The organism is Escherichia sp. E13S3 (assembly GCF_004212325.1).
GTDB lineage: Bacteria > Pseudomonadota > Gammaproteobacteria > Enterobacterales > Enterobacteriaceae > Escherichia.
Genome location: NZ_RHJR01000003.1, coordinates 403,699 through 460,369, shown reverse-complemented (window position 1 = coordinate 460,369; position 56,671 = coordinate 403,699). Strand labels below are relative to the sequence as shown.

Sequence of the window (56,671 nt, the reverse complement as noted above, 5' to 3'; positions counted from 1 at the left end):
GAATTGATGGTGCATGAACTGACGATGGACTCTCTTACCGAAAGCCTGGAATGGGCCGATGTGGTGGTGATTGGTCCCGGTCTGGGCCAGCAAGAGTGGGGGAAAAAAGCCCTGCAAAAAGTTGAGAATTTTCGCAAACCGATGTTGTGGGATGCCGATGCATTGAACCTGCTGGCAATCAATCCCGATAAGCGTCACAATCGCGTGATCACGCCGCATCCTGGCGAGGCCGCGCGGTTGTTGGGCTGTTCCGTCGCTGAAATTGAAAGTGACCGCTTACATTGCGCCCAACGTCTGGTACAACGTTATGGCGGCGTAGCGGTGCTGAAAGGTGCCGGAACCGTGGTCGCCGCCCATCCTGACGCTTTAGGCATTATTGATGCCGGAAATGCAGGCATGGCGAGCGGCGGCATGGGCGATGTGCTCTCTGGTATTATTGGCGCATTGCTTGGGCAAAAACTGTCGCCGTATGATGCAGCCTGTGCAGGCTGTGTCGCACACGGCGCGGCAGCTGACGTACTGGCGGCGCGTTTTGGTACGCGCGGGATGCTGGCAACCGATCTCTTTTCCACGCTACAGCGTATTGTTAACCCGGAAGTGACTGATAAAAACCATGATGAATCGAGTAATTCCGCTCCCTGATGAGCAGGCAACATTAGACCTGGGCGAGCGGGTAGCGAAAGCCTGCGATGGCGCAACCGTAATCTATCTGTATGGCGATTTAGGCGCAGGTAAAACCACCTTTAGCCGGGGTTTTTTACAGGCTCTGGGTCATCAGGGTAATGTCAAAAGCCCCACTTATACGCTGGTCGAACCCTATACGCTCGACAACATAATGGTTTATCACTTTGATTTGTACCGCCTTGCCGATCCCGAGGAGCTGGAGTTTATGGGGATCCGCGATTATTTTGCCAACGATGCCATCTGCCTGGTGGAGTGGCCACAACAAGGTACAGGTGTTCTTCCTGACCCGGATGTCGAAATACACATTGATTATCAGGCACAAGGCCGTGAGGCGCGCGTGAGTGCGGTTTCCTCTGCGGGTGAATTGTTGCTGGCGCGTTTAGCCGGTTAACCTTTGAAAGGTGGCGGGATGATGTATCGCATCAGAAATTGGTTGGTTGCGACGTTGGTGCTGCTGTGCGCGCAGGCTGGCGCCGCGACGCTCTCTGATATTCAGGTTTCTAACGGCAACCAACAGGCGCGGATAACGTTGAGTTTTATTGGCGAGCCTGACTATGCGTTTAGCCATCAAGGTAAACGCACCGTGGCACTCGATATCAAACAAACGGGCGTGATTCAGGGGCTGCCGTTGTTGTTCAGCGGTAATAATCTGGTGAAGGCAATTCGCTCTGGAACGCCTAAAGATGCACAAACGTTGCGGCTGGTGGTCGATCTTACCGAAAACGGTAAAACCGAAGCGGTGAAGCGGCAGAATGGCAGCAATTACACCGTCGTCTTTACGATTAACGCCGATGTGCCGCCACCGCCTCCTCCGCCGCCAGTGGTTGCGAAACGCGTTGAAACGCCTGCGGTTGTCGCACCGCGCGTTAGCGAACCGGCGCGCAATCCGTTTAAAACAGAAAGCAACCGTACCACGGGTGTTATCAGCAGCAATACGGTAACGCGTCCGGCAGCGCGCGCGACGGCTAACACTGGCGATAAAATTGTCATCGCTATTGATGCCGGACACGGCGGCCAGGACCCTGGCGCTATCGGCCCTGGTGGTACACGGGAGAAAAATGTCACCATCGCCATTGCGCGTAAATTACGTACCTTGCTCAATAACGATCCGATGTTTAAGGGCGTTTTAACCCGTGACGGGGATTACTTTATCTCGGTGATGGGGCGTAGTGATGTGGCACGTAAGCAAAACGCCAATTTCCTTGTGTCGATTCATGCCGATGCCGCACCAAACCGTAGTGCCACCGGTGCCTCTGTATGGGTGCTCTCAAACCGTCGCGCCAACAGCGAAATGGCAAGCTGGCTGGAACAGCATGAGAAGCAGTCGGAGCTGCTGGGCGGGGCGGGTGATGTGCTGGCGAACAGTCAGGCCGACCCGTACCTAAGCCAGGCGGTGCTGGATTTACAGTTCGGTCATTCCCAGCGGGTAGGGTATGATGTGGCGACCAATATGATCAGTCAGTTGCAACGCATTGGCGAAATTCATAAACGCCGACCAGAACACGCCAGTCTCGGCGTTCTGCGTTCGCCGGATATCCCGTCAGTACTGGTCGAAACTGGTTTTATCAGCAATAACAGCGAAGAACGTTTGCTGGCGAGCGACGATTACCAACAACAACTGGCAGAAGCCATTTACAACGGCCTGCGCAATTACTTCCTTGCGCATCCAATGCAGTCTGCGCCGCAGGGTGCAACGGCACAAACTGCCAGTACGGTGACGACGCCAGATCGCACGCTGCCAAACTAAGGATTATTGATGCCAATTCAGGTCTTACCGCCACAACTGGCGAACCAGATTGCCGCAGGTGAGGTGGTCGAGCGACCTGCGTCGGTAGTCAAAGAACTGGTGGAAAACAGCCTCGATGCGGGCGCGACGCGTATCGATATTGATATCGAACGCGGTGGGGCGAAACTTATCCGCATTCGTGATAACGGCTGCGGTATCAAAAAAGATGAGCTGGCGCTGGCGCTGGCTCGTCATGCCACCAGTAAAATCGCCTCTCTGGACGATCTCGAAGCTATTATCAGCTTGGGCTTTCGCGGTGAGGCGCTGGCGAGTATCAGTTCGGTTTCCCGTCTGACGCTCACTTCGCGTACCACGGAGCAGCAGGAAGCCTGGCAGGCCTATGCCGAAGGGCGCGATATGGACGTGACGGTTAAACCGGCGGCGCATCCGGTGGGTACGACGCTGGAAGTGCTGGACCTGTTCTACAACACCCCGGCGCGGCGCAAATTCTTGCGCACCGAGAAAACCGAATTTAACCATATCGATGAAATCATCCGCCGCATTGCGCTGGCGCGTTTCGACGTCACTATCAACCTGTCGCATAACGGAAAAATCGTACGTCAGTACCGAGCAGTACCGGAAGGCGGGCAAAAAGAACGCCGTTTAGGGGCGATTTGCGGCACTGCTTTTCTCGAACATGCGCTGGCGATCGAATGGCAACACGGCGATCTCACGCTGCGCGGCTGGGTGGCTGATCCGAATCACATCACGCCCGCACTGGCGGAAATTCAGTATTGCTACGTAAATGGGCGCATGATGCGCGATCGCCTGATTAATCACGCGATCCGCCAGGCCTGCGAAGACAAACTGGGCGCCGATCAGCAACCGGCGTTTGTGCTATATCTGGAGATCGACCCGCATCAGGTGGACGTCAACGTCCATCCGGCAAAGCACGAAGTGCGCTTTCATCAGTCGCGTCTGGTGCATGACTTTATCTATCAGGGCGTGCTGAGCGTGCTGCAACAGCAGCTGGAAACGCCCTTGCCGTTGGAAGATAACGCCCAGTCAGCACCGCGCCATATACCCGAAAACCGCGTGGCAGCAGGGCGTAATCACTTTGCTGAACCGGCAGTTCGTGAGCCAGTGGCTCCGCGTTACTCTCCGTCTTCATCTCCTGTGCCTGCTGCAAGTAGTGGTAGCCGTCAGGCCGCCCCGTGGCCGAACGCGCAACCGGGCTACCAGAAACAGCAAGGCGATGTGTATCGCCAGCTTTTGCAAACGCCTGCACCGATGCACAAACCAAAAGTGCAAGAATCGCAGGAACTTACGCTGGCTGCGAATGGTCAAAGCTTTGGTCGGGTGTTGACTATCGTCCATTCGGACTGTGCGCTACTAGAACGTGACGGCAATATTTCACTTTTAGCCCTGCCGGTGGCGGAGCGCTGGTTACGTCAGGCGCAGTTAACGCCGGGAGATGCGCCGGTCTGCGCTCAGCCGCTGCTTATTCCGCTGCGGCTAAAAGTCTCTGGTGAAGAAAGAGCGGCCTTAGAAAAAGCGCAGTCTGCACTGGCGGAATTGGGTATTGAATTTCAGTCCGATGCGCAGCATGTGACCATCAGGGCCGTGCCTTTACCCTTACGCCAACAAAATTTACAAATCTTGATTCCTGAACTGATAGGCTACCTGGCGAAGCAGTCCGTATTCGAACCTGGCAATATTGCGCAGTGGATTGCACGAAATCTGATGAGCGAACATGCGCAGTGGTCAATGGCACAGGCCATTACCCTGCTGACGGACGTAGAACGGTTATGTCCGCAGCTTGTGAAAACGCCGCCGGGTGGTCTGTTACAATCTGTTGATTTACATCCGGCGATAAAAGCCCTGAAAGATGAGTGATATCAGTAAGGCGAGCCTGCCTAAGGCGATTTTTTTAATGGGGCCGACGGCCTCCGGTAAAACGGCGTTAGCTATTGAGCTGCGTAAAATTTTACCAGTAGAGTTGATAAGCGTTGATTCTGCCCTTATTTACAAAGGGATGGATATCGGGACGGCGAAGCCGAACGCTGAAGAATTACTCGCCGCGCCGCACCGATTGCTGGATATTCGCGATCCGTCGCAGGCTTATTCGGCCGCTGATTTTCGCCGCGATGCGCTGGCGGAGATGGCCGATATCACGGCGGCGGGGCGGATCCCACTGTTAGTGGGCGGTACGATGTTGTATTTCAAGGCATTGCTGGAAGGGTTGTCGCCGCTACCGTCGGCGGACCCGGAAGTACGGGCCAGAATTGAGCAACAGGCGGCAGAGCAAGGTTGGGAGTCATTGCATCGTCAACTTCAGGAGATCGATCCGGTTGCGGCAGCAAGGATTCATCCAAATGATCCACAAAGGCTTTCCCGAGCACTGGAAGTTTTTTTCATTTCGGGTAAAACTTTAACGGAACTGACGCAAACGTCAGGAGACGCTCTACCGTATCAGGTGCATCAGTTCGCCATCGCCCCGGCGAGCCGTGAACTGCTCCATCAACGAATTGAGCAGCGTTTTCATCAGATGTTGGCTTCAGGTTTTGAAGCAGAAGTCCGGGCGCTTTTTGCCCGAGGAGATTTGCATACGGATTTGCCTTCCATTCGTTGCGTGGGTTATCGCCAGATGTGGTCTTACCTTGAAGGCGAAATCTCATACGATGAAATGGTTTATCGAGGTGTTTGCGCCACGAGACAGTTGGCGAAGCGGCAGATAACCTGGCTGCGTGGTTGGGAAGGGGTTCACTGGCTTGACAGTGAAAAACCAGAACAGGCGCGTGACGAAGTATTACAGGTTGTTGGTGCTATCGCAGGCTGAATGTGTACAATTGAGACGTATCGTGCGCAATTTTTTCAGAATCGAAAGGTTCAAAGTACAAATAAGCATATAAGGAAAAGAGAGAATGGCTAAGGGGCAATCTTTACAAGATCCGTTCCTGAACGCACTGCGTCGGGAACGTGTTCCAGTTTCTATTTATTTGGTGAATGGTATTAAGCTGCAAGGACAAATCGAGTCTTTTGATCAGTTCGTGATCCTGTTGAAAAACACGGTCAGCCAGATGGTTTATAAGCACGCGATTTCTACTGTTGTCCCGTCTCGCCCGGTTTCTCATCACAGTAACAACGCCGGTGGCGGTACCAGCAGTAACTACCATCATGGTAGCAGCGCGCAGAATACTTCCGCGCAACAGGACAGCGAAGAAACCGAATAAGGTTTCGGGCTGTTTTTTTTACACGGGGAGCCAGCGATCCTGCGTTCCCCGCTGATCTATTTAGAGGGTTATACGCTTGTTTGACCGTTATGATGCTGGTGAGCAGGCGGTACTGGTACACATCTATTTTACGCAAGACAAAGATATGGAAGACCTCCAGGAGTTTGAATCTCTGGTCTCTTCCGCCGGTGTCGAAGCATTGCAGGTGATTACCGGTAGCCGTAAAGCGCCGCACCCAAAGTATTTTGTAGGTGAAGGTAAAGCAGTTGAAATTGCGGAAACCGTAAAAGCGACGGGTGCTTCGGTCGTTCTTTTTGACCATGCCCTGAGCCCGGCGCAGGAGCGTAACCTGGAGCGTTTGTGCGAGTGTCGTGTTATCGACCGCACCGGCCTTATTTTAGATATTTTCGCCCAACGTGCGCGTACCCATGAGGGTAAGTTGCAGGTTGAGCTGGCGCAGCTGCGCCATCTGGCTACGCGCCTGGTGCGTGGCTGGACCCACCTTGAAAGACAGAAAGGCGGGATCGGTTTGCGTGGTCCGGGTGAAACCCAGCTCGAAACCGACCGTCGTTTGTTGCGTAATCGCATCGTACAGATACAGTCGCGCCTGGAAAGAGTTGAAAAGCAGCGTGAGCAGGGGCGGCAATCACGTATCAAAGCCGACGTCCCTACTGTTTCGCTGGTGGGATATACCAACGCCGGTAAATCTACCCTTTTCAATCGCATCACCGAAGCGCGGGTCTACGCGGCAGACCAGTTGTTTGCCACCCTCGACCCGACGTTGCGGCGTATTGACGTCGCGGATGTCGGTGAAACCGTGCTGGCAGATACCGTAGGGTTTATTCGCCACCTGCCGCACGATCTGGTGGCGGCGTTTAAAGCCACGTTGCAAGAGACGCGGCAAGCCACATTGCTGCTGCATGTGATTGATGCGGCGGATGTGCGTGTACAAGAAAACATCGAAGCGGTGAATACGGTTCTTGAAGAGATCGATGCTCACGAGATCCCAACTCTGCTGGTGATGAACAAGATCGATATGCTGGAAGATTTCGAACCGCGTATTGATCGGGACGAAGAGAACAAACCGATCCGTGTCTGGCTTTCCGCACAGACCGGAGCGGGGATACCACAGCTTTTTCAGGCTTTGACGGAGCGGCTTTCCGGCGAGGTGGCGCAGCATACATTGCGTCTGCCACCGCAGGAAGGGCGTCTGAGAAGTCGTTTTTATCAGCTTCAGGCAATAGAAAAAGAGTGGATGGAGGAAGACGGCAGCGTAAGTCTGCAAGTTCGTATGCCGATCGTTGACTGGCGTCGCCTCTGTAAACAAGAACCGACGTTGATCGATTACCTGATCTAACGGCGTAGCGTCTGAAGCGTGGAGTCATATCCTCTGGCGTCGAAAGACAACAGGGATCACCGCATAACAAATATGGAGCACAAACATGGCGTGGAATCAGCCCGGTAATAACGGACAAGACCGCGACCCGTGGGGAAGCAGCAAACCTGGCGGCAACTCTGAGGGAAATGGAAACAAAGGCGGTCGCGATCAAGGGCCACCTGATTTAGATGATATCTTCCGCAAACTGAGCAAAAAGCTCGGTGGTCTGGGCGGCGGTAAAGGCACCGGATCTGGCGGTGGCAGTTCATCGCAAGGCCCGCGCCCGCAGCTTGGCGGTCGTGTCGTTACCATCGCAGCGGCAGCGATTGTCATTATCTGGGCGGCCAGTGGTTTCTACACCATTAAAGAAGCCGAACGCGGCGTGGTAACACGCTTTGGCAAATTCAGCCATCTGGTTGAGCCGGGTCTGAACTGGAAACCGACGTTTATCGACGAAGTCAAACCGGTGAACGTGGAAGCCGTGCGTGAACTGGCCGCTTCTGGTGTGATGCTGACGTCGGACGAGAACGTGGTGCGCGTTGAGATGAACGTGCAGTACCGCGTAACTAATCCGGAAAAATACCTGTATAGCGTGACCAGCCCGGATGACAGCCTGCGTCAGGCTACCGACAGCGCCCTGCGTGGGGTTATCGGTAAATACACTATGGACCGCATTCTGACGGAAGGTCGTACCGTGATTCGTAGCGATACTCAGCGCGAACTGGAAGAGACTATCCGCCCGTATGACATGGGTATCACGCTGCTGGACGTCAACTTCCAGGCTGCTCGTCCGCCGGAAGAAGTAAAAGCGGCGTTTGATGATGCGATTGCCGCGCGTGAAAACGAACAGCAATACATTCGTGAAGCAGAAGCGTATACCAACGAAGTTCAGCCGCGTGCGAACGGTCAGGCGCAACGTATCCTCGAAGAGGCGCGTGCGTACAAGGCCCAGACCATCCTGGAAGCTCAGGGTGAAGTGGCGCGCTTTGCTAAACTTCTGCCGGAATATAAAGCCGCGCCGGAAATTACTCGCGAGCGTCTGTATATCGAGACGATGGAAAAAGTGTTGGGTAACACCCGCAAAGTGCTGGTTAACGATAAAGGTGGCAACCTGATGGTTCTGCCGTTAGACCAGATGCTGAAAGGTGGTAACGCCCCTGCGGCGAAGAGCGATAACGGTGCCAGCAATCTGCTGCGTCTGCCGCCAGCCTCTTCCTCCACAACCAGTGGAGCAAGCAACACGTCGTCCACCAGTCAGGGCGATATTATGGACCAACGCCGCGCCAACGCGCAGCGTAACGACTACCAGCGTCAGGGGGAATAACGATGCGTAAGTCAGTTATCGCGATTATCATCATCGTGCTGGTAGTGCTTTACATGTCTGTCTTTGTCGTCAAAGAAGGTGAGCGCGGTATTACGCTGCGTTTTGGTAAGGTACTGCGTGACGATGACAACAAACCTCTGGTTTATGAGCCGGGTCTGCATTTCAAGATACCGTTCATTGAAACGGTGAAAATGCTCGACGCGCGTATTCAGACCATGGATAACCAGGCCGACCGCTTTGTGACCAAAGAGAAGAAAGACCTGATCGTCGACTCTTACATCAAATGGCGCATCAGCGATTTCAGCCGTTACTACCTGGCAACGGGCGGTGGCGACATTTCGCAAGCGGAAGTGCTGTTGAAACGTAAGTTCTCTGACCGTCTGCGTTCTGAAATTGGTCGCCTGGACGTGAAAGACATCGTCACCGATTCCCGTGGTCGTCTGACCCTGGAAGTGCGTGACGCGCTGAACTCCGGTTCTGCGGGTACAGAAGATGAAGTTACTACCCCGGCAGCAGATAACGCCATTGCCGAAGCGGCAGAGCGCGTAACGGCTGAGACGAAGGGCAAAGTTCCGGTCATCAACCCGAACAGTATGGCGGCGCTGGGTATTGAAGTTGTCGATGTGCGTATCAAGCAGATCAACCTGCCGACCGAAGTGTCTGAAGCGATCTACAACCGTATGCGCGCCGAGCGTGAAGCGGTAGCACGTCGTCATCGTTCACAAGGTCAGGAAGAAGCAGAAAAACTGCGTGCGACTGCTGACTATGAAGTCACCAGAACGCTGGCAGAAGCAGAACGTCAGGGCCGTATCATGCGCGGTGAAGGTGATGCCGAAGCTGCCAAGCTGTTTGCAGACGCATTCAGCAAGGATCCAGACTTCTACGCGTTCATTCGTAGCCTGCGTGCTTATGAGAACAGCTTCTCTGGCAATCAGGACGTGATGGTCATGAGCCCGGACAGCGATTTCTTCCGCTATATGAAGACGCCGAGCTCCGCGACGCGTTAATATAACGACCGCGGTACAGGTCAATAAAGCCACCGCATCCTCAGGGATGTCGGTGGTTTTCTTTTTCTATAAGGATAATGAATGAATTCGACTATCTGGCTGGCGCTTGCCCTGGTTTTAGTGTTGGAAGGTTTAGGGCCGATGCTTTACCCGAAGGCATGGAAGAAGATGATCTCCGCAATGACTAATTTACCCGATAATATTTTACGTCGTTTTGGCGGTGGACTTGTGGTTGCGGGCGTTGTGGTCTACTACATGTTGAGGAAAACGATTGGCTGAGCAAAAAATAGGCTGACTAAGGTCATTTTTGGATGCAAAAAGTGCTGTAACTCTGAAAAAGCGATGGTAGAATCCATTTTTAAGCAAACGGTGATTTTGAAAAATGGGTAACAACGTCGTCGTACTGGGCACCCAATGGGGTGACGAAGGTAAAGGTAAGATCGTCGATCTTCTGACTGAACGGGCTAAATATGTTGTACGCTACCAGGGCGGTCACAACGCAGGCCATACTCTCGTAATCAACGGTGAAAAAACCGTTCTCCATCTTATTCCATCAGGTATTCTCCGCGAGAATGTAACCAGCATCATCGGTAACGGTGTTGTGCTGTCTCCGGCCGCGCTGATGAAAGAGATGAAAGAACTGGAAGACCGTGGCATCCCCGTTCGTGAGCGTCTGCTACTGTCCGAAGCATGTCCGCTGATCCTTGATTATCACGTTGCGCTGGATAACGCGCGTGAGAAAGCGCGTGGCGCGAAAGCGATCGGCACCACCGGTCGTGGTATCGGGCCTGCTTATGAAGATAAAGTGGCACGTCGCGGTCTGCGTGTTGGCGACCTTTTCGACAAAGAAACCTTCGCTGAAAAACTGAAAGAAGTGATGGAATATCACAACTTCCAGTTGGTTAACTACTACAAAGCTGAAGCGGTTGATTACCAGAAAGTTCTGGATGATACGATGGCAGTTGCCGACATCCTGACTTCTATGGTGGTTGACGTTTCTGACCTGCTCGACCAGGCGCGTCAGCGTGGCGATTTCGTCATGTTCGAAGGTGCGCAGGGTACGCTGCTGGATATCGACCACGGTACTTATCCGTACGTAACTTCTTCCAACACCACTGCTGGTGGCGTGGCGACCGGTTCCGGCCTGGGCCCGCGTTATGTTGATTACGTTCTGGGTATCCTCAAAGCTTACTCCACTCGTGTAGGTGCAGGTCCGTTCCCGACCGAACTGTTTGATGAAACTGGCGAGTTCCTCTGCAAGCAGGGTAACGAGTTCGGCGCAACTACGGGTCGTCGTCGTCGTACCGGCTGGCTGGATACTGTTGCCGTTCGTCGTGCGGTACAGCTGAACTCCCTGTCTGGCTTCTGCCTGACCAAACTGGACGTTCTGGATGGCCTGAAAGAGGTGAAACTCTGCGTGGCTTACCGTATGCCGGATGGTCGCGAAGTGACTACCACTCCGCTGGCTGCTGACGACTGGAAAGGTGTAGAGCCGATTTACGAAACCATGCCGGGCTGGTCTGAATCCACCTTCGGCGTGAAAGATCGTAGCGGCCTGCCGCAGGCGGCGCTGAACTACATCAAGCGCATTGAAGAGCTGACCGGTGTACCGATCGATATCATCTCTACCGGCCCGGATCGTTCTGAAACCATGATTCTGCGCGACCCGTTCGACGCGTAATTCTGGGACGCCCGGCAGATATTTTGCCTGCTGGGCTAACAGTGTGATACATTGCTGTGTCGGGTAAGCCATTACGCTATCCGACACAGTGTTAAATCCTCGCTTTTTTCCTTCCCCAAACTGAAATAAATTAGCGACACAGCTTGTGGCTGGTTTATCATCAATATAAATGTATTTTTTCCCGATTTCCCTTTTTTGAGGTTGATGTGCAGTTAACGAGTTTCACTGATTACGGATTACGTGCGCTGATCTACATGGCATCATTGCCAGAAGGGCGGATGACCAGTATTTCTGAAGTGACTGACGTCTACGGCGTCTCCCGTAATCATATGGTCAAAATAATCAATCAACTTAGTCGTGCCGGCTACGTGACTGCTGTTCGTGGAAAAAATGGCGGCATTCGCCTGGGTAAACCGGCGAGTGCGATACGTATTGGTGATGTGGTGCGCGAGCTGGAACCTTTATCGCTGGTGAATTGCAGTAGTGAGTTTTGCCACATTACACCTGCCTGTCGGTTGAAACAGGCACTTTCTAAGGCCGTGCAAAGTTTTCTTACGGAACTGGATAACTACACGCTTGCCGATTTGGTTGAAGAGAATCAACCGCTTTATAAATTATTGCTGGTGGAGTGACGAAAATCTTCATCAGAGATGACAACGGAGGAACCGAGATGTCACAAGATCCTTTCCAGGAACGCGAAGCTGAAAAATACGCGAATCCCATCCCTAGTCGGGAATTTATCCTCGAACATTTAACCAAACGAGAAAAACCGGCCAGCCGTGATGAGCTGGCGGTAGAACTGCACATTGAAGGCGAAGAGCAGCTTGAAGGCCTGCGTCGCCGCCTGCGCGCGATGGAGCGCGATGGTCAACTGGTCTTCACTCGCCGTCAGTGCTATGCGCTGCCGGAACGCCTCGACCTGGTGAAAGGTACCGTTATTGGCCACCGTGATGGCTACGGCTTTCTACGGGTTGAAGGACGTAAAGATGATTTGTATCTCTCCAGCGAGCAGATGAAAACCTGCATTCATGGCGATCAGGTGCTGGCGCAACCGCTGGGCGCTGACCGTAAAGGTCGTCGTGAAGCGCGTATTGTTCGCGTACTGGTGCCAAAAACCAGCCAGATTGTTGGTCGCTACTTTACCGAAGCGGGCGTCGGCTTTGTGGTTCCTGACGACAGCCGTCTGAGCTTCGATATCTTAATCCCGCCCGATCAGATCATGGGCGCGCGGATGGGCTTTGTGGTGGTTGTTGAACTGACCCAACGCCCGACTCGCCGTACCAAAGCGGTGGGTAAAATCGTCGAAGTGCTGGGCGACAATATGGGCACCGGCATGGCGGTTGATATCGCTCTGCGTACCCATGAAATTCCGTATATCTGGCCGCAGGCTGTTGAGCAACAGGTTGCCGGGCTGAAAGAAGAAGTGCCGGAAGAAGCAAAAGCGGGTCGTGTCGATCTGCGCGATTTACCGCTGGTCACCATTGATGGCGAAGACGCCCGTGACTTTGACGATGCAGTTTACTGCGAGAAAAAACGCGGCGGCGGTTGGCGTTTATGGGTCGCGATTGCCGACGTCAGCTACTATGTGCGTCCGCCAACACCGCTGGACAGCGAAGCGCGTAACCGTGGTACGTCTGTGTATTTCCCTTCGCAGGTTATCCCGATGCTGCCGGAAGTGCTCTCTAACGGCCTGTGCTCGCTCAACCCGCAGGTAGACCGCCTGTGTATGGTGTGCGAGATGACCATTTCGTCGAAAGGCCGCCTGACTGGCTACAAATTCTATGAAGCGGTGATGAGCTCTCACGCGCGTCTGACCTACACCAAAGTCTGGCATATTCTGCAGGGCGATCAGGATCTGCGCGAGCAGTACGCGCCGCTGGTTAAGCATCTCGAAGAGTTGCATAACCTCTATAAAGTGCTGGATAAAGCCCGTGAAGAACGCGGTGGGATCTCATTTGAGAGCGAAGAAGCGAAGTTCATTTTCAACGCTGAACGCCGTATTGAGCGTATCGAACAGACCCAACGTAACGACGCACACAAGTTAATTGAAGAGTGTATGATTCTGGCGAATATCTCGGCGGCGCGTTTCGTTGAGAAAGCCAAAGAACCGGCACTGTTCCGTATTCACGATAAGCCGAGCACCGAAGCGATTACCTCTTTCCGTTCAGTGCTGGCGGAGCTGGGGCTGGAACTGTCGGGCGGTAACAAGCCGGAACCGCGTGACTACGCGGAGCTGCTGGAGTCGGTTGCCGATCGTCCTGATGCAGAAATGCTGCAAACCATGCTGCTACGCTCGATGAAACAGGCGATTTACGATCCGGAAAACCGTGGTCACTTTGGTCTGGCATTGCAGTCCTATGCGCACTTCACTTCGCCGATTCGTCGTTATCCTGACCTGACGCTGCATCGCGCCATTAAGTATCTGCTGGCGAAAGAGCAGGGGCATCAGGGCAACACCACTGAAACCGGCGGCTACCATTATTCGATGGAAGAGATGCTGCAACTGGGTCAGCACTGTTCGATGGCGGAACGTCGTGCCGACGAAGCAACGCGCGATGTGGCTGACTGGCTGAAGTGTGACTTCATGCTCGACCAGGTGGGCAACGTCTTTAAAGGCGTTATTGCCAGCGTCACCGGCTTTGGCTTCTTTGTTCGTCTCGACGACCTGTTCATTGATGGTCTGGTCCACGTCTCTTCGCTGGACAATGACTACTATCGCTTTGATCAGGTGGGTCAACGGCTGATGGGCGAATCCAGCGGCCAGACTTATCGCCTGGGCGATCGCGTGGAAGTTCGCGTCGAAGCGGTTAATATGGACGAGCGCAAAATCGACTTTAGCCTGATCTCCAGCGAACGCGCTCCGCGCAACGTCGGTAAAACGGCGCGCGAGAAAGCGAAAAAAGGCGATGCAGGCAAAAAAGGCGGCAAGCGTCGTCAGGTCGGTAAAAAGGTAAACTTTGAGCCAGACAGTGCCTTCCGCGGCGAGAAAAAAACGAAGCCGAAAGCGGCGAAGAAAGACGCGAGAAAAGCGAAAAAGCCATCGGCGAAAACGCAGAAAATAGCCGCAGCGACCAAAGCGAAGCGTGCGGCGAAGAAAAAAGTGGCAGAGTGATCATTACCCTCTTCAAACAGAAGAGGGTTAGATTGCTGACAAAATGCGCTTTGTTCATGCCGGATGCGGCGTGAACACCTTATCCGGCCTACATAATCACGCAAATTCAATATATTGCAGGGATCATGTAGGCCGGATAAACGTAGTGCATCAGGCAAAACGTAAACAACGAGTACATTAATGAGCGAAATGATTTACGGCATCCACGCAGTGCAGGCCCTGCTGGAACGCGCCCCTGAACGTTTTCAGGAAGTCTTTATTTTAAAAGGCCGTGAAGATAAACGTCTGTTACCGCTGATTCACGCCCTTGAGTCCCAGGGCGTGGTTATCCAGCTGGCAAACCGCCAATATCTCGATGAGAAAAGCGACGGTGCCGTGCATCAGGGCATTATCGCCCGTGTGAAACTAGGACGGCAGTATCAGGAAAACGATCTGCCGGATCTGATCGCTTCGCTCGATCAACCGTTCCTGCTGATCCTCGACGGTGTAACCGATCCGCATAATCTCGGTGCGTGCCTGCGTAGCGCGGATGCCGCTGGCGTTCATGCGGTAATTGTGCCGAAAGATCGCTCTGCACAGCTCAACGCCACGGCGAAAAAAGTGGCCTGCGGCGCGGCAGAAAGCGTTCCGCTGATTCGAGTGACCAACCTGGCGCGTACTATGCGTATGTTGCAGGAAGAGAATATCTGGATCGTCGGTACGGCAGGTGAAGCGGATCACACGCTCTATCAGAGCAAAATGACCGGGCGCCTGGCGCTGGTGATGGGCGCTGAAGGTGAAGGCATGCGTCGCCTGACTCGTGAACATTGCGACGAGTTGATCAGCATCCCAATGGCAGGAAGTGTTTCTTCGCTGAACGTTTCGGTTGCGACCGGAATTTGCTTATTTGAAGCGGTTCGCCAGCGCAGCTAATCCCTCTGATTTAAGAAAAACCATCCAGATTTGGATGGTTTTTTTTTATCTATAGCTGGTAAGATAATTACGCTCTATAAATATTCACCTTATTAATAATTAAATTTTATATATATGGAATAATATATGATATGGAATCCGTTGGCGCTGGCGACAGCGTTACAAGCTGTACCTAAACAAAATATTGATGTAACAAATAGTGAAAATGCATTAATTATTAAAATGAATGATTACGGCGATTTGCAAATCAATGTTCTTTTTACTTCTCGCCAGATGATTATCGAAACATTTATTTGTCCGGTAAGCTATATCAATAATCCAAATGAATTTAATACATTCCTTTTAAGAAATCAGAAAATTATGCCGTTATCATCGGTGGGGATCTCCAGCGTGCAACAGGAAGAGTATTACATTGTTTTTGGGGCGTTATCGCTTAAATCTTCTCTTGAAGATATCCTGCTTGAGATAACCTCGCTGGTAGATAATGCATTGGATCTGGCTGAAATTACAGAAGAATATTCACACTAATTACAAGGACGGGTATTTATGGGAATTTTAAAAAGTTTATTTACGCTGGGGAAATCGTTTATCTCCCAGGCGGAAGAATCCATTGAAGAAACCCAGGGCGTGCGCATGCTGGAACAACATATTCGGGACGCCAAAGCTGAACTGGATAAAGCCGGAAAATCTCGCGTCGATCTGCTGGCGCGGGTGAAATTAAGTAACGATAAGCTGAAAGATTTACGCGAGCGTAAAACCAGTCTGGAAGCCCGTGCGCTGGAAGCATTAAGCAAGAACGTTAACCCATCGTTAATTAACGAAGTCGCCGAAGAAATTGCGCGCCTTGAGAATCTTATTACCGCTGAAGAACAGGTGTTGTCGAATCTGGAAGTCTCCCGTGATGGCGTGGAAAAAGCAGTTACAGCGACAGCGCAGCGTATCGCTCAGTTTGAGCAGCAAATGGAAGTCGTTAAAGCCACTGAAGCCATGCAGCGTGCACAACAGGCTGTAACGACTTCTACCGTTGGCGCATCTTCCAGCGTTTCGACAGCGGCAGAATCCTTAAAACGCCTCCAAACGCGTCAGGCCGAACGTCAGGCTCGCCTGGATGCTGCTGCACAGTTGGAAAAAGTCGCAGACGGTCGCGATCTTGATGAAAAGCTGGCGGAAGCCGGAATTGGCGGTAGCAATAAAAGTAGCGCCCAGGATGTATTAGCAAGACTGCAACGCCAACAGGGCGAGTAATTTTTTTGCCAGCCTCACTAAAAGGCTGGCAACTATTTTAAGGATAAAATATGTCTGGTTTTTTCCAGCGTCTGTTTGGCAAGGATGATAAGCCTGCTATTAATCGCGGTCCGCTGGGACTCCATCTCAATAGTGGCTTTACGCTCGACTCGTTAACGTTTCGTTTGCTGGAAGATGAATTGCTGATTGCGCTGCCGGGTGAGGAATTTACGGTAGCCGCCGTCAGCCGCATCGATCTGGGCGGCGGTAGCCAGATTTTCCGCTACTACACTTCAGGCGATGAATTTCTGCAAATCAATACCACCGGCGGCGAAGATATTGATGACATTGATGATATCAAGCTCTTTGTCTATGAAGAGAGCTACGGTATCAGTAAAGAGAGTCACTGGCGCGAGGCGATCAACGCCAAGGCGATGGGGGCAATGACCTTAAACTGGCAGGATAAACGCTGGCAGCGATTTTTTAACAGCGAAGAACCGGGAAATATTGAACCCGTCTACATGCTGGAAAAAGTAGAAAATCAAAACCATGCCAAATGGGAGGTCCATAATTTTACCATGGGCTACCAACGGCAAGTGACCGAAGATACTTACGAATATTTGCTGTTAAATGGTGAGGAATCTTTTAACGATCTCGGCGAGCCGGAGTGGTTATTTTCGCGCGCGCTGGGCGTCGATATCTCGCTGACATCACTTAATATTATTGGTTAATTACAGGGACGTTTACGATGCATATACTGGATTCACTTCTTGCTTTTAGCGCCTATTTTTTTATTGGCGTGGCGATGATAATTATTTTTCTGTTTATCTACTCCAAAATTACACCGCACAACGAATGGCAATTAATCAAAAACAATAATACCGCGGCGTCACTGGCATTCAGCGGTACATTGTTGGGTTACGTGATCCCCTTATCCAGTGCGGCAATCAATGCGGTGAGCATTCCGGATTATTTCGCCTGGGGCGGGATTGCACTGGTGATTCAGTTACTCGTTTTTGCTGGTGTCAGACTTTATATGCCCGCATTAAGTGAAAAAATTATTAATCACAATACCGCAGCAGGAATGTTTATGGGAACCGCCGCGCTGGCTGGCGGTATTTTTAACGCAGCTTGTATGACATGGTAATGGACGATCATGGCCAGAAAACGCAAATCAAGAAATAACAGTAAAATTGGTCACGGAGCGATCAGTCGCATTGGTAGACCGAATAATCCTTTTGAGCCACGCCGCAATCGCTACGCACAAAAATACTTAACGTTGGTGTTAATGGGGGGCGCCGCTTTTTTAATAGTCAAAGGATGGAGTGAAAGTAGCGATGTCGATAACGACGGCGACGGAACGTTTTACGCGACAGTGCAGGATTGTATTGATGACGGTAATAATTCAGACATCTGTGCTCATGGCTGGAACAATGCCAAAGCGGCATTTTATGCCGATGTTCCGAAGAATATGACTCAGCAAAATTGCCATTTTAAGTATGAAAATTGCCATTTTAAGTATGAAAATTGCTATTACGACAATGTTGAACAGAGTTGGATCCCGGTCATTTCTGGATTTTTGTTAAGCCGGGTTATTCGTAAAGATCGCGATGAGCAGTTTGTTTATAACAGCGGTGGATCCTCATTTGCTTCCCGCCCCGTCTGGCGCAACACTTCCGGTGATTACTCCTGGCGCTCCGGTTCTGGCAAAAAAGAGTCTTATTCCACGGGCGGCTTTACCACCAAAAAAGCGTCTACCGTTTCGCGCGGCGGCTATGGTCGTTCTTCCAGCGCCCGTGGGCATTGGGGAGGCTAATCATGCTGAGACACAACGTTCCTGTGCGGCGGGATCTGGACCGGATTGCCGCCGATAACGGATTTGACTTTCATATCATCGACAATGAAATCTATTGGGATGAGAGTCGGGCTTACCGTTTTACTCTGCGCCAGATTGAAGAGAAGATCGAAAAACCGACTGCGGAACTGCATCAGATGTGCCTTGAGGTGGTGGATCGCGCGGTTAAAGATGAAGAGATCCTGACGCAACTGGCGATCCCTCCGTTGTACTGGGATGTGATCGCTGAAAGCTGGCGCTCCCGCGATCCTTCGCTGTATGGCCGGATGGATTTTGCCTGGTGTGGCAATGCGCCGGTGAAGCTGCTGGAATACAACGCTGATACGCCGACCTCGTTGTATGAGTCGGCTTATTTCCAGTGGTTGTGGCTGGAAGATGCCCGGCGCAGCGGCGTTATTCCGCGCGATGCCGATCAGTACAATGCCATTCAGGAGCGCCTGATTTCACGCTTTAGCGAGCTTTATAGCCGGGAGCCGTTTTATTTTTGCTGCTGTCAGGACACCGACGAAGACAGGAGTACCGTGCTGTACTTGCAGGACTGCGCTCAGCAGGCAGGACAGGAGTCGCGGTTTATCTACATTGAAGATCTCGGTTTGGGCGTCGGCGGTGTACTGACCGATCTTGATGATAATGTCATCCAGCGTGCATTTAAGCTGTACCCGCTGGAGTGGATGATGCGTGACGATAACGGTCCGCTGCTGCGCAAGCGTCGTGAGCAGTGGGTGGAGCCGTTATGGAAAAGTATCTTGAGTAACAAAGGGCTAATGCCGCTGCTTTGGCGCTTCTTTCCTGGTCATCCTAATCTTCTGGCGTCCTGGTTTGAGGGCGAAAAACCGCAGATCGCCGCTGGCGAAAGCTATGTGCGTAAACCGATCTACTCACGCGAGGGCGGTAACGTCACCATTTTCGACGGCCAGAATAACGTCGTTGACCACGCTGATGGTGATTACGCCGATGAACCGATGATCTATCAGGCGTTTCAACCGCTACCGCGATTTGGCGATAGTTACACGCTGATTGGTAGCTGGATTGTCGATGATGAAGCGTGTGGTATGGGGATTCGTGAAGATAACACGCTGATCACTAAAGACACTTCGCGTTTTGTTCCGCACTACATTGCGGGTTAAGAATGTTTTAGCAATCTCTTTCTGTCAGGAATCCGTGGCAGTGACCATACTAATGGTGACTGCCATTGATGGAGGGAGACACAGTGCACTGGCAAACTCACACTGTTTTTAATCAACCTATACCCTTAAATAACAGCAATTTATACCTGTCTGATGGCGCGCTCTGCGAAGCGGTAACGCGCGAAGGCGCTGGTTGGGATAGCGATTTTCTCGCCAGTATTGGTCAGCAACTCGGAACGGCAGAATCCCTTGAACTGGGGCGGCTGGCGAATGTAAACCCACCTGAACTGTTGCGCTACGATGCCCAGGGGCGACGTCTGGACGATGTCCGTTTCCATCCCGCATGGCACCTGCTGATGCAGGCGTTATGTACCAATCGGGTACATAACCTGGCCTGGGAAGAAGATGCTCGTTCTGGCGCATTTGTGGCGCGGGCGGCGCGTTTTATGTTGCACGCACAGGTTGAGGCCGGGTCATTATGCCCGATAACCATGACCTTTGCCGCCACGCCATTGCTGTTACAGATGTTACCCGCGCCGTTTCAGGACTGGACCACGCCGCTGTTGAGCGATCGCTACGATTCTCACTTATTGCCAGGTGGGCAAAAACGCGGTTTGTTGATTGGCATGGGAATGACGGAAAAGCAGGGCGGTTCCGATGTGATGAGCAACACCACTCGCGCCGAACGTCTGGACGATGGGTCTTATCGGCTGGTGGGGCATAAATGGTTTTTCTCGGTGCCACAAAGCGACGCGCATCTGGTGCTGGCACAGACCTCGGGCGGTTTGTCCTGCTTTTTTGTGCCGCGATTTTTGCCTGACGGGCAACGCAACGCGATTCGCCTGGAGCGTCTGAAAGATAAGTTAGGTAATCGTTCCAATGCCAGTTGCGAAGTGGAGTTTCAGGATGCCATTGGCTGGTTGCTGGGTCAGGAAGGGGAAGGGATTCGCCTGATCCTGAAAATGGGCGGGATGACGCGTTTTGATTGTGCTCTGGGTAGCCACTCCATGATGCGTCGTGCGTTCTCGCTGGCGATATATCACGCTCATCAACGCCATGTATTTGGTAATCCGTTAATCGAACAGCCCCTTATGCGCCATGTCTTAAGTCGCATGGCGCTTCAGCTTGAAGGGCAAACAGCGTTGTTGTTTCGTTTGGCGCGGGCGTGGGATCGGCGTGCCGATGCCAAAGAAGCCCTGTGGGCGCGTTTATTTACGCCAGCAGCGAAATTTGTGATCTGCAAACGTGGCATTCCGTTTGTGGCTGAAGCGATGGAGGTGCTGGGCGGTATTGGCTATTGCGAAGAGAGCGAACTACCGCGACTTTATCGGGAGATGCCAGTGAACAGCATCTGGGAAGGCTCTGGCAATATTATGTGCCTCGATGTGCTGCGCGTTCTTAATAAGCAAGCGGGCGTCTACGATTTGCTGTCGGAAGCGTTTATGGAAGTGAAAGGGCAAGATCGTTATTTTGATCGCGCGGTTCGTCGCTTACAACAGCAACTGCGCAAACCGGCTGAAGAATTGGGACGGGAGATAACACATCAATTATTTTTGCTGGGCTGCGGCGCGCAAATGTTGAAATATGCTTCTCCGCCAATGGCGCAGGCGTGGTGTCAGGTGATGTTAAATACGCGCGGTGGCGTGCGGTTGTCAGAGCAGATCCAGAATGATTTATTGCTGCGGGCGACGGGGGGAGTGTGTTTGTAAGCGTATACGACGGATGCGACGCTGGTTTCGATTAACTAAATGAAATATGTGAAAATTGTAGGCCGGACAAGGCGCTCGCGCCGTATCCGGCATTGTTCATTCGCTGCAGATGACACTCACGCATACAGTATCGCCTGTACACGCCAGTTATCGGGCTGTTGGTCTTCGTACATGGTAATAATGCGGTACCATGACGCACCTTGTTCATCGGCCTTTAACGCCACGATACGTTCCACGTCCTGCGGATCCCCTGAAATATTGCTAACCGAGATCTGACCTATTTCATTCAGGCCCGTCACGCAGTCAGCACTGGCGAATTCTGCAGACTGTGCCGTGGCGCTCGCAGGGCAAGTCACTAATTGCAGCGAGGGTGAGGCAAGTAATTGTTTCATCGTCAGCTCCATTTTTCGTTTCCCCACATGTGGCAGGGCATTCCATCGCGGTAATAAACGCCCGAGCTTCCCGCCGGTAATTTATTGTGCACAGGTAAACGCATAGGGACGCAAAGCAATGTAAAGCTGGCTGTATAAGTTGTCTGATTTATTTACGGTATATACTCGTCATACTTCAAGTTGCATGTGCTGCGTCTGCGTTCACTCACCCCAGTCACTTACTTATGTAAGCTCCTGGGGATTCACTCGCTTGTCGCCTTCCTGCAACTCGAATTATTTAGAGTATAAAATGGCTTGTGAATACCACTGTCCTGTCACGATGGTTTCATCCACCATTACGACAACGTAATAATCAGCTTTTGCAGCGACAGCTTTCGCTCTGATTTCTGCTAATGCGTCATCCGGAGAGCCCCGTACCATCGTGCTTACGCTACCTATTCGCTGTAACCCTTGTGTCTGGTCGCGGCGAATCTCTTGCGGATGGTCCGTTACTGGCGGTGCTGGCTGTGGCGTACCTTGCAGTGCGCTACAGGCGCTTAGCATCAACACCAATAATAAACTGGCAAACCGATAAATAACGCTATTACGTTTCCTGCTAACCATAGTGTAGTGCCTTATTTATTTAACTTGAGGGGAATGTTCCCGAATTGTTACCTGGTACGCGATTTTCGAATGAAAACGTTGTGAAAGCGTAATCCACATCTCAACATTATGAACTAATACGGTCAGCAGAAACTTGTGCTAAGGATTTCTTCATGTCATACCAGACTCAAAGGAGAAAAAGATGATTGAATTAGAATCACGCGTGCTGGCTGATATTCCCGTTCTTCACGCTTATCCCGTAGGGCAAAAAGAAATCCCGTTACCGTGTGTGATTTTTTATCACGGATTTACTTCATCCAGCCTGGTTTATAGCTATTTTGCCGTCGCGCTGGCGCAGGCTGGTTTCCGGGTGATCATGCCGGATGCGCCCAATCACGGTAGCCGTTTTAGTGGCGACGCAGCGCGGCGTTTAAATCAATTCTGGCAAATCTTGCTACAAAGTATGCAGGAATTCACTACCTTACGTGCGGCAATAGCCGAAGAAAACTGGCTGCTTGATGAACGCCTGGCGGTTGGTGGCGCGTCAATGGGTGCAATGACCGCACTGGGAATTACCGCTCGCCACCCCACGGTGAAATGTACCGCCAGCATGATGGGATCGGGCTATTTTACATCGCTTGCCCGTTCACTGTTTCCACCGTTGAAGCCTGAAACGCCAGCACAGCAAAACGAATTTAATAACATTATTGCTCCACTGGCAGAGTGGGAAGCGACAAACCACCTGGACAAACTGGGAAGCAGGCCACTGCTGTTGTGGCATGGCCTTGACGATGATGTTGTGCCTGCCGAGGAATCACTACGTTTGCAGCATGCATTAAGAGAAACGGGACGAGATAAACAGTTAACCTGTTCATGGCAGCCTGGCGTGCGCCACCGTATTACACCCGAGGCGTTAGATGCTGCAGTGACGTTTTTCCACCAGCATCTTTAAACACGCAGAATGCTGACCCCTTGCGCTTCCAGCTGTTGCAGGATCTCTGGGTTAGCATTTTTGCCGGTGATCAGCATATCGATTTGATCGGCGCGGCTAAAAAGCATTCCCGCGCGTTCGCCAATCTTACTGCTATCGACCAATACCACCAGTTTCCCTACCACACTCAACATCTTCTGTTCTGCCATTGCTGTCAGCATATCGGTTTTATATAACCCTTCTGCGGTCAGCCCTTTGCCGCTGGTAAACATCCAGTGCCCGGCATAGAGACTGTTTTCGCTGCCCTGTGGGCTTAAGGTGATGGACTGACTTTTGTTGTACTGCCCGCCCATGATGATCACGCTGTCATGTTCCTGATCGATCAGATAGTTTGCCAGCGGGAGATAATTAGTGATGATTTGCACCGGTTTGCCACACATTTCCCGGCCGAGCAGAAACGCGGTAGAGCCGCAGTTGATGACTACACTTTCGCCCGGATTAACCAACTGCGAGGCCGCTTTAGCGATACGTACTTTTTCATCGTGATTCTGCGCCTGATGCAGATTCATCGGCGTCCATCGCGGGCGCTGCTGGGTAATCGCTTCGGCGCCGTTGCGCACTTTCTTCAGTTTGCCGCTTTCGTCGAGTTTATTGATATCGCGTCGCGCAGTGGCAGGCGAAATTCCCAGACGCTCAACGACTTTCTCCACGGTCACAAAGCCCAATTGTGCGAGCATTTCCAGGAGGATTTGATGTCTTTGTGCTTCAGTCATGAGCTATTCCGATAAAATTTGATTTTTTTAGATGATATTTGAAATAGCCAGGAAATACTACGCCGGATAGCGCGAACAGATCCACGCTACCCGGTATCAACGACAGATTACAGGAACGATTTGAACGGCAGATCCGGTTCAATGGTGAAGCAATCGTCAAAACCACGCGGATAGTGATACTCGAAGTTATCTTTATCCAACGGCCAGGTAAACTTGCCACCGACCTGCCAGATAAACGGCTTAAAGCCATACTTCAGACGATCTTTTTTCATCTCCCACAGTACGCGGATTTCCTGCGGATCGGCCTGGAAGTTTGACCAGATATCATGGTGGAACGGGATAACTACTTTCGCATTCAACGCTTCGCCCATACGCAGCATATCGGCGCTGGTCATTTTGTCGGTAATACCGCGTGGGTTCTCACCATACGATCCTAACGCCACGTCGATCTGATGCTCGTTGCCATGTTTTGCATAGTAGTTAGAGTAGTGGGAATCGCCGCTGTGATACAGGGAACCGCCCGGTGTTTTGAACAGATAGTTTACTGCGCGATCGTCCATACCATCTGGCAGTACACCAGCTGCTTTTTGATCGGCAGGCAGGGTGATCAGTGCAGTACGGTCGAACGCGTCAAGGGCATGAATTTCAATGTCTTTCACTTTTACCACATCGCCTGGTTTGACCACGATGCAGCGTTCTTTCGGTACTCCCCAGCCAATCCATAAATCCACGCAGGTTTTCGGTCCGATAAACGGTACGTCATCAGCACAGTTCTGCATCACGGCAGCAGCGACGTTGACGTCGATATGATCGTTGTGATCGTGAGTTGCCAGTACCGCGTCGATCTGGCGAATCGCAAACGGATCAAGAACAAACGGGGTAGTACGCAGGTTTGGCTGCAGTTTTTTCACGCCAGCCATGCGCTGCATCTGGTGACCCTGTTTCATCAGCGGGTTACCGTGACTTTGTTTGCCAGTACCGCACCAGAAATCAACGCAAACGTTGGTGCCACCTTCCGATTTCAGCCAGATCCCAGTACAACCGAGCCACCACATCGCGAATGTACCAGGAGCTACCTGCTCTTGTTCAATTTCTTCATTCAGCCAGCTACCCCACTCCGGGAAAGTGCTCAGGATCCAGGATTCACGGGTGATACTTTTCACTTTACTCATCGCCATTTACCTTCATGATGTTCAATTTTAATCAATATGTGATTTGTTTTGATTAATCCTGACACTATTTTTTCAGGAAGGCAATGACCATTTTTTGACTTTTTGCCAGGGGAATTGTTGTTGATTTTGAGATTGGAAAGATTTAATGGAATGTGTAATTCATTTAACTAAATGAATTTAAATGAGTAATTGTTTCGTTGCATGAATCCCACTCTATCCATGTGGAATTATTTGCGTGCCGCGTCACATTTAATCATAAATAATCTTGTTGTGATTACTTTTGAAAATTAGAGTGAATGCACAACATTCCGGGTGTGCGGAATACCCGGTTACCTCTTCTTCAGGAGATCGTTATGGAGATCCTCTACAACATCTTTACCGTGTTTTTTAACCAGGTCATGACCAATGCCCCGTTGTTGCTGGGTATTGTGACCTGTCTGGGCTACATCCTACTGCGCAAAAGTGTCAGCGTTATTATCAAAGGCACCATCAAAACGATTATCGGTTTTATGCTGTTGCAGGCAGGGTCCGGCATCCTGACCAGCACCTTCAAACCGGTGGTGGCGAAAATGTCGGAAGTTTATGGCATCAATGGTGCGATTTCAGATACTTACGCTTCGATGATGGCCACTATCGAGCGCATGGGCGATGCCTATAGCTGGGTGGGTTATGCGGTGTTGCTGGCTCTGGCGCTGAACATTTGTTACGTGCTGCTGCGTCGTATTACCGGTATTCGCACCATCATGCTGACTGGCCACATTATGTTTCAGCAGGCGGGGCTGATTGCCGTCACGCTGTTCATCTTTGGCTACTCCATGTGGACCACCATTATCTGCACGGCGATTCTGGTTTCGCTCTACTGGGGCATTACCTCCAACATGATGTACAAGCCGACTCAGGAAGTGACGGATGGCTGTGGTTTCTCCATCGGTCACCAGCAGCAGTTTGCATCATGGATTGCTTATAAAGTCGCGCCGTTCCTGGGCAAAAAAGAGGAGAGCGTTGAAGACCTCAAACTGCCTGGCTGGCTGAACATTTTCCACGACAACATCGTCTCCACGGCGATTGTCATGACCATCTTCTTTGGCGCCATTCTGCTCTCCTTCGGTATCGACACCGTGCAGGCGATGGCAGGCAAAGTGAACTGGACGGTCTACATCCTGCAAACCGGTTTCTCTTTTGCGGTGGCGATCTTCATCATCACTCAGGGCGTGCGCATGTTTGTGGCGGAACTCTCTGAAGCATTTAACGGTATCTCCCAGCGTCTGATCCCAGGTGCGGTTCTGGCGATTGACTGTGCGGCTATCTATAGCTTCGCGCCGAACGCCGTGGTCTGGGGCTTTATGTGGGGCACCATCGGTCAGCTGATTGCGGTTGGTATCCTGGTCGCCTGCGGTTCCTCGATCCTGATTATTCCTGGCTTTATCCCGATGTTCTTCTCCAACGCCACCATCGGCGTGTTCGCTAACCACTTCGGCGGCTGGCGTGCGGCGCTGAAAATTTGTCTGGTGATGGGAATGATCGAAATCTTTGGTTGCGTCTGGGCGGTGAAACTCACCGGTATGAGTGCCTGGATGGGTATGGCGGACTGGTCAATTCTGGCACCACCGATGATGCAGGGCTTCTTCTCCATCGGTATCGCCTTTATGGCCGTCATCATTGTAATTGCACTGGCTTATATGTTCTTCGCTGGCCGCGCGCTGCGCGCAGAAGAAGATGCAGAAAAACAACTGGCAGAACAGTCTGCTTAATAAGGAGTTTTGATTATGACCGTACGTATTCTGGCTGTGTGTGGCAACGGACAAGGCAGTTCCATGATCATGAAGATGAAAGTGGACCAGTTTTTAACCCAGTCGAACATCGACCACACGGTAAATAGCTGCGCGGTTGGCGAATATAAAAGTGAGTTGAGCGGCGCGGATATCATCATCGCTTCTACGCACATTGCGGGCGAAATCACCGTGACCGGCAACAAATACGTGGTTGGCGTGCGCAACATGCTCTCTCCTGCCGACTTTGGCCCGAAATTGCTGGAAGTGATCAAAGAACATTTCCCGCAGGACGTGAAGTAAGGACGCGCCATGAAACTACGTGATTCGCTGGCGGAGAATAAATCTATCCGTCTGCAGGCTGAAGCTGAGACATGGCAGGACGCAGTGAAAATCGGCGTTGACCTGCTGGTGGCGGCGGACATTGTCGAGCCGCGTTACTACCAGGCGATTCTGGATGCGGTTGAACAGCACGGCCCGTACTTTGTGCTCGCTCCAGGCCTGGCAATGCCGCACGGACGCCCGGAAGAGGGCGTTAAGAAAACCGGTTTTGCACTGGTGACGCTGAAAAAGCCGCTGGAGTTCAACCACGAAGATAACGACCCGGTGGATATCCTCATCACCATGGCGGCGGTTGATGCCAACACTCACCAGGAAGTGGGCATCATGCAGATCGTCAACCTGTTTGAAGATGAAGAGAATTTCGACCGTTTACGTGCCTGCTGTACCGAGCAGGAAGTACTGGATCTCATTGACCGCACCAACGCGGCAGCTTAAGAAGGAATTGAACATGTCATTACCGATGTTGCAAGTCGCGCTGGACAACCAAACTATGGATAGCGCCTACGAAACCACTCGCCTGATTGCCGAAGAAGTCGACATTATCGAAGTGGGTACCATTCTGTGCGTGGGCGAAGGCGTGCGTGCGGTTCGTGACCTGAAAGCGCTCTACCCGCACAAAATCGTGCTGGCAGACGCCAAAATTGCCGATGCGGGCAAAATTCTTTCTCGTATGTGCTTCGAAGCCAACGCTGACTGGGTGACCGTAATTTGCTGTGCGGATATCAACACCGCCAAAGGTGCGCTGGACGTGGCAAAAGAGTTTAACGGCGACGTGCAGATCGAACTGACCGGTTACTGGACCTGGGAACAGGCGCAACAGTGGCGTGACGCAGGCATTCAGCAGGTGGTTTATCACCGCAGCCGTGACGCGCAGGCCGCAGGCGTGGCATGGGGCGAAGCAGATATCACCGCGATCAAACGTCTTTCCGATATGGGCTTCAAAGTCACCGTCACCGGTGGCCTGGCGCTGGAAGATCTGCCGCTGTTCAAAGGTATTCCGATTCATGTGTTTATCGCGGGTCGCAGCATCCGTGATGCCGCCTCTCCGGTTGAAGCCGCACGTCAGTTCAAACGTTCCATCGCCGAACTGTGGGGCTAAGGAGCGGATATGTTGTCCAAACAAATCCCGCTTGGCATCTATGAAAAAGCGCTCCCCGCCGGGGAGTGCTGGCTGGAACGACTGCAACTGGCAAAAACGTTAGGCTTCGATTTTGTCGAGATGTCGGTAGATGAAACGGACGCTCGCCTGTCGCGCCTCGACTGGAGCCGCGAGCAGCGTCTGGCGCTGGTCAACGCGATTGTTGAAACCGGCGTGCGCGTGCCGTCCATGTGCCTTTCGGCCCATCGTCGTTTCCCGCTGGGCAGCGAAGATGACGCGGTGCGGGCGCAGGGGCTGGAGATTATGCGTAAAGCTATCCAGTTCGCCCAGGACGTCGGCATTCGCGTAATCCAGCTGGCGGGCTATGACGTTTACTATCAGGAAGCCAATAACGAAACGCGTCGTCGTTTCCGTGACGGCCTGAAAGAGAGCGTTGAGATGGCAAGCCGCGCGCAGGTGACGCTGGCGATGGAGATCATGGATTATCCGTTGATGAACTCCATCAGCAAGGCGCTGGGCTACGCGCACTATCTCAACAATCCGTGGTTCCAGCTCTACCCGGATATCGGCAACCTGTCGGCGTGGGACAACGATGTGCAGATGGAGTTGCAGGCCGGAATCGGGCATATCGTCGCGGTACATGTGAAAGACACCAAACCTGGCGTCTTCAAAAACGTGCCGTTTGGCGAAGGTGTAGTGGATTTCGAACGTTGTTTCGAAACGCTCAAACAGAGTGGCTATTGCGGGCCGTACCTGATTGAGATGTGGAGCGAAACGGCGGAAGATCCGGCGGCAGAAGTGGCGAAAGCGCGTGATTGGGTGAAAGCGCGCATGGCGAAAGCGGGCATGGTGGAGGCGGCATAATGCAAAAGCTAAAACAGCAGGTGTTTGAAGCCAACATGGATCTGCCGCGCTATGGGCTGGTGACCTTTACCTGGGGCAACGTCAGCGCTATCGACCGCGAACGCGGGCTGGTGGTGATCAAGCCCAGCGGCGTCGCCTACGAAACCATGAAAGCAGACGATATGGTGGTGGTCGATATGAGCGGTAAGGTGGTGGAAGGGGAATATCGTCCGTCTTCCGACACCGCGACGCATCTCGAACTCTACCATCGTTACCCGTCGCTTGGCGGCATTGTCCATACCCACTCCACTCATGCTACTGCATGGGCGCAGGCGGGGCTGGCGATCCCGGCGTTAGGCACCACGCACGCCGATTACTTCTTTGGCGACATCCCGTGCACGCGCGGATTAAGCGAAGAAGAGGTGCAGGGTGAGTACGAACTGAACACCGGCAAAGTGATTATCGAAACGCTGGGCAACGCCGAGCCGCTGCATACGCCGGGAATTGTGGTGTATCAGCACGGGCCGTTTGCCTGGGGGAAAGATGCCCACGATGCGGTGCATAACGCGGTGGTGATGGAGGAAGTGGCGAAAATGGCGTGGATTGCGCGCAGTATTAATCCACAACTCAATCACATCGACAGCTTCCTGATGAATAAACACTTCATGCGTAAGCACGGTCCTAACGCTTATTACGGGCAGAAGTAAAACACGCGCTGCGGAAATTTCCTTCTTCGGGAGATAACTGGTCTAATTCCGCAGCCGTTTTTCAAAAAAAGCCCCCTGCGAAGGGGGCAAAGCAAACTATGGCAATGTTTCGTTGGTTATACCTGGTGCTAGCGATAAATATCCGCGCTGGCGTGCATATTGCCGTTACTCCCCGGTTCCCGCATCAGAATTACGTGGTAGTACGTTGCGCCTTGCGCATCTGTTTCTTCATTTAATGCCTGACGTGCTTCACTTTCAGTGGCGAAGTTATGGTTGATATAAATCACGCCTAAGCTCTGTACGTCGTCCATATTTCTGGCCTGGTGGTTATTAATTTCAATGGCTGCCCATGTATTTGCACTTAGCAAAAGCACAGCCAGAAGGGCTAAAACACGACTGAACATAGATACCTCCTCGACGGCTGACTTTGTGTGCTCTCCTCTGTGATGATCTTCTGATTTAATTTTAATCAATGATAAAGAAGTTGATGGTGACCATTTCTGATGCAGTTGTTCAAAAAAACACCATGATGAAGTGTGATGAACTCCAAATCAGCGTGTTAGTACGCTTTGGTGAAAGATGAGATTTATTTGTCGGCTGGCCTTGAGTTTAGCGGGGCATACAAGTACTATAACGCGTCATTTTTCAGCCGACCTTTAACACGTTCCTTGCCTCCCCGGGATTCGGCTGACCCAGACAGGAGGCTGAATAATCCGTAAGGAGCAATTCGATGCGTCATTACGAAATCGTTTTTATGGTCCATCCTGACCAGAGCGAACAGGTTCCGGGCATGATCGAGCGCTACACTGCTGCCATCACTGGTGCAGAAGGCAAGATCCACCGTCTGGAAGACTGGGGCCGCCGTCAGCTGGCTTATCCGATCAACAAACTGCACAAAGCACACTACGTTCTGATGAACGTTGAAGCTCCGCAGGAAGTGATCGATGAGCTGGAAACTACCTTCCGCTTCAACGATGCCGTTATCCGCAGCATGGTTATGCGTACCAAGCACGCTGTTACCGAAGCATCTCCGATGGTTAAAGCGAAAGACGAGCGCCGTGAGCGTCGCGATGATTTCGCAAACGAAACCGCAGATGATGCTGAAGCTGGGGATTCTGAAGAGTAATTTCTGATGACCAACCGTCTGGTGTTGTCCGGCACCGTGTGCAGGACTCCCCTTCGCAAGGTCAGTCCATCAGGAATTCCTCACTGCCAGTTCGTGCTTGAGCATCGTTCTGTGCAGGAGGAAGCCGGTTTTCACCGGCAGGCGTGGTGCCAAATGCCCGTTATTGTTAGCGGACACGAAAACCAGGCCATTACTCACAGTATAACGGTCGGCAGTCGCATAACCGTTCAGGGGTTCATTTCATGCCACAAGGCAAAGAACGGACTGAGCAAAATGGTTTTGCATGCCGAGCAGATTGAATTGATAGATTCTGGAGACTAGCCATATGGCACGTTATTTCCGTCGTCGCAAGTTCTGCCGTTTCACCGCGGAAGGCGTTCAAGAGATCGACTATAAAGATATCGCTACGCTGAAAAACTACATCACCGAAAGCGGTAAGATTGTCCCAAGCCGTATCACCGGTACCCGTGCAAAATACCAGCGTCAGCTGGCTCGCGCTATCAAACGCGCTCGCTACCTGTCCCTGCTGCCGTACACTGATCGCCATCAGTAATCGGTCACGGTCCATTAATACGACTTTGAGAGGATAAGGTAATGCAAGTTATTCTGCTTGATAAAGTAGCAAACCTGGGTAGCCTGGGTGATCAGGTAAATGTTAAAGCGGGCTATGCTCGTAACTTCCTGGTACCGCAGGGTAAAGCTGTTCCAGCTACCAAGAAAAACATTGAATTCTTCGAAGCACGTCGCGCTGAACTGGAAGCTAAACTGGCTGAAGTTCTGGCAGCAGCTAATGCTCGCGCTGAGAAAATCAATGCACTGGAAACTGTTACCATCGCGTCTAAAGCTGGCGACGAAGGTAAACTGTTCGGTTCCATCGGTACTCGCGACATCGCTGACGCTGTAACTGCAGCTGGCGTTGAAGTGGCTAAGAGCGAAGTTCGTCTGCCGAACGGCGTTCTGCGTACCACTGGCGAACACGAAGTGAGCTTCCAGGTTCACAGCGAAGTATTCGCGAAAGTGATCGTAAACGTAGTAGCTGAATAATTCGTTATTCAACGAGACGTAAAAACGCCGACCTTGTGTCGGCGTTTTGCTTTTGTAGCGAGCACTTGCAGATATCGATAAGGGCCGCAATAAGCAGCCCTATTAAGATAATTACTTAGCCGCCTGAATGTCAGCCAGCATTGGGGCAAGGGCAGGGTTATCCTTAGCAAAGGCTGCGTACATCGGCTGCACTTTCTCGATAAACGGTGCCTTATCAACCTGATAGACTTTCACGCCCATTTTATCCAGTTTAGCGAATTCTTTTTTCTCTTCCTCGCTCCACAAGTCTTTCATGTAGCTCATTGATTCTTTCGCTGCTTTTAATATAACTGACTGATTTTCCGGGCTAAGTTTATCAAACGCAGCATTGCTCATCAGAACCACATCGGGAACCATAGTGTGTTCGTCAAGGCTGAAGGATTTTGCCACTTCACCGTGACGCATGGTGGTCAGCGCCATCACACTGTTTTCTGCCATATCAACCACACCTTGCTGTAAGGCTGTATACAGCTCGCCGTAATCCAGTGGCGTCGGGTTACCGCCCATGACTTTGATCATTTCAACTGCGCCAGGACTTGGCTGAACACGGACTTTCATGCCTTTCAGATCGTCTGGTTTCAGTACCGGTTTATTGCCGTAGAAGCTGCGGGCGACTCCATCATAGAACGTCAGACCGAAATAACCTTTGTTTTTTGTTGAGTCGAGGATTTTCCTTCCGATATCGCCCTGCATGACCTGATAATAATGATCACGATCGCGGAACAAATAAGGCAGGCTAAATAATTTATAAGAATTTTCAAATGCTTCCATTTCTGCCGCATTGGTTTTTACCAGTGGAATAGCGCCAGAACGAATCAGCTCCATTGTTTCTCGTTGAGTACCCAATGTTCCATTTGGATAAATACGAATAGTAATATCACCGTTAGAGTACTCTTTGCTCTTTTTCGCAAAGAACTCCATCGCTTTATGAACAGGGTGAGACTTATCCTGATTATGGCTAAGTTTTAATGTCACTGCCCAGGACTGGCTTGCGGATAACATAAGAACAGCACCGATAATGCCAGCGGATACTTTTATTTTCATAGATGTTCCTTTTCTAATAAATATGGCGGCAGGTGCCGCCAGTGAATGCATATCAGTAGCCCAGTGCTCTTGGCAATGCCATACTGATTTGCGGAATATAGGTCACCATTGCCAGCACCAATACCATCACGGCATAGAATGGCAGCATAGGTTTGATAATTTTATTAATCGGTAATTTAGATACACTACAACCGACAAATAACACACTGCCTACAGGCGGAGTACAAATACCGATACACATGTTCAGTACCATGACAATACCAAAGTGAATCGGGTCCATGCCCAGTTCGGTGACAACCGGTAAAAATATCGGCGTAAAAATCAGTACCGCTGGCGTCATATCCATAAATGTGCCAATGATCAACAAGATAATATTGATAATAAGCAGGATTACTATTGGATTATCAGAAATGGTATTGAGCAAATCGAGGATCAGGAAGGGGACGTCAGCGTTGGACATAGCCCATGACATGCCCATTGAAGAGCCGATCAATAACAAAACAATTGCTGTGGTAATCACTGATTCCAGAAATATTTTAGGTAAATCCTTAACTGATATTTCACGATAGAGAACCAGCGCGAGGAAAAGAGTATAAATTACCGCAATTGCCGAAGCTTCGGTTGGGGTAAAAATACCGCTTAGTACGCCACCCATAATTAACACAATCAGGAAAATGCTGGGGATCGCCATCCATATAGCCACTCCAGCCTGGCGCAAAGTCGGACGTTCTGGTTTGGGGTATCCGCGACGTACCGCGATAATACCGGCGACGACCATCAGCGCCAGGCCCAGTAAAATTCCCGGAACATACCCTGCCAGAAACAATGCAGCAATAGACGTACCGCCGCTGACCAGTGAATAGACTATCAGTGTATTGCTTGGTGGAATAAGCAAACCAGTGGGGGCTGAGGCAACGTTAACCGCAGTGCTAAATGCCGGATCATAGCCCTCTTTCACTTGCTGTGGATGCATGACTCCGCCCATCGCAGCAGCCGAAGCAACAGCCGAACCAGAAATTGCCCCGAACAGCATATTGGCAAGAATATTACAGTGAGCAAGTGAGCCTGGCAGACGACCGCCAAGAATTCGGGCAAAGTTAATTAGCCTTCGCGCTATTCCTCCGTGATTCATAATGTTGCCAGACAAGATAAAAAATGGGATTGCCAACAACGTAAAACTATCTAACCCGGAGGCTAACTTTTGGGAAACCACACTCAATGCTGAGTTGAAATCGAGTTGTGTGGAAATTGATGCCAGTGTCGATAAACCAATGGCATAAACAATAGGTACACCTAATGCCAACATAAAAAAGAAGGCACCAAATAACACAATAATAGGTAACCAGTAATCCATAATTTCTCCATTCCTACTATGGTTGGTTGTTGTTTGTTATCTTTAGAGTGGTTGTTTAAGTTCGGTTAAAACCATATCTATGGTGTATATGATAATAAGTACACCACTAATCGGGATGCTCATATAGATATATCCCATCTGCCAGCCTAAAGCGGGTGAGGTTTGACCTGAATCGAATGTGTCCATCGTTAATAGCCCACCACCATATACCATAATGATGGTAGCGAAGATAATAACGATAATCTGAATACACAAAAATAAATGACGTCGGGCTTTTCCTTTCAGCATCATAGGTAGCAGGTCAATCGCCAGATGCCGGTTTTGCCCTGCGGTGTACGCACCACCAAAAAGTCCAAGACAAATAAAGAGCAAACGGCTGAGTTCATCTGTAAAAATACTGGGACTATTAAATATAAATCGTGCAGCCACCTGCCATGTCACACATGCCACAATGATCGCCAAAATGGTAATATTCAATGTTGCAAGCAGAGCATTAATAGATCTAATTATATTTCGCATAGTGATTAACCTTTGCAATATCATTCATCCTGTGGCTGGTAAATTGTCCCATTAAGAAAGTCAGGCCAATTTTTTTCAAACCAGATGCTGTGGATAATGGGAAACTCACGAACAGTAGTATTTCTGACTTGAAATGCACCGTTGCAATAATGAATGAGTAACTTATTCTTTTTATCCTCTATACGCTCTGAACGAAAGCGCCATGCATCACAAAAACCATTTCGTGTTTGTGGGATAGAATTACCGGCTTCATCCATAACCATCCGCGCTCCGCGACTACCGCCACCTGCATCAATATAATGCGTCAACTGTGTCAATACCGCGGCAGAGGTCAGTGCCATATGCCGCCACATAAATAGCTCGGCAATTTCGCCTACGTGGTTGATGGTCAAACCGTGTTGCTGCACAAATTCACTCAACAGCAGGGCGTCGCGGGTGGCGTGGCGAACTTTATCGGCATGACAAATAAATCCAGCATAATCAGACATTCGTGCCTGGATTTTTTCTTTCGCCGTTGTCAGCGTCATTCCGTTCTCGTTAGCCAGCGCCTGAGTGATGAGCTCTCTAACAGTAGACAACGGCGAGGCTGCCAGCTTTGCAATATCTCCATTAACAGACCGCTTTTGGGAGCAACCAATAAAACGCGCCAGGCGCACGGCAAAAACCTGTCCGGCATTCAGTGCCGCGCCGCCAGGCCGGGTAACGCCGTGAGTTCCGGCCACTTCTCCCACCGCGAAGCAACCGGGCAGGGAGGTTTGCCCCCAGACATCCACTTCTATACCGCCATTCATATGCTGATTATTCATGGCAAACTGCAATGGCTGCGTGGTGAGATCGTAGCCGTGCATCTTATACAGCGAGATAGACAGCGGATTCATTCGTTGCAGGCGTTCGATGGGCGATTGCGCCAGGGCGCCGTTGTTTTCCAGATACGCGCGAACGTCGTCGTCCAGTCGATCCAATGAGAACGGCAAATCACCAGGCACCGCTTCAGGATTGCGATTGAAATCCATAAAAACCTGGCGACCACGTTGTTGTTCCTGCGCCACCGCCATATCTAACAAACTGGAGCCAAAATCCATCACCCGCGTGGCATGGAACGGCCACTGATAGCCCTTACGGAAGATGTTTGAAGCCAGTTCCTGGGTGGTGCGATAGTAATCTGCAAGGAAGTTATACTCGTTGCCCTCAGCATCCACAGAATAGATATACGGGATCACCTGCACATAGGTGCCAGATAAATTCCACGGAAAGGTGCTGCGCGGCGTGCCAATACCAAACTGGCTTTCTGTCAGATTGGTTAGCGTCAAACCTTCTTCCAGCGCCAGCCCCAGTGAGCCGAAGCATTTATGTGGATAAACACTGTCGCGATAAAGTTCGCCCGGTCCGCCCGTTGCCAGTACCACATTGGGCGCAGTCACAATTGCCAGCCCCCAGGGGTTATGGGCGCGGGAACCGGTTGCGAGAATAGCCCCCGCAACGCGATCTTCGCCATTCTCTCCGCACTGATGCAGGAGCTTAATCACCGTTGCACTGGTCAACATTGGGATGGCGAGGCGCTGCACTTCCTCCAGCAATACTTTCACCATCAGGCGAGAAGTGCGCGGTCCACAGGAGGTTGCGCGTCCGGCTTCGTCATGGTCGGTTTGATAACGGAGAATTGCGCCATAGCGATCTTCCGGTAATTCCAGACCAAGATATTGCAGACCGCCGAGGGTATGCAGAGAACCGACCGCCTCGACATAAGCGGTGTCGTGATCCATTGCGCCACCGCTCGCCAGTGCTTCCGCCAGTTTGGCGAAATTGTCGCCGTTGCCCGCAGTGGCAGCGGTAAACAGTGTTTGTTTATCGGAACCAGAGCACGCTGACGTTCCCATATATAACCCGGCGGTGGCGATCAGCACATTTTGCTGACGACGTTTTAGCTCAACTGCCGCACGTAATCCTGCTGCGCCGCTACCAACGACCAGCGCATCAACTTGCCAGATCGGGTAATCAACATCCTCAACGGTGACAATTGACGTTGGTTCTGCTGACACAAACCCCTTCGGGAAAGTGACGTGCGTCAGCGCATCGAGGATGGTGTCATCAAGCTGACTCATGCATCCTCCATTGGCGTAAACAGGCTGCTTTCCATCAGACGTGGTTGCCTGATAATCGGGCGGAAGGCCATGAACGGCAGAATGTCGCGCTCAATCTCCACACCCGGCGCGATCTCAATTAATTCAACGCCTTCTGCCGTTAACTGGAATACCGCGCGTTCGGTGATATACAGCACCTCCTGACCGCTTTGCTGTGCGTACGCGGCGCTAAAGGTAATTTTTTCCACCTGGGTAACCAGTTTAGGGATTTGACCTGACTGGGCGATATGCAAGCCATCTGGCGTTACATCGATCTTGCTGCCTTTGGCGTCAAACGTGCCGCAGAACACCACTTTACGGGCGTTTTGTGCAATTTCGAGGAAGCCGCCGGGGCCGATCAGATTGCCGTTAAGATGCGAGACGTTGACGTTACCGTGCTGATCCATCTCTCCCATACCGAGGAAGGTGATATCGATCCCGCCGCCACTGTAGAACTCAAATTGATCGAGTGATGGAATAATGGCATCGGCGTTGCGGGCGCAGCCGAAAAACGCATCATCCAGCATCATACCGTTATGCACGCCTTGCTCGACGCTCAGCCATAAACTTTGGTAAGGAACGCCTTCGCGCAGCGCTACTCCTGGAATACCGCCAGGAATGCCAAAGCCAAAGTTGGTTGAAGCGCCAGCCACCAGTTCGCGAGCTGCCCGACGGGCAATCAGGCGACGTACCGGATGACTAACCAGTTCAATAGCGTCGTTAGAACTCAGACGGCGATGTTGGCCGCTGATCGTCAGGTCGTAACCGCCAAGATAGGTTTGCGGTTGTTCGCGGTGTTCAACGATGCCATCAACCAGAATCCCCGGTAGCTTGACCCGACGTGGTTCAAGTGCGCCTGCTTCCAGTACGTCGCGCACCTGTACGAACACTTTGCCGCCGCTGTTGTGTGCTGCCAGCGCCATCGAATAGCTATCCATATCAATCGCCTCTTCTTCAAGGCTGACGTTGCCACGCGGATCGGCATAAGTGCCGCGCAAAATGGCATAGTCCACTTTGAAAGGGCGATAGCGGAGTTTGGTTTCACCATCAATTTCAATCAGTTCTACCAGATCGTCGGTGGTGCAAGCGTTCGACTTTCCGCCGCCATTGCGCGGATCAACAAACGATCCCAACCCTACGTGGGTAAAAAGTCCCGGACGTCCGGCACCGATCTCCCGTAGCAACGCCTGAATCACGCCACCAGGAAAGCAGTAGGCTTCAATGGCATTGTTTTTCACCAGTTCCTGCATTTTGGGCGACCAGGTAAAGTGTCCGGCAATTATGCGTTTGAGCATTTCGGCATGAGCGAAGCGATTGGTACCTTTGCTGTCGCGATCGCCAATACCCAGCGAGTGGATTAATGTCAGATCGCGCGGGTGTCCTGTTTGCAGGAAACGAGCTTCAATGGCTGCCAGAATATGGTCAGCTTCCACCATGCCGCCGCCGTTACCGCTAATGGCAATGGTTGCGCCGTCCTGAATTTGCGCCGCCAGTGCCTCGGCGGTTGTTATCTTACGCATACAATTTCCTTATTGATTGTGGAAGCTCACGCTACTTTTTTCGGCAAACGCGCGCGTCGCCTGCTGGCAATCCTGAGTAGCAGACATTAACCCTGCCAGTAACTGGTGCGAGTAATCGGCGTGTTTATTTTCCAGCGCCAGAATCAGTTGCTTAATATGCGCCAGTGCCACCGGACCACATTTTTCCAGCTGCGCCAACTGATTCGCCATCCAGCTTTCTACCTGTTCTTTTTCCACCACTTCATCAATTAAATTCGCCGCCTGGGCTTCATGTGCCGTCAGACGTTTCCCCAGCATCAGCATCTGGCGACCGACCACCGGACCGACCTGATTAAGCACGCGTTCAATGCCCATCCAGCCAGGCACCATACCGAGCATCACTTCCGGGTTAGAGAATTTCGCGCTGGGGCGAGCAATACGAATATCGCAGCACAAAGCAAGTTCAATCCCACCGCCGATGGTATGACCGTTGAGATTCGCAACGGTTAATTGGGGTAAATTGCGCAGACGATTAAAAACGTCATTACCGCGTTTAATCCATTTTCTGCCCATATCTAATGGCGAATAGGCTGACCACGATTTAATATCGCCGCCTGCACAAAAGAATTTATCGCCGGTAGCAGTTAATTCGACTAATCGTAATGTGGTGTCGTTTTCAATTTCATTTAAATAATGATCGAGAGATTCGATCATTTCTTCGTTAATAGCATGACATTTATCTTCTCGATTCAATGTCAGGCGGCAGGAAGCCGCCGCTCTGCTGAACAGAACGGGTTGGTCACTCATGTTCATTCCTTAACAATAATGCGCGATGCGATCGACGCTAATATCCAACGTGCTGTTAATATCTTGCTGCCACCAGTAGGGGGAGAATATTTCCAGTTCAATAGCGCCATTAAATCCGGCGTTTTCAACCAGACGACGGATTGACGGAATATTGATGACGCCATCTCCCGGCATTCCCCGGTCATTGACTAAATCGGTGGTTGGTACTAACCAGTCGGAAACATGAAACGCGAGAATGCGTTTTCCGGCACGCAGGATTTGGCTGGCGAGCTCCGGATCCCACCAAACGTGGTAGACATCTACCGCGACGCCGAGGCCAAATTCGCCATCGGGATCGAGTTCATCACACCAGTCCAGCGCCTGGCGTAACGTGCACAAACAGGAACGATCGGCTGCGGTCATCGGGTGCAGCGGTTCCAGCGCAATCGGCACGCCGACCTCTTTCGAATGCGGTAGTAACTGGCGAATCCCTTGTTTCACCTGTTCCCGCGCCTCATACAGATCTTTTGTACCCGTTGGCAGTCCGCCAACCACCTGCATATAACAGGCGGCGTTAAGCACCGCTGCATCGTCCAGCGCCCGGCGGTTATCATCAATCGCTAGTTTACGTTCCGCCAGCGTCGGTGCGGTGTAGTAAGTGCTACGGCACAAACCGGAAACGCTCATGTTACTGGCGGCGAGTTGGCGGGCGATCTGCTGGAGATCTTCGCCCTGCAATTCTCTGCGCCAGGGGGCGATTGCGCCAATACCGCGCGCGGCGCAAGCGTCAATAATGGCGGGCAGCGGCGTTTTATAACCCAGCGTCGCGGTATTAATGCTGAATAAATCAGGGCGTTGTAACAGATCTCTCATGATTCAGCCTCAGAAGCGCGGCATACTTAAGCCGCCGTCGATGGCGACCGCCTGACCACAGGTGTAAATCAGTTTGCCTTCCGCCATCGCGCGGACAGTGGAGGCGATATCAGCCGGATAACCCCAACGTCCCCACGGCACCAGTCCTTTGGCAATCAATTCGTCGTAATAGGCGGTTGCCGGAATGGTCATATCGGTTTTGATTAGGCCAGGGCGCACTTCATAAACGCCAATTTGTTCATTGCAAAGGCGAGCAGCAAACAGACGAGCAGCGGCAGAAACGGCGGTTTTGGCAATGGTGTATTCGCCGCGATTCATCGCCAGCATGATGGCGTTGATTGAACTGACAAAAATAATCGAGCGGTGCGGCAGCTCCGCTTCCGGCTTCGGCTGTGCGAGCAGACGTTTACTGAATGCCTGAGCGAGGAAGAACGGCGCGCGGGTATTGATGGCAATGTTTTGATCGAAGCTGTCTGGTTCGAGGTCGAGGAGGTCACCGCGTTTTTTCACTGAAATTCCTGCGTTATTGAGCAGGCAGTCCAGACGCCCCCACTGGTTTTGCGCCGCGTCGAGCATCTCTTCATGCAGGGAGAGATCGCCAACATCGGCAGGGAAGCAAATGACTTCCACGCCTTCTGCCATACATTCTTGTTGTGTGATATGCAGTTTTTCTACGCTGTCGGCATCGGGACGATCGTTAATCAGCAGGTTAAACCCGCCACGAGCAAGTTCCAGCGCACAACCCTTTCCAATACCACGTGCAGCGCCAGTGATGACAGCAACAGGACGAGTGGATTTCATAGGTTAATCCTCTTTTTCTGAATATTGTTTCCTTAAGTGATGGTTAGCTTGCGACTAGTCAGCAAAAAGATCAACCATCTGGTTGGTTGATCTGCGATAATGATCACAGGACATTTGATAACTCGATGAAAGACAATGTTTTGCCTTTTTGCTGTCGCTGAGATCAAATACGGTTATGATAGCCATCACGAAGAAGACGTGGGGAAGCGTTATGTATCTTGATACCAGCAACGTACAAAGCCTGAAGGAAAAGCTGCTGTTATGCGCGGTTAATGAATTTGCCGAATATGGTTACGAAGGCGCCAGGGTCGATAATATTGTTAAGGCTGCGGGGTGTAGTAAGCAGACGGTTTATCACCACTTTGGTAATAAAGAAAATTTATTTATCGAAGTGCTGGAATATACCTGGAACGATATTCGACAAAAAGAAAAGGCCCTTGATTTCTCAGGTCTTCCGCCACAAAAAGCGATTGAAAAAATCATTGATTTTACTTGGGACTATTATGTTTCTAACCCTTGGTTTTTAAAAATTGTGCATAGTGAAAACCAAAGTAAAGGTGTGCATTATGCAAAATCACAACGTCTCTTAGAAATTAACCATGCGCATTTGCAGTTAATGGAATCTTTATTGGATGAAGGGAAAAAACTCAATATATTTAAGCCAGATATCGACCCGTTGCAGGTGAATATTAATATTGCTGCGCTTGGGGGATATTATTTGATCAACCAGCATACGCTTGGTCTGGTTTATCACATCAGTATGGTTTCACCGCAGGCACTGGAAGCCAGACGTAAGGTCATCAAAGATACGATCCTTAGCTGGCTTCTGGTTGAACGGTCATCTACCGCGCGCGAATAAAACTGCCATCCGGCTGGCGGGTAAACAAGACTTGTTGATTATTCCCCGTATCAATGGTTAAGCCCGTCACCACGCCGCTGGCGTTCTGGCGGATTTTCACCATCTGCCCATTTTGCAAATTACTTAATGGTTTACCTGCGCCTTCTACCTGCGCCATTGCGTATACATCGGTAGGAGGCAGACCGTGGTCGCGGAACAGTTGTGCCATCGTTTTGCCGGCTTCGACACGATAAGAGCGCCATTGATTGTCAATGCCGCTATCTGGCTGGAAAGGTTGTGTTTGCGTAGCTTGCGGCTGCTCTTCCGGTTGACCTTCCTGTATTGGTTCTGGAGCGACCGGGGCAACTTGATCCGGATCGTTTTGCGGCGTAACTAGCTGCGCCCGAAGTTGTTCTTCTGTCGGCGGCTGAGATTGCGACTGAATATCCAGCTGCGCTTCACGCGTCACGACGGGGGCGTCGGGCGCATCCTCAGACGGAAGCAGAAAACCGACCACCAAAATAATGGCGGCAATAATAATCCCCCGACGATGCATCGGAGGTAGCGGATCCATGAAGCGAAAGTTGTCCGGCGCGTGCCAGACCTTCTCCAGGGTTGGTTTTAGTTCAAAGCGCCCGGGCATGGTTTCCTCCTGCTCCGCGTCTTGTTCCTCAATCATAGCCTATGAATAAGCTAACGCTATGATGTCCGTGGTAAACCCGCCTCTATTATATTCATACGGGATATTGCTATTGTTTCTTTTTCCCCGGGATTTGTCATCACTCTCGCGACAAAGTTTTACCCAAGGAAGTGTGGCTGATATGCTGCCCGTTACTTTATACCCTGAGGAAGGAAATACGATGACCACCCCAACTTTTGACACCATCGAAGCGCAAGCAAGCTACGGCATTGGTTTGCAGGTAGGGCAACAACTGAGTGAATCTGGTCTGGAAGGGCTGCTGCCAGAAGCGCTGGTTGCAGGTATTGCCGACGCGCTGGAAGGCAAACATCCGGCAGTTCCGGTTGATGTGGTGCACCGCGCGCTGCGTGAAATCCATGAACGTGCCGATGCTGTTCGTCGTCAGCGTTTCCAGTCGATGGCTGCTGAAGGTGTGAAATATCTTGAAGAAAACGCTAAAAAAGAAGGCGTGAACAGCACCGAATCCGGCCTGCAATTCCGCGTGATCAACCAGGGCGAGGGCGCAATTCCTGCCCGTACCGACCGCGTTCGCGTTCATTACACTGGTAAATTGATCGACGGCACTGTATTTGACAGCTCTGTTGCTCGTGGCGAACCGGCTGAATTCCCGGTGAACGGCGTGATCCCTGGCTGGATTGAAGCACTGACTCTGATGCCAGTAGGTTCTAAGTGGGAACTGACTATCCCGCAGGAACTGGCCTATGGCGAGCGCGGCGCTGGCGCGTCCATCCCTCCGTTCAGCACCCTGGTGTTTGAAGTCGAGCTGCTGGAAATCCTCTAAGCAGCGTATTCTGTTCCCCTCGAGCCAGAGGGGAGCAGGCATTTAGCAATAAACCCTTCAGTTTGCCAATCGGCGATATTTTGTGTTGCAAACGCTCCGTAAGCGTGTATTTTTGTGAGCTGTTTCGCGTTATCACCGTGATATGACACTCACTTTAAACATAAAATTAACATTAGATCTAAATCTTAGTATTCATCCCACGTATTGTTTCCTAATATCGATGAGTCCCGATACAGATTCGTCGTATCATAGACTGACTAAAGGCCGCAGAGCCTGAACAACACAGACAGGAAGAAAAAAACATGGTAGATCAGGTAAAAGTCGTTGCCGATGATCAGGCTCCGGCTGAACAGTCGCTACGGCGCAATCTCACAAACCGGCATATTCAGCTTATTGCCATTGGCGGCGCCATTGGTACGGGGTTGTTTATGGGATCCGGTAAAACAATCAGTCTTGCCGGGCCGTCGATCATTTTCGTTTATATGATCATCGGTTTTATGCTCTTTTTCGTGATGCGGGCAATGGGGGAATTGCTGCTTTCGAATCTGGAATACAAATCTTTTAGTGACTTCGCTTCCGATTTATTAGGGCCGTGGGCAGGATATTTCACTGGCTGGACTTATTGGTTCTGCTGGGTGGTTACCGGTATGGCGGATGTGGTTGCCATCACGGCTTATGCGCAGTTCTGGTTTCCGGGGCTATCTGACTGGGTCGCCTCGTTGGCGGTGATAGTGCTGTTGCTGACCCTGAACCTCGCCACCGTGAAAATGTTCGGTGAGATGGAGTTCTGGTTTGCGATGATCAAAATCGTCGCCATTGTGTCGCTGATTGTCGTCGGCCTGGTCATGGTGGCGATGCACTTTCAGTCACCGACCGGTGTGGAAGCGTCATTTGCGCATCTGTGGAATGACGGCGGCTGGTTCCCGAAAGGCTTAAGCGGCTTCTTTGCCGGATTCCAGATAGCGGTTTTCGCTTTCGTGGGGATTGAGCTGGTAGGTACTACTGCTGCGGAAACCAAAGATCCAGAGAAATCACTGCCGCGTGCAATTAACTCTATTCCGATCCGCATCATTATGTTCTACGTCTTCGCGCTGATTGTGATTATGTCCGTGACGCCGTGGAGTTCGGTAGTCCCGGATAAAAGCCCGTTTGTTGAACTGTTCGTGTTGGTGGGTCTGCCTGCTGCTGCCAGCGTGATCAACTTTGTGGTGCTGACGTCTGCGGCTTCTTCCGCTAACAGTGGCGTCTTCTCTACCAGTCGCATGCTGTTTGGTCTGGCTCAGGAAGGTGTTGCGCCGAAAGCGTTCGCTAAACTCTCTAAACGCGCCGTACCCGCGAAAGGGCTGACCTTCTCTTGTATCTGTCTGCTCGGCGGCGTGGTGATGTTGTACGTGAATCCTAGCGTGATTGGCGCGTTCACGATGATTACAACCGTTTCCGCGATTCTGTTTATGTTCGTCTGGACGATTATCCTTTGCTCGTACCTGGTGTATCGCAAACAGCGTCCGCACCTGCATGAGAAGTCAATCTACAAGATGCCGCTCGGCAAGCTGATGTGCTGGGTATGTATGGCGTTCTTTGTGTTCGTCATCGTGCTGCTGACGCTGGAAGATGACACCCGCCAGGCGCTGCTGGTTACCCCACTGTGGTTTATCGCGCTGGGGCTGGGCTGGCTGTTTATTGGTAAAAAACGCATGGCGAAGTAATGCCGCTAAGGCACCTGCGGGTGTCTTTCAGGCTGCAAAATTGCCTGATGCGCTACGCTTATCAGGCCTACAGAACCTCTGCAATATATTGAATTTGCGTGCTTTTGTAGGCCGGATAAGGCGTTTACGTCGCATCCGGCATGAACAAAGCACACTTTGTCAGCAATCTCCTTTGTCTTTATACATTCCTAAAAATACTTCCCGTCATCGACAGCTCTCAGGCGCGGGCTTACCGTGGATCTTTGCCACTCATTGCAGAGTTCACTATGGCTAAGCACAGTTGGTTATTAATCGCCGCATTACCTCTCTTCATTTCACCTTCCTGGGGCGCAGATTTTTATTACCGCCAGCAGGAGAAAGGCACGGTTTATGTTGCCGAACAGAAGGGAGAAAAAGATGAGATCCTCTCCGAACTGCCGGACGTTAATTTTTCCCGCCTCTGGCGTATTGCCAATTTAGCCAATAACCAAGAAACCCGCTTACTGTCCGATTTTAATCCCGATAAGTTCGACTGCGATGATCGGAATAATTGCCAGCATACCTGGCTCACCGATGGACGCTCTGTTCTTTGGGCAGGCAAAGTCCTGAAAAATCCATCCGGTGAACCTAATGTCGATGCCGCCAGTTTCCAGGCATTCGGTGCTTTCGCTGCTGATAAACGCAGTATCTATTTTGACGGTCAGCGTACCGATGATAATAGCGGCGATAAGCAGGTGGATATGTCAACGCTGGAAGAGACGGACATCTGGAATTTACTGCGTGATAAAAATAGTCTTTGGCATAAAGGTCGCTGGCTGGGTCATGCCGATGGATTTCAAATCGAGCGGCATGATTCAGCTCTGCAATTTGTTGTGCTGACAAATTCGCAGGTGATTGTTAATGGCAAGCCGCTGCCCGCCGATCGCAAAACCTTTCAGATTAAACGTTGGATGCCTGGCGAACGGTTGGTTTATCGCGATAAAAGCGGTGAGCATGACTATGAGCTTGAGGATATCGGTCACAGCTGTGCGTCATTTAAAATTGGTTTGAAGACTGTGTCCTGGCTTAAACAAGAAGCAACGCCAGCGGGGAGTGATTGTGTTTATGAAACATTGGCGGGAGTAGATCCGGAAAAATTTACCTTATTAACCTGGTCGGTAGGCTATTACAAAGCTCAATTCTATAAGGTTAAAACCAATACATTAGGTGAAGGTGAACTGATAATGCCCAGGCCAGAGGATGTTTCTGAACTATTGGAGAGAGGAAGCATGGTAACTGGCTACATGTATATCACCACAGACGGGCAACTCTACAGTCACCAACTTGGTGGATTAACCACAATTGACGGAAGACACTACGAGCAAACTAAATGGCTGCGTTACAACCCCATTTCAGCAGAATGGTCAACGGTGAAGCAACCTCCGAGCGGTCTGAAACCCTTATTTAAATAACCTCTTCACACTAACAGCTTCAGGATGATGCTATGTTGCCAATTAAACCCGTTTGTCTCGTACTGGCTTTATTTTCAACCGCTTCAATGGCCTGCTCCGGCGTACCTTATGCCGCGTTTTACTACCAGCCGTGGGGGCAAGGAACAAAATATATCGTTGAAGATAGTGACGGTTACGGTATCGATTTTCCGGATATTCATTTGCCGCAGGTGAAGTTCAAACAGTTACGCCGCGTAGCTGACGGCACTGATGGAAAATATGATTCTCCAGATGATATCAATAATGATTTTGTGCGGGTGGCTCCCTTTTCTGGCTATCGGTCAAATGGCGGCTGGCGTTTCGACTGGTTGACTGATGGCCGCCATATTTTATGGGCTGGGAAAATAGTCCAGAACCCGCCGGGAACACCGAAAGTCGATGCCGCAACATTCCGCGCCTGGGGGCGTTTTGCTGCCGATAAAGACAGCCTCTATTTTGATGGTGAACGCACGGATGATAACCGCGGCGAAAAGCAGGTTGATATGGATTCACTGCAACAGGTGGGAGGGATAATTTACGCAGGTGATTCCGCAGATGTATTGAAAGATCGTCGCAATATTTACTTTCAGGGGCGCTGGCTGGGCAGTGCGCAAGGGTATTCTATTCTTGGCGTTAAATCCTGGACACGTCGTCCCATTATTTATTCCCCCAATAGCTGCGAAAGCAAAAGTAATCCAGGACCCTGGGATACCATCTGGCGGACCAAATCGCAGGTCTTTGTCAACGGAGATGCCATCAACGCCGATCCGGATACCTTTCAGATTGTGCGCTGGAGAGCCGGTTCCCTGCTGATTTATCGCGATAAAGATGGGGAAAAACGTTATTCGTTCGGTAAAGATTGCCGGAGTACGTTTGACCTACAGCGGGATAAAGTAACCTGGATGACCCGAGATGCTTCCAGGCGTGCCAATGACTGCCGGGTTGCGACCATTCCTGATGTTGATCCGGAATATTTTCGCCCCCTGACGGATAATGTGGCGCAATATAAAGATTCGCTCTATCTGGTGAAGTATGTTTCTGGGGTCGAAAAAACGCTTTCGGTTATTCATTTACCCGACCCGAAACAAGAATTACAGGAAGGCGTTAATATTGTAGGGAATAAAGTTTATTTCATCGCGAGCGATGATGTGACTATTTTTGATATTAATGGACAATGGCAGTGGTTTAAAAGCCCCGATGGCACACCATTAAATTATTTAGCACATGACGATCGCTATACGTATTTTATTGCTGAAGACACGGTTGAGTATTTTGAACTGAAAGGTCAATGGACGTGGTTTAAAGACGCCAATGGTCAATTATCAGATACCTTTGCTCATGATGACCACTATATTTATTACGTAGGCGATGGGCTGGTACGTGATGCGAAGCGGCGTAATGAGACTCGACAACTCAATGCGGCGCATCTTGATAAAAACGGCAGTTTGCTTACCGTTGAAGGTATGTACACCAGTTACAACAATGAATTACTTCCACTGAATGACTGAATAATCAACGATCCTGCCCATGTCAGGATCGTTGATCGAACAAATTACTCACCCGCCAGCGCGCGTGGGAACAGCACATTGTTTTCCAGACTGATGTGATCCATCAGGTCATCAATCAGTTCATTAATACCGTTATACATCGCTTTCCAGGTGGTGCAGGCTTCCGGCGGCGGTGTGACGTTATTGGTAGTGTGTTTGATTACTTCCAGCAGTTCACCCGCTTCATCGTGCTCGCTTTCCATCACGCTGATTGGCCCCATTGCCTGGCTGCCCATGCCTTGTTTGATCATCGGGAAGAGGATCTGCTCTTCTTTCATCATGTGGCTGGAAAGCTCTTCATGCAGCATGGTCAGGTATTTTGTCAGCCCTTTTGGCACGCTCGGTTTGTCGGCGTGAACGCGCTCTACTTTGGTCGCTTGCAGGATCAGCTCCGGCAGTTGCTCGCGGTGACGATCGTGGTAGCGCACGATGATATGGTCGATGATTTCCGCCAGTGGGGCGCTACGCCAGTCTTTCTCAATCGGTTGTTCAGCAAGCTTTGCCAGCTCAGCTTCAATGACCTCAACATCCAGCTCTTTACGTGCCGCAGCACGAGCCAGCGTCTGCTTACCGCCGCAGCAGTAATCCATATCATATTTACGAAACAGAGCCGAAGCGCGAGGAATAGAGAGCGCCAGTTCACCTAAAGGTTGGTCGCGATAAGCCATAGCTGATACCTCATTCTTAATAATATAAGATGTATTTTAAATGCATCTTTAAGGCAAAAGCTATAACCCTTACGTAGCAGAGGCTTATTTAACTCACTGCCAGCATGTCAACTTTCTGAGACAGATTCAGTTAAAGGTTTTTCTGGTTTTGCTCTGACTGCAATGACCACGCCAACCACTAACAGCGCGATACCGCTCAACGTCATCAGCGGCGGCATTTGCTGGCGGAGTAAAAAGGTGTACAGCAAACCTGCCAGCGTTTCGAAAACAATCAGCGGCCCGAGAATCACTGTCGGTAATCGCTGGCTGGCGACGTTCCAGCAGAGTGCACCGACCCATGAGCAAAGCACGGCAATCGCAATCATCAGGCTAATAAACACCAGCGGACGGGGACCAAAAGGTAGGGAGAATTGCGGCGTTTGCGTATTCAGCCAGTAACAAGCGACAACATAGCCGATGAGAGAAACCGGCAGCGTGACCAGCGCCTGCGCCGTCGCCCACATCATCGGATGTTTGTCGGGGTTTTCCCGCAGCCAGCGGGCGTTGCGCAGGGCATACCACGCCCAACAGACTACAGAGACTGACGCCAGCACGATGCCTGAGGTATAACGCGCCCAGTCAAAATCGGGGAGTCCGTGGTTTAACTCAGCAATATTCACACACGCCAGGCCGATGCCAATACAAACCAGCGCCGGGGCGAGTTTTCCCCATGCGAGTTTGCCGTCGCGCTGGCTGTACAGCAGATTGGCGAAGACGGGAATCACCACCGGCAGAGTGCCGATAATCATCGTGGAAACAGGTGCGCCGGTACGCTGAATGGCGCTGGAGAGGCAGAAGTAATAGATAAGGTTGCCCATCATGGTGAGCATCAAGGCGGTAAGCCAGTCGCGACGCGCCAACTGACGCAGACGCACGCGCCCCAGCCAGGCAATGGGCAGCGCAATTAATCCTAACGCCAGATAACGCCCCATCGACTGCAACATCGCCGGGTATTCCGGTACGATCAACGGCCCGACAAAAATAAGCCCCCACATCAACCCTGCTAACAGGGCGTACAGCACGCCGCTAATCATTACTGGCATCCATTGATCTGTCAGAAGAAATATTCAGGGAACAGACGTGGTCGTTCCCGGCATCCCGTCATTATCCGAGAGGATGCGGGAGGATGCCACTTTAATTAACTAGTTATTAACATTAACCGGACGTCGCGAGTAACGCCGCTGGGCGAGCAGGTGAGCGAAAAGGTTGCTGTACTGGCGGACTGGATTGAGTTGAATTTGCCCGAGGTGTTGGCGGTGCGAGATGAACGAGCGACATAACAGCCGGATGCGCAGCGCTTATCCGGTCTACGGTTCATGGCTTGTAGGGCGGATAAGATGCGTCAGCATCGCATCCGCCAATAAATGCCGGATGCGGTTGATCATTTATAGGCCGAAAAAGAAGTGTTTTACTTACTCAAATCCACCTGATAAATCGCAAAGCCGATATCATCGGTCGCGACTTTATTCATCGGGTACAGCCCTTTCTCTTTAATAAATGCTGCGGCTTTATCTGACGGGGAAGTTTCGAAACGGATATCCAGTTTCTTATCGCCAGCAATCGGCGCTAGGCGCCAGTTGTTATCTGCCGCCGGGTGGATTTCTCCCGCACGTTTAGACTCTTCAGCAATCCACGCTGCCAGTACCGAGCGGTTCTCATCCGGTGAAGCAAAGGCAATATGGCTATCACCTGTTCCGGCAAATTTGCCGCCGTAAGCGCGATAATTATTGGTGGCAACGAGGAACATGGCATTCGGATCAATGGGTTTACCGTTAAAAGTCAGGTTCTTAATCCGCTCTGCATTGGCATTAACCACCTGACATTCACCGTCATAGCGGGCGGGCTGGGTAACATCAATCTGATAATTCACGCCATCAATCACATCAAAGTTATAGGTGCGGAAACCATCCCAGTTGATGAGTGACTGTGGTTTCGTGCTGTTAGGATCAATCTGGTTAAACTGCCCGGCGGAGCACTCCAGCCACTCTTTCACCTCTTTACCACTGGCTTTCACCACGATAAGCGTATTGGGATAGAGATAGAGATCGGCGGCATTACGGAAGGTCAACTGGCCTTTTTCCACTTCGACATAGCTGGCAGGGTCGTTCTTACGCCCACCGACTTTAAACGGCGCGGCAGCAGAGAGCACGGGCAGTTTTGCCAGATCGGGATCGCCCTGAATGTAATGTTCGACATACGCTTTTTGCGCGTTGTTCACCACCTGCACGGTCGGATCATCCTGCACCAGCGCCAGATAGCTATACATATTGTCGGCAGATTTACCGATCGGTTTGCTGACAAACTGGCGTGTGGCGTCGTGATCGGCCTTTAGCGTTTCTACCAGTTGACTGTCTTCTGCGGCGAGAGATTTTTTATTGGTGATATCGTAAATAGGCCGTGCTTCGGCTTTGGCCTGCGTCACCTGCCATTTCCCGCTGTCATTATTGAGTTGCAGATCAACCACGCCCAGATGATCGCCCCACATGCCAGGCATTACCGCCGGAACGCCGTTCAGCGTACCTTTGGCAATATCCGCGCCTTTAATATCGGCAAAATCTTTACTCGGGAAGACGGCGTGAGCATGGCCAAACATAATGGCGTCAACGCCCGGAATTTCACTGAGATAATAAACCGAGTTTTCCGCCATCACTTTATACGGATCGGCAGACAAACCAGAATGAGCCAGAACGACAACAATATCGGCCCCTTTCTCGCGCATTTCTGGTACGTACTTGCGCACTGTTTCAGTAATATCGTTAACGGTGACTTTGCCGGATAAATTGGCTTTATCCCAGCTCATAATCTGCGGTGGCACGACGCCGATGTAGCCAATCTTCAGCGTCTGTTTTTTCCCGTCTTTATCGACCACTTCGGTGTCGTTAATTAAATACGGCGTAAACATGGGCTGTTTGGTCTTAGCGTCAATGACGTTGGCGTTTATATAAGGGAATTTCGCCCCTGCCAGCGCATTTTTCAGGTAATCCAGACCGTAGTTAAATTCATGATTGCCGAGTGTGCCGACCGTATAATCCAGCGTATTCAGCGCCTTATAAACCGGATGAACATCACCTGCTTTTAATCCTTTCGCCGACATGTAATCTGCCAGCGGACTCCCCTGAATCAAATCGCCGTTATCGACCAGCACGCTGTTTTTCACTTCATTACGCGCGTCATTAATCAGACTCGCAGTACGAACCAGTCCGAATTTTTCTGTGGCGGAGTCTTTGTAATAATCGAAATCCATCATATTGCTATGCAAATCAGAGGTTTCCATTATGCGGAGATCGACTGTTGCCGCATTCACACTGGCGGCAATCAGCGTAGCAAGGAGCGTTGCACTAAACTTAACCATCTGGGCATCCTTTTATGAATGAGTAGATGAAACGTCTTTCATACAGAGCGTTGAAGGATGCCATAAATAATAAATCAGGAAACGATGACGCCATCACAGTTGGCGGATTCTTTAACGATAGGGTATAAGTAAAACAACGAGTTAACACCACTGAAACAAAAGAGGTGGAGAATGTTAGAACAAGTATGTCAACTCGCACGGATTGCGGGCGATGCCATTATGCAGGTCTACGACGGGACGAAACCGATGGACGTCGTTAGCAAAGCGGATAACTCACCGGTGACAGCGGCGGACATTGCCGCGCATACCGTAATCATGGACGGTTTACGTACGCTGACGCCGGATATTCCGGTTCTGTCTGAAGAAGATCCTCCCGGCTGGGAAGTTCGTCAGCACTGGCAGCGTTACTGGCTGGTGGACCCGCTGGATGGCACTAAAGAGTTTATTAAACGTAACGGCGAATTCACCGTTAATATTGCGCTCATCGACCACGGAAAACCGATTTTAGGTGTGGTGTATGCGCCAGTAATGAACGTAATGTACAGTGCGGCAGAAGGCAAAGCCTGGAAAGAAGAGTGCGGCGTGCGCAAGCAGATTCAGGTACGCGATGCGCGGCCGCCGCTGGTGGTCATCAGCCGATCCCATGCGGATGCAGAGCTGAAAGAGTATCTGCAACAGCTTGGCGAACATCAGACGACGTCCATTGGCTCTTCGCTGAAATTCTGTCTGGTGGCGGAAGGGCAGGCGCAGCTCTACCCACGTTTCGGACCAACCAATATTTGGGACACTGCCGCCGGCCACGCTGTTGCAGCCGCAGCCGGAGCGCACGTACACGATTGGCAGGGTAAACCGCTGGATTATACCCCGCGTGAATCGTTCCTGAATCCAGGATTCAGAGTTTCTATTTATTGAGCAACTTATGCAGCAAGTCCATCACTTGCTGCACCTCTTCCTGGGTGAGCGCTCCGTCCTTCGCCCATTGCACACGGCCGTCTTTATCGAGCACGGCAATGGCAGAACTCTCTTCATCCAACTGCCAGGCGCCGCGCGCGACGCCGTTGCTATCGACAATAAACTGCGACCACGGATAAAGCTTTTTATTACTTTCCAGACTGCTGCGCACAAACATGCCGGAACCCGGAATTGCGTCATCTGTGTTGACAATGGTGGTGGTCTGGTAGCGATCGTGCGGCAACTTCGCCGATTTAATCGCTTCTATCAGCGTCGCGTTTTTCTCTTTGGCTGACGTACGACCAGCAATATGTTGTAGCACTCGCACTTTTCCCGCTAACTGCGCGCTGTTCCAGGTTTTGTAGCTAAACTGATCTTTATCAAGCACCAACTCGCCACGATCGGTAATGCCAATCGGCGGTACTCGCTGGCCGGTTTCGAACTGATGTGCGGAGGTCATCATCGGCAGCAGCAGGCAGGTGAGGGCCAGAATCTTGCGTAGAGTCATGGTGTTTCCTTCTTATGATATGCAGGTGATCCGACCACTTGGGTCTGACTTTTAATCATATGTGCTATTTATCGAAAATCCCGCAAGTGTGATGCCAGTTTGCGGACAAGCGCACAAATCATATGAAAAATGAATGCTTATACTAAAGATTCTGATTAGGCGAAAAGATAATTCTGAATAATTGTAACGTTACGGTAAAAAAACTCATACAGGCTGGAAACATTACCGCAGTAGTCTATAGTCATTAGGCATTAAAATTTGCGCCTCATAATAGTTGGACCGATTGTGGTACCGCAAAGGCGTAATACTCAGCAGGAGACAACAATGAAAATTTTCCAACGGTACAACCCACTGCAAGTGGCGAAGTACGTGAAGATCCTGTTTCGTGGACGGTTATACATCAAGGATGTTGGCGCTTTTGAATTTGATAAGGGTAAAATTCTTATCCCAAAAGTGAAGGATAAACTGCATTTATCAGTGATGTCCGAGGTAAACCGTCAGGTTATGCGTCTGCAAACAGAGATGGCTTAACCAAAGTGCTATGCAGTAATAAGACGGCTCCTGATTCAGGAGCCGTTGATGTTTCTGAGGTTATGCGACGTTTTCTTCTTTATCTTTGTCTTTATCTTTAGCGTCAGTCAGTTTTGGCGAAAGGACGGTGGCTTTGCTGTCGATCCGCGTTACCAGCAGCTGGTCGATGCGGTAGTTATCGATATCCACCACTTCAAATTTGTAGCCGGCGAATTTCACCGAATCAGTGCGTTTGGGGATCTTACGCAGCATAAACATCATAAAGCCGCCAATGGTTTCGTAATTGCCTGACTGCGGGAACTCGTCAATATCCAGTACACGCATCACGTCATCAATCGGTGTTCCGCCATCGATTAGCCATGAGTTCTCATCACGCGCCACAATCTGCTCTTCCAGACCCTGACCAACCAGATCGCCCATCAGTGTGGTCATCACGTCGTTGAGGGTGATTATCCCCACCACCAGCGCGTATTCATTCATGATTACTGCAAAGTCTTCGCCCGCAGTTTTAAAACTTTCCAGCGCCTCAGAAAGGGTCAGCGTGTCTGGCACGATCAGCGTGTTGCGAATTTGGACGCCACTGTTCAGCGCCAGGCTTTGATTGGCCAGCACGCGGTTAAGCAGATCTTTCGAATCCACATAGCCGATGATGTGGTCGATATCTTCAGTACAGACGAGGAATTTTGAGTGCGGATGTTCCGCCACTTTATTCTTCAGACTTTGCTCGTCTTCGTGGAGATCGAACCAGATGACGTTCTCACGCGGAGTCATAGATGACGGGACAGTACGGGATTCAAGCTCGAACACGTTTTCAATCAGTTCATGCTCTTGTTTACGTAATACCCCCGCCAGCGCCCCCGCTTCTACTACCGCGTAAATATCATCGGAAGTGATGTCATCCTTGCGCACCATCGGCAGTTTAAAGATACGGAAGATCATGTTCGCCAGGCCGTTGAAGAACCACACCAGCGGGGTGCAGACGTACAGGCAGAAGCGCATCGGGTTGATGATACGCAAAGCCACAGCTTCTGGCGCAATCATACCGATGCGTTTCGGGGTTAAATCCGCAAACAGGATAAACATGCCAGTCACTAACGAGAAAGAGAGAATAAAGCTCAGTTGCTCAGAGAGCTCTGCCGACATATAGCGGGAGAACAGGCTGTTAAAAGCCGGGGAAAACGCCGCATCACCGACGATACCGCCGAGAATCGCCACTGCGTTCAGACCGATTTGTACCACGGTAAAGAACATGCCGGGATTTTCCTGCATATTCATAACGCGTTGGGCATTTATATTGCCTTCATCAGCCAGCAGTTTAAGTTTGATTTTGCGTGAGGCGGCAAGCGAGATCTCAGACATCGAGAAGAACGCACTTACAGCGATCAAGCAGAGTATGACTAAAATACTGTTTAACATATCTTATCTAACCGTTCAGGTCAGATCCTCGGAAGGGGAAGTTGATTAATTTGTGTGAAATACACATTGAAAGCCGATTCGAAGAGAGTGAACCGGCATTTTCAGAGGCTAGTATAGCGTAAGGTACTGTAAAGTCGCCAGAGGGTTAAATTTTTGTCTCATTTCACTTTGGGGCCACCTTTTAATACTACACTTCAGGCGGCAGACAAACGCCTATTCCGCCAATTCCGCAATAGCCATAAGGGTTTTTATGTAGATACTGTTGGTGGTCATCTTCGGCATAATAGAACGGTGTGGCGTTAGCAATCTCGGTGGTTATCTGGCGATCGTCATCGGCGGCGAGCATTGCGGCCTGAAAACGTTCCAGACTTGCGCGGGCGGCGGCATCCTGTTCTGGCGTCAGCGGGTAAATCGCGGAACGGTACTGCGTGCCGTGATCATTACCTTGACGCATCCCTTGTGCAGGATCGTGGTTTTCCCAGAAAACCTGCAACAGTTGTTCATAGCTGATTACCGACGGATCGTAAACCACTCGCACCGCTTCGGCGTGGCCGGTCTCACCGGAACACACTTCCCGATAAGTCGGGTTTGGCGTGTAACCGCCAGTGTAGCCTGCGGCAGTGCTGTAAACACCGGGAAGTTGCCAGAAAAGGCGTTCAACGCCCCAGAAACAGCCCATCGCAAAAATGGCGATCTCCATTCCGTCAGGCACATTTGTCATTGAGTGACCGTTGACCGCATGCAGCGTAGCTACGGGCATCGGGGTATTCCGTCCAGGAAGGGCATCGGTGGGGGAAACCAGATGCTTTTTATCAAATAAACTCATGGTGTCGTTCTCCCGAAAGTCGGTCATAGGGGTTTAGGTTGTAACAAGGGACGTATTTGCACACAATAACCCCCGTGAATGGGTCTAAAGTAAAACATAAGTAATATTTTGGGTTTAGTCTGCTTTTTAATCCATATTGCTGGATTATTGTTAAGCCGTTTAACGGAGTTCCAGGGGCAGGAATAAAGGATATTCAGGAGAAAATGTGCGCTATATCCGACAGTTATGCTGTGTAAGCTTACTCTGCTTTAGTGGTTCTGCCATCGCCGCGAATGTCCGTCTACAGGTGGAAGGGTTATCGGGACAGCTGGAAAAAAACGTTCGTGCACAGCTTTCTACGATTCAAAGTGATGAAGTGACGCCAGACCGGCGCTTTCGCGCACGTGTTGATGATGCCATTCGGGAAGGTCTAAAAGCACTGGGCTATTACCAGCCAACAATTGAATTTGATCTCCAGCCACCGCCAAAGAAAGGACGGCAGGTGCTGGTTGCTAAAGTTACACCGGGTGTACCCGTGTTGATTGGCGGCACCGATGTTGTCTTGCGCGGCGGTGCGCGAACCGATAAAGACTA

At 51.0% G+C, this 56,671-nt stretch carries 60 protein-coding genes and 1 pseudogene (2 of these 61 running past the window's edge); 41 read left to right on the top strand and 20 right to left on the bottom strand.

Annotated features, from left to right (window positions below):
- The 21 genes from nnr to D9597_RS04955 form a co-directional block, all read left to right on the top strand.
- On the top strand, positions 1-642 hold the final stretch of the coding sequence (gene nnr, locus D9597_RS05055) for a bifunctional ADP-dependent NAD(P)H-hydrate dehydratase/NAD(P)H-hydrate epimerase (protein WP_130221777.1). It extends 906 nt beyond the left edge of the window; the window shows 642 of its 1,548 coding nt (coding positions 907-1,548); its start codon lies beyond the left edge, outside the window; its stop codon occupies positions 640-642.
- Positions 614-1,075, top strand: coding sequence for a tRNA (adenosine(37)-N6)-threonylcarbamoyltransferase complex ATPase subunit type 1 TsaE (gene tsaE / locus D9597_RS05050; RefSeq protein ID WP_069913368.1), 462 nt, complete (start codon positions 614-616; stop codon positions 1,073-1,075). Before nnr ends, tsaE begins: the two co-directional genes overlap by 29 nt.
- Before the next feature lie 18 nt (positions 1,076-1,093).
- Positions 1,094-2,431: an N-acetylmuramoyl-L-alanine amidase AmiB gene (gene amiB / locus D9597_RS05045; protein WP_130221776.1), complete on the top strand. Its 1,338-nt coding sequence runs from the start codon at positions 1,094-1,096 to the stop codon at positions 2,429-2,431.
- 9 nt (positions 2,432-2,440) lie between these two features.
- Positions 2,441-4,306 (top strand): DNA mismatch repair endonuclease MutL, encoded by a 1,866-nt coding sequence (gene mutL, locus D9597_RS05040; RefSeq protein ID WP_130221775.1) that lies wholly within the window; start codon positions 2,441-2,443, stop codon positions 4,304-4,306.
- Positions 4,299-5,249: a tRNA (adenosine(37)-N6)-dimethylallyltransferase MiaA gene (gene miaA, locus D9597_RS05035; protein ID WP_001280339.1), complete on the top strand. Its 951-nt coding sequence runs from the start codon at positions 4,299-4,301 to the stop codon at positions 5,247-5,249. The genes mutL and miaA overlap by 8 nt, the downstream gene beginning before the upstream one ends.
- Before the next feature lie 85 nt (positions 5,250-5,334).
- Entirely contained in the window at positions 5,335-5,643 is a 309-nt protein-coding gene (gene hfq / locus D9597_RS05030) for an RNA chaperone Hfq (protein ID WP_001051883.1), read from the top strand.
- Positions 5,644-5,719: 76 nt separating this feature from the next.
- Complete coding sequence (gene hflX, locus D9597_RS05025) at positions 5,720-7,000, top strand: ribosome rescue GTPase HflX (protein ID WP_130221774.1); 1,281 nt, start codon at positions 5,720-5,722, stop codon at positions 6,998-7,000.
- Between the two features lie 85 nt (positions 7,001-7,085).
- Positions 7,086-8,345 (top strand): FtsH protease activity modulator HflK, encoded by a 1,260-nt coding sequence (gene hflK, locus D9597_RS05020; RefSeq protein WP_000312488.1) that lies wholly within the window; start codon positions 7,086-7,088, stop codon positions 8,343-8,345.
- 2 nt (positions 8,346-8,347) lie between these two features.
- Positions 8,348-9,352 carry a protease modulator HflC gene (gene hflC, locus D9597_RS05015; RefSeq protein ID WP_001232411.1) on the top strand — a complete coding sequence of 335 codons (1,005 nt, stop codon included), beginning with the start codon at positions 8,348-8,350 and terminating at the stop codon, positions 9,350-9,352.
- A gap of 81 nt (positions 9,353-9,433) precedes the next feature.
- The gene (locus D9597_RS05010) at positions 9,434-9,631 is read left to right on the top strand and encodes a DUF2065 domain-containing protein (RefSeq protein WP_001089295.1); all 198 of its coding nucleotides are present in this window, start codon (positions 9,434-9,436) and stop codon (positions 9,629-9,631) included.
- Between the two features lie 103 nt (positions 9,632-9,734).
- A complete protein-coding gene (gene purA / locus D9597_RS05005; RefSeq protein WP_130221773.1) occupies positions 9,735-11,033 on the top strand; it encodes an adenylosuccinate synthase in 1,299 nt (432 codons plus the stop codon).
- 206 nt (positions 11,034-11,239) lie between these two features.
- Positions 11,240-11,665, top strand: a complete 426-nt coding sequence (gene nsrR / locus D9597_RS05000) for a nitric oxide-sensing transcriptional repressor NsrR (RefSeq protein WP_001177639.1) — start codon at positions 11,240-11,242, stop codon at positions 11,663-11,665.
- Positions 11,666-11,703: 38 nt separating this feature from the next.
- Positions 11,704-14,145, top strand: coding sequence for a ribonuclease R (gene rnr, locus D9597_RS04995; RefSeq protein ID WP_130221772.1), 2,442 nt, complete (start codon positions 11,704-11,706; stop codon positions 14,143-14,145).
- Between the two features lie 180 nt (positions 14,146-14,325).
- A complete protein-coding gene (gene rlmB, locus D9597_RS04990; protein WP_001598152.1) occupies positions 14,326-15,057 on the top strand; it encodes a 23S rRNA (guanosine(2251)-2'-O)-methyltransferase RlmB in 732 nt (243 codons plus the stop codon).
- Positions 15,058-15,183: 126 nt separating this feature from the next.
- Positions 15,184-15,585 (top strand): DUF2170 family protein, encoded by a 402-nt coding sequence (locus D9597_RS04985; protein ID WP_130205993.1) that lies wholly within the window; start codon positions 15,184-15,186, stop codon positions 15,583-15,585.
- Between the two features lie 18 nt (positions 15,586-15,603).
- Positions 15,604-16,302, top strand: coding sequence for a PspA/IM30 family protein (locus D9597_RS04980; protein ID WP_130221771.1), 699 nt, complete (start codon positions 15,604-15,606; stop codon positions 16,300-16,302).
- 50 nt (positions 16,303-16,352) lie between these two features.
- Positions 16,353-17,012, top strand: a complete 660-nt coding sequence (locus D9597_RS04975) for a YjfK family protein (RefSeq protein WP_130221770.1) — start codon at positions 16,353-16,355, stop codon at positions 17,010-17,012.
- Between the two features lie 17 nt (positions 17,013-17,029).
- On the top strand, positions 17,030-17,428 hold the full coding sequence (locus tag D9597_RS04970) for a DUF350 domain-containing protein (protein ID WP_130221769.1): 399 nt from the start codon (positions 17,030-17,032) through the stop codon (positions 17,426-17,428).
- 9 nt (positions 17,429-17,437) lie between these two features.
- A complete protein-coding gene (locus D9597_RS04965; RefSeq protein ID WP_130221768.1) occupies positions 17,438-18,097 on the top strand; it encodes a DUF1190 domain-containing protein in 660 nt (219 codons plus the stop codon).
- A 2-nt stretch (positions 18,098-18,099) separates the two neighbouring features.
- Positions 18,100-19,263, top strand: a complete 1,164-nt coding sequence (locus D9597_RS04960) for a glutathionylspermidine synthase family protein (protein ID WP_130221767.1) — start codon at positions 18,100-18,102, stop codon at positions 19,261-19,263.
- A gap of 83 nt (positions 19,264-19,346) precedes the next feature.
- Positions 19,347-20,972: an isovaleryl-CoA dehydrogenase gene (locus tag D9597_RS04955; protein WP_130221766.1), complete on the top strand. Its 1,626-nt coding sequence runs from the start codon at positions 19,347-19,349 to the stop codon at positions 20,970-20,972.
- A 116-nt stretch (positions 20,973-21,088) separates the two neighbouring features.
- On the opposite strand, the gene yjfN is transcribed toward D9597_RS04955, so the two are convergent.
- Entirely contained in the window at positions 21,089-21,364 is a 276-nt protein-coding gene (gene yjfN / locus D9597_RS04950) for a DUF1471 family protease activator YjfN (protein ID WP_001517630.1), read from the bottom strand.
- A gap of 273 nt (positions 21,365-21,637) precedes the next feature.
- Positions 21,638-21,967 (bottom strand): biofilm peroxide resistance protein BsmA, encoded by a 330-nt coding sequence (bsmA, locus tag D9597_RS04945; protein ID WP_064525807.1) that lies wholly within the window; start codon positions 21,965-21,967, stop codon positions 21,638-21,640.
- Between the two features lie 181 nt (positions 21,968-22,148).
- Between bsmA and yjfP the strand changes: the two genes are divergently transcribed.
- Positions 22,149-22,898, top strand: coding sequence for an esterase (gene yjfP, locus D9597_RS04940; protein WP_130221765.1), 750 nt, complete (start codon positions 22,149-22,151; stop codon positions 22,896-22,898).
- Here yjfP and ulaR read toward each other — a convergent pair.
- Both ulaR and ulaG read right to left on the bottom strand, forming a co-directional pair.
- Positions 22,895-23,650: an HTH-type transcriptional regulator UlaR gene (gene ulaR, locus D9597_RS04935; RefSeq protein WP_000133631.1), complete on the bottom strand. Its 756-nt coding sequence runs from the start codon at positions 23,648-23,650 to the stop codon at positions 22,895-22,897. The genes yjfP and ulaR overlap by 4 nt on opposite strands.
- Before the next feature lie 107 nt (positions 23,651-23,757).
- Positions 23,758-24,822 carry an L-ascorbate 6-phosphate lactonase gene (gene ulaG / locus D9597_RS04930; RefSeq protein ID WP_001295191.1) on the bottom strand — a complete coding sequence of 355 codons (1,065 nt, stop codon included), beginning with the start codon at positions 24,820-24,822 and terminating at the stop codon, positions 23,758-23,760.
- Positions 24,823-25,175: 353 nt separating this feature from the next.
- On the opposite strand from ulaG, the gene ulaA reads away from it, so the two are divergent.
- Genes ulaA through ulaF form a run of 6 tightly spaced genes read left to right on the top strand, consistent with a single transcriptional unit; the run spans position 25,176 to position 29,582 of the window.
- Positions 25,176-26,573, top strand: coding sequence for a PTS ascorbate transporter subunit IIC (ulaA, locus tag D9597_RS04925; protein WP_000404886.1), 1,398 nt, complete (start codon positions 25,176-25,178; stop codon positions 26,571-26,573).
- Between the two features lie 15 nt (positions 26,574-26,588).
- Positions 26,589-26,894 (top strand): PTS ascorbate transporter subunit IIB, encoded by a 306-nt coding sequence (ulaB, locus tag D9597_RS04920; RefSeq protein ID WP_000218362.1) that lies wholly within the window; start codon positions 26,589-26,591, stop codon positions 26,892-26,894.
- Between the two features lie 9 nt (positions 26,895-26,903).
- Entirely contained in the window at positions 26,904-27,368 is a 465-nt protein-coding gene (gene ulaC, locus D9597_RS04915) for a PTS ascorbate transporter subunit IIA (protein ID WP_130221764.1), read from the top strand.
- 13 nt (positions 27,369-27,381) lie between these two features.
- The gene (gene ulaD, locus D9597_RS04910) at positions 27,382-28,032 is read left to right on the top strand and encodes a 3-keto-L-gulonate-6-phosphate decarboxylase UlaD (protein WP_000056760.1); all 651 of its coding nucleotides are present in this window, start codon (positions 27,382-27,384) and stop codon (positions 28,030-28,032) included.
- 9 nt (positions 28,033-28,041) lie between these two features.
- Positions 28,042-28,896, top strand: a complete 855-nt coding sequence (gene ulaE, locus D9597_RS04905; RefSeq protein ID WP_130221763.1) for an L-ribulose-5-phosphate 3-epimerase UlaE — start codon at positions 28,042-28,044, stop codon at positions 28,894-28,896.
- Entirely contained in the window at positions 28,896-29,582 is a 687-nt protein-coding gene (gene ulaF, locus D9597_RS04900; RefSeq protein ID WP_130221762.1) for an L-ribulose-5-phosphate 4-epimerase UlaF, read from the top strand. The genes ulaE and ulaF overlap by 1 nt, the downstream gene beginning before the upstream one ends.
- A gap of 128 nt (positions 29,583-29,710) precedes the next feature.
- Here ulaF and yjfY read toward each other — a convergent pair whose 3' ends face one another.
- Positions 29,711-29,986 carry a DUF1471 family protein YjfY gene (gene yjfY, locus D9597_RS04895; RefSeq protein ID WP_000492914.1) on the bottom strand — a complete coding sequence of 92 codons (276 nt, stop codon included), beginning with the start codon at positions 29,984-29,986 and terminating at the stop codon, positions 29,711-29,713.
- A 326-nt stretch (positions 29,987-30,312) separates the two neighbouring features.
- Here yjfY and rpsF point away from each other — a divergent pair, with 326 nt between their 5' ends.
- Genes rpsF through rplI form a run of 4 tightly spaced genes read left to right on the top strand, consistent with a single transcriptional unit; the run spans position 30,313 to position 31,752 of the window.
- Positions 30,313-30,708, top strand: coding sequence for a 30S ribosomal protein S6 (rpsF, locus tag D9597_RS04890; RefSeq protein WP_001216676.1), 396 nt, complete (start codon positions 30,313-30,315; stop codon positions 30,706-30,708).
- A gap of 6 nt (positions 30,709-30,714) precedes the next feature.
- Positions 30,715-31,029 (top strand): primosomal replication protein N, encoded by a 315-nt coding sequence (gene priB, locus D9597_RS04885; protein WP_001296681.1) that lies wholly within the window; start codon positions 30,715-30,717, stop codon positions 31,027-31,029.
- 4 nt (positions 31,030-31,033) lie between these two features.
- Positions 31,034-31,261, top strand: a complete 228-nt coding sequence (rpsR, locus tag D9597_RS04880) for a 30S ribosomal protein S18 (protein ID WP_000135199.1) — start codon at positions 31,034-31,036, stop codon at positions 31,259-31,261.
- A gap of 41 nt (positions 31,262-31,302) precedes the next feature.
- Positions 31,303-31,752 (top strand): 50S ribosomal protein L9, encoded by a 450-nt coding sequence (gene rplI / locus D9597_RS04875; protein ID WP_001196062.1) that lies wholly within the window; start codon positions 31,303-31,305, stop codon positions 31,750-31,752.
- Between the two features lie 111 nt (positions 31,753-31,863).
- Here the strand turns inward: rplI and D9597_RS04870 are convergent, their stop codons facing one another.
- Genes D9597_RS04870 through D9597_RS04835 form a run of 8 tightly spaced genes read right to left on the bottom strand, consistent with a single transcriptional unit; the run spans position 31,864 to position 40,787 of the window.
- Positions 31,864-32,835, bottom strand: coding sequence for a TRAP transporter substrate-binding protein (locus tag D9597_RS04870; protein WP_130221761.1), 972 nt, complete (start codon positions 32,833-32,835; stop codon positions 31,864-31,866).
- Positions 32,836-32,887: 52 nt separating this feature from the next.
- Positions 32,888-34,189, bottom strand: a complete 1,302-nt coding sequence (locus D9597_RS04865) for a TRAP transporter large permease (protein WP_130216703.1) — start codon at positions 34,187-34,189, stop codon at positions 32,888-32,890.
- A gap of 42 nt (positions 34,190-34,231) precedes the next feature.
- Positions 34,232-34,708 carry a TRAP transporter small permease gene (locus D9597_RS04860; protein ID WP_130216701.1) on the bottom strand — a complete coding sequence of 159 codons (477 nt, stop codon included), beginning with the start codon at positions 34,706-34,708 and terminating at the stop codon, positions 34,232-34,234.
- Positions 34,709-34,728: 20 nt separating this feature from the next.
- Entirely contained in the window at positions 34,729-36,810 is a 2,082-nt protein-coding gene (locus tag D9597_RS04855) for an FAD-binding protein (protein ID WP_130221760.1), read from the bottom strand.
- On the bottom strand, positions 36,807-38,348 hold the full coding sequence (locus D9597_RS04850; protein ID WP_130206023.1) for a CoA-transferase: 1,542 nt from the start codon (positions 38,346-38,348) through the stop codon (positions 36,807-36,809). The genes D9597_RS04855 and D9597_RS04850 overlap by 4 nt, the downstream gene beginning before the upstream one ends.
- Before the next feature lie 9 nt (positions 38,349-38,357).
- Positions 38,358-39,134, bottom strand: a complete 777-nt coding sequence (locus tag D9597_RS04845; RefSeq protein WP_032226418.1) for an enoyl-CoA hydratase/isomerase family protein — start codon at positions 39,132-39,134, stop codon at positions 38,358-38,360.
- 9 nt (positions 39,135-39,143) lie between these two features.
- Positions 39,144-39,986, bottom strand: a complete 843-nt coding sequence (locus D9597_RS04840; RefSeq protein ID WP_130221759.1) for a sugar phosphate isomerase/epimerase family protein — start codon at positions 39,984-39,986, stop codon at positions 39,144-39,146.
- 9 nt (positions 39,987-39,995) lie between these two features.
- Positions 39,996-40,787 carry a 3-ketoacyl-ACP reductase gene (locus tag D9597_RS04835; protein ID WP_130216695.1) on the bottom strand — a complete coding sequence of 264 codons (792 nt, stop codon included), beginning with the start codon at positions 40,785-40,787 and terminating at the stop codon, positions 39,996-39,998.
- 211 nt (positions 40,788-40,998) lie between these two features.
- Here D9597_RS04835 and D9597_RS04830 point away from each other — a divergent pair, with 211 nt between their 5' ends.
- Complete coding sequence (locus tag D9597_RS04830) at positions 40,999-41,646, top strand: TetR/AcrR family transcriptional regulator (RefSeq protein ID WP_130216693.1); 648 nt, start codon at positions 40,999-41,001, stop codon at positions 41,644-41,646.
- Here D9597_RS04830 and ytfB read toward each other — a convergent pair.
- Complete coding sequence (gene ytfB, locus D9597_RS04825) at positions 41,630-42,268, bottom strand: cell division protein YtfB (protein WP_130221758.1); 639 nt, start codon at positions 42,266-42,268, stop codon at positions 41,630-41,632. The genes D9597_RS04830 and ytfB overlap by 17 nt on opposite strands.
- Before the next feature lie 217 nt (positions 42,269-42,485).
- Here ytfB and fklB point away from each other — a divergent pair, with 217 nt between their 5' ends.
- The 4 genes from fklB to D9597_RS04805 all read left to right on the top strand — a co-directional run bounded on the left by fklB (position 42,486) and on the right by D9597_RS04805 (position 47,768).
- Positions 42,486-43,106, top strand: a complete 621-nt coding sequence (gene fklB, locus D9597_RS04820) for an FKBP-type peptidyl-prolyl cis-trans isomerase (RefSeq protein ID WP_064525832.1) — start codon at positions 42,486-42,488, stop codon at positions 43,104-43,106.
- Positions 43,107-43,408: 302 nt separating this feature from the next.
- A complete protein-coding gene (gene cycA, locus D9597_RS04815; protein ID WP_130216689.1) occupies positions 43,409-44,812 on the top strand; it encodes a D-serine/D-alanine/glycine transporter in 1,404 nt (467 codons plus the stop codon).
- Positions 44,813-45,078: 266 nt separating this feature from the next.
- Positions 45,079-46,242 carry a hypothetical protein gene (locus tag D9597_RS04810; protein WP_130221805.1) on the top strand — a complete coding sequence of 388 codons (1,164 nt, stop codon included), beginning with the start codon at positions 45,079-45,081 and terminating at the stop codon, positions 46,240-46,242.
- A 32-nt stretch (positions 46,243-46,274) separates the two neighbouring features.
- Positions 46,275-47,768, top strand: a complete 1,494-nt coding sequence (locus D9597_RS04805) for a hypothetical protein (RefSeq protein ID WP_130221757.1) — start codon at positions 46,275-46,277, stop codon at positions 47,766-47,768.
- Between the two features lie 44 nt (positions 47,769-47,812).
- Here D9597_RS04805 and ytfE read toward each other — a convergent pair whose 3' ends face one another.
- Entirely contained in the window at positions 47,813-48,475 is a 663-nt protein-coding gene (gene ytfE, locus D9597_RS04800; RefSeq protein WP_000331456.1) for an iron-sulfur cluster repair protein YtfE, read from the bottom strand.
- A gap of 107 nt (positions 48,476-48,582) precedes the next feature.
- Positions 48,583-49,548, bottom strand: a complete 966-nt coding sequence (locus tag D9597_RS04795; protein ID WP_130221804.1) for a DMT family transporter — start codon at positions 49,546-49,548, stop codon at positions 48,583-48,585.
- A gap of 138 nt (positions 49,549-49,686) precedes the next feature.
- On the opposite strand from D9597_RS04795, the pseudogene D9597_RS04790 reads away from it, so the two are divergent.
- A pseudogene (locus D9597_RS04790) lies at positions 49,687-49,794 on the top strand (transcriptional regulator); the annotation flags it as partial.
- Positions 49,795-49,922: 128 nt separating this feature from the next.
- Here the strand turns inward: D9597_RS04790 and cpdB are convergent.
- Positions 49,923-51,866, bottom strand: a complete 1,944-nt coding sequence (gene cpdB, locus D9597_RS04785) for a 2',3'-cyclic-nucleotide 2'-phosphodiesterase (RefSeq protein WP_130221756.1) — start codon at positions 51,864-51,866, stop codon at positions 49,923-49,925.
- A 171-nt stretch (positions 51,867-52,037) separates the two neighbouring features.
- On the opposite strand from cpdB, the gene cysQ reads away from it, so the two are divergent.
- Positions 52,038-52,778, top strand: coding sequence for a 3'(2'),5'-bisphosphate nucleotidase CysQ (gene cysQ / locus D9597_RS04780; RefSeq protein ID WP_130206045.1), 741 nt, complete (start codon positions 52,038-52,040; stop codon positions 52,776-52,778).
- On the opposite strand, the gene D9597_RS04775 is transcribed toward cysQ, so the two are convergent.
- Positions 52,768-53,325 carry a YtfJ family protein gene (locus tag D9597_RS04775; protein WP_130216681.1) on the bottom strand — a complete coding sequence of 186 codons (558 nt, stop codon included), beginning with the start codon at positions 53,323-53,325 and terminating at the stop codon, positions 52,768-52,770. The two genes, cysQ and D9597_RS04775, sit on opposite strands and share 11 nt — an antisense overlap.
- A 324-nt stretch (positions 53,326-53,649) precedes the next feature.
- Between D9597_RS04775 and D9597_RS04770 the strand changes: the two genes are divergently transcribed.
- Positions 53,650-53,856 carry a DUF1107 domain-containing protein gene (locus D9597_RS04770; RefSeq protein WP_000689228.1) on the top strand — a complete coding sequence of 69 codons (207 nt, stop codon included), beginning with the start codon at positions 53,650-53,652 and terminating at the stop codon, positions 53,854-53,856.
- Positions 53,857-53,916: 60 nt separating this feature from the next.
- Here D9597_RS04770 and D9597_RS04765 read toward each other — a convergent pair whose 3' ends face one another.
- Together D9597_RS04765 and msrA are read right to left on the bottom strand one after the other, a co-directional pair.
- Positions 53,917-55,272, bottom strand: coding sequence for a hemolysin family protein (locus D9597_RS04765; protein ID WP_130206047.1), 1,356 nt, complete (start codon positions 55,270-55,272; stop codon positions 53,917-53,919).
- Between the two features lie 187 nt (positions 55,273-55,459).
- A complete protein-coding gene (gene msrA, locus D9597_RS04760) occupies positions 55,460-56,098 on the bottom strand; it encodes a peptide-methionine (S)-S-oxide reductase MsrA (protein ID WP_130221755.1) in 639 nt (212 codons plus the stop codon).
- A 205-nt stretch (positions 56,099-56,303) separates the two neighbouring features.
- Between msrA and tamA the strand changes: the two genes are divergently transcribed.
- Positions 56,304-56,671, top strand: the 5' end (the start) of a protein-coding gene (tamA, locus tag D9597_RS04755) for an autotransporter assembly complex protein TamA (RefSeq protein WP_130221754.1). 1,366 nt of this gene lie beyond the right edge of the window; only the first 368 of its 1,734 coding nucleotides appear in the window; its start codon is at positions 56,304-56,306; its stop codon lies beyond the right edge, outside the window.

Bases quoted from the DNA above. Each gene is read 5' to 3' on its own strand.
- D9597_RS04985 (WP_130205993.1), top strand. From the start codon at position 15,184: ATGATATGGAATCCGTTGGCGCTGGCGACAGCGTTACAAGCTGTACCT.
- D9597_RS04830 (WP_130216693.1), top strand. From the start codon at position 40,999: ATGTATCTTGATACCAGCAACGTACAAAGCCTGAAGGAAAAGCTGCTG.
- mutL (WP_130221775.1), top strand. From the start codon at position 2,441: ATGCCAATTCAGGTCTTACCGCCACAACTGGCGAACCAGATTGCCGCA.
- D9597_RS04765 (WP_130206047.1), bottom strand. From the start codon at position 55,272: ATGTTAAACAGTATTTTAGTCATACTCTGCTTGATCGCTGTAAGTGCG.
- D9597_RS04810 (WP_130221805.1), top strand. From the start codon at position 45,079: ATGGCTAAGCACAGTTGGTTATTAATCGCCGCATTACCTCTCTTCATT.
- hflC (WP_001232411.1), top strand. From the start codon at position 8,348: ATGCGTAAGTCAGTTATCGCGATTATCATCATCGTGCTGGTAGTGCTT.
- D9597_RS04835 (WP_130216695.1), bottom strand. From the start codon at position 40,787: ATGAAATCCACTCGTCCTGTTGCTGTCATCACTGGCGCTGCACGTGGT.
- D9597_RS04870 (WP_130221761.1), bottom strand. From the start codon at position 32,835: ATGAAAATAAAAGTATCCGCTGGCATTATCGGTGCTGTTCTTATGTTA.
- hflK (WP_000312488.1), top strand. From the start codon at position 7,086: ATGGCGTGGAATCAGCCCGGTAATAACGGACAAGACCGCGACCCGTGG.
- D9597_RS04805 (WP_130221757.1), top strand. From the start codon at position 46,275: ATGTTGCCAATTAAACCCGTTTGTCTCGTACTGGCTTTATTTTCAACC.
- D9597_RS04855 (WP_130221760.1), bottom strand. From the start codon at position 36,810: ATGAGTCAGCTTGATGACACCATCCTCGATGCGCTGACGCACGTCACT.
- fklB (WP_064525832.1), top strand. From the start codon at position 42,486: ATGACCACCCCAACTTTTGACACCATCGAAGCGCAAGCAAGCTACGGC.
- D9597_RS04975 (WP_130221770.1), top strand. From the start codon at position 16,353: ATGTCTGGTTTTTTCCAGCGTCTGTTTGGCAAGGATGATAAGCCTGCT.
- cycA (WP_130216689.1), top strand. From the start codon at position 43,409: ATGGTAGATCAGGTAAAAGTCGTTGCCGATGATCAGGCTCCGGCTGAA.
- D9597_RS04795 (WP_130221804.1), bottom strand. From the start codon at position 49,548: ATGATTAGCGGCGTGCTGTACGCCCTGTTAGCAGGGTTGATGTGGGGG.
- yjfP (WP_130221765.1), top strand. From the start codon at position 22,149: ATGATTGAATTAGAATCACGCGTGCTGGCTGATATTCCCGTTCTTCAC.
- ulaG (WP_001295191.1), bottom strand. From the start codon at position 24,822: ATGAGTAAAGTGAAAAGTATCACCCGTGAATCCTGGATCCTGAGCACT.
- yjfN (WP_001517630.1), bottom strand. From the start codon at position 21,364: ATGAAACAATTACTTGCCTCACCCTCGCTGCAATTAGTGACTTGCCCT.
- D9597_RS05010 (WP_001089295.1), top strand. From the start codon at position 9,434: ATGAATTCGACTATCTGGCTGGCGCTTGCCCTGGTTTTAGTGTTGGAA.
- D9597_RS04840 (WP_130221759.1), bottom strand. From the start codon at position 39,986: ATGAGAGATCTGTTACAACGCCCTGATTTATTCAGCATTAATACCGCG.
- rpsR (WP_000135199.1), top strand. From the start codon at position 31,034: ATGGCACGTTATTTCCGTCGTCGCAAGTTCTGCCGTTTCACCGCGGAA.
- cysQ (WP_130206045.1), top strand. From the start codon at position 52,038: ATGTTAGAACAAGTATGTCAACTCGCACGGATTGCGGGCGATGCCATT.
- miaA (WP_001280339.1), top strand. From the start codon at position 4,299: ATGAGTGATATCAGTAAGGCGAGCCTGCCTAAGGCGATTTTTTTAATG.
- tsaE (WP_069913368.1), top strand. From the start codon at position 614: ATGATGAATCGAGTAATTCCGCTCCCTGATGAGCAGGCAACATTAGAC.
- rnr (WP_130221772.1), top strand. From the start codon at position 11,704: ATGTCACAAGATCCTTTCCAGGAACGCGAAGCTGAAAAATACGCGAAT.
- bsmA (WP_064525807.1), bottom strand. From the start codon at position 21,967: ATGGTTAGCAGGAAACGTAATAGCGTTATTTATCGGTTTGCCAGTTTA.
- D9597_RS04775 (WP_130216681.1), bottom strand. From the start codon at position 53,325: ATGACTCTACGCAAGATTCTGGCCCTCACCTGCCTGCTGCTGCCGATG.
- ulaF (WP_130221762.1), top strand. From the start codon at position 28,896: ATGCAAAAGCTAAAACAGCAGGTGTTTGAAGCCAACATGGATCTGCCG.
- priB (WP_001296681.1), top strand. From the start codon at position 30,715: ATGACCAACCGTCTGGTGTTGTCCGGCACCGTGTGCAGGACTCCCCTT.
- ulaR (WP_000133631.1), bottom strand. From the start codon at position 23,650: ATGACTGAAGCACAAAGACATCAAATCCTCCTGGAAATGCTCGCACAA.
- ytfE (WP_000331456.1), bottom strand. From the start codon at position 48,475: ATGGCTTATCGCGACCAACCTTTAGGTGAACTGGCGCTCTCTATTCCT.
- D9597_RS04970 (WP_130221769.1), top strand. From the start codon at position 17,030: ATGCATATACTGGATTCACTTCTTGCTTTTAGCGCCTATTTTTTTATT.
- D9597_RS04845 (WP_032226418.1), bottom strand. From the start codon at position 39,134: ATGAGTGACCAACCCGTTCTGTTCAGCAGAGCGGCGGCTTCCTGCCGC.
- D9597_RS04980 (WP_130221771.1), top strand. From the start codon at position 15,604: ATGGGAATTTTAAAAAGTTTATTTACGCTGGGGAAATCGTTTATCTCC.
- yjfY (WP_000492914.1), bottom strand. From the start codon at position 29,986: ATGTTCAGTCGTGTTTTAGCCCTTCTGGCTGTGCTTTTGCTAAGTGCA.
- rpsF (WP_001216676.1), top strand. From the start codon at position 30,313: ATGCGTCATTACGAAATCGTTTTTATGGTCCATCCTGACCAGAGCGAA.
- D9597_RS04965 (WP_130221768.1), top strand. From the start codon at position 17,438: ATGGCCAGAAAACGCAAATCAAGAAATAACAGTAAAATTGGTCACGGA.
- D9597_RS04850 (WP_130206023.1), bottom strand. From the start codon at position 38,348: ATGCGTAAGATAACAACCGCCGAGGCACTGGCGGCGCAAATTCAGGAC.
- rplI (WP_001196062.1), top strand. From the start codon at position 31,303: ATGCAAGTTATTCTGCTTGATAAAGTAGCAAACCTGGGTAGCCTGGGT.
- ulaB (WP_000218362.1), top strand. From the start codon at position 26,589: ATGACCGTACGTATTCTGGCTGTGTGTGGCAACGGACAAGGCAGTTCC.
- ytfB (WP_130221758.1), bottom strand. From the start codon at position 42,268: ATGCCCGGGCGCTTTGAACTAAAACCAACCCTGGAGAAGGTCTGGCAC.
- D9597_RS04860 (WP_130216701.1), bottom strand. From the start codon at position 34,708: ATGCGAAATATAATTAGATCTATTAATGCTCTGCTTGCAACATTGAAT.
- rlmB (WP_001598152.1), top strand. From the start codon at position 14,326: ATGAGCGAAATGATTTACGGCATCCACGCAGTGCAGGCCCTGCTGGAA.
- msrA (WP_130221755.1), bottom strand. From the start codon at position 56,098: ATGAGTTTATTTGATAAAAAGCATCTGGTTTCCCCCACCGATGCCCTT.
- amiB (WP_130221776.1), top strand. From the start codon at position 1,094: ATGATGTATCGCATCAGAAATTGGTTGGTTGCGACGTTGGTGCTGCTG.
- D9597_RS04770 (WP_000689228.1), top strand. From the start codon at position 53,650: ATGAAAATTTTCCAACGGTACAACCCACTGCAAGTGGCGAAGTACGTG.
- purA (WP_130221773.1), top strand. From the start codon at position 9,735: ATGGGTAACAACGTCGTCGTACTGGGCACCCAATGGGGTGACGAAGGT.
- D9597_RS04865 (WP_130216703.1), bottom strand. From the start codon at position 34,189: ATGGATTACTGGTTACCTATTATTGTGTTATTTGGTGCCTTCTTTTTT.
- hfq (WP_001051883.1), top strand. From the start codon at position 5,335: ATGGCTAAGGGGCAATCTTTACAAGATCCGTTCCTGAACGCACTGCGT.
- D9597_RS04960 (WP_130221767.1), top strand. From the start codon at position 18,100: ATGCTGAGACACAACGTTCCTGTGCGGCGGGATCTGGACCGGATTGCC.
- ulaA (WP_000404886.1), top strand. From the start codon at position 25,176: ATGGAGATCCTCTACAACATCTTTACCGTGTTTTTTAACCAGGTCATG.
- ulaC (WP_130221764.1), top strand. From the start codon at position 26,904: ATGAAACTACGTGATTCGCTGGCGGAGAATAAATCTATCCGTCTGCAG.
- ulaD (WP_000056760.1), top strand. From the start codon at position 27,382: ATGTCATTACCGATGTTGCAAGTCGCGCTGGACAACCAAACTATGGAT.
- cpdB (WP_130221756.1), bottom strand. From the start codon at position 51,866: ATGGTTAAGTTTAGTGCAACGCTCCTTGCTACGCTGATTGCCGCCAGT.
- ulaE (WP_130221763.1), top strand. From the start codon at position 28,042: ATGTTGTCCAAACAAATCCCGCTTGGCATCTATGAAAAAGCGCTCCCC.